The 48,321-nt window shown below is 28.2% G+C and carries 46 protein-coding genes, 1 rRNA gene, 1 pseudogene and 1 riboswitch; of the genes and pseudogenes, 8 read left to right on the forward strand and 40 right to left on the reverse strand.

The genetic code is table 11. The annotated features are described in order from the left end of the window. The 3 genes from T352_RS0105620 to T352_RS0105630 all read right to left on the reverse strand — a co-directional run. A 16S ribosomal RNA gene (locus T352_RS0105620) occupies positions 1 to 290 on the reverse strand; the annotation flags it as partial. 435 nt (positions 291 to 725) lie between these two features. Continuing rightward, positions 726 to 2,264, reverse strand: a complete 1,539-nt coding sequence (gene rseP, locus T352_RS06970) for an RIP metalloprotease RseP (protein WP_026392129.1) — start codon at positions 2,262 to 2,264, stop codon at positions 726 to 728. 12 nt (positions 2,265 to 2,276) lie between these two features. Further along, a complete protein-coding gene (locus tag T352_RS0105630; RefSeq protein WP_026392130.1) occupies positions 2,277 to 3,152 on the reverse strand; it encodes a phosphatidate cytidylyltransferase in 876 nt (291 codons plus the stop codon). Between the two features lie 120 nt (positions 3,153 to 3,272). On the opposite strand from T352_RS0105630, the gene T352_RS0105635 reads away from it, so the two are divergent. Further along, on the forward strand, positions 3,273 to 3,488 hold the full coding sequence (locus T352_RS0105635) for a hypothetical protein (protein ID WP_026392131.1): 216 nt from the start codon (positions 3,273 to 3,275) through the stop codon (positions 3,486 to 3,488). A gap of 42 nt (positions 3,489 to 3,530) precedes the next feature. Here the strand turns inward: T352_RS0105635 and frr are convergent, their stop codons facing one another. The 12 genes and pseudogenes from frr to gap all read right to left on the reverse strand — a co-directional run bounded on the left by frr (position 3,531) and on the right by gap (position 12,675). Further along, entirely contained in the window at positions 3,531 to 4,088 is a 558-nt protein-coding gene (gene frr, locus T352_RS0105640) for a ribosome recycling factor (RefSeq protein ID WP_035345517.1), read from the reverse strand. Further along, positions 4,088 to 4,804: a UMP kinase gene (gene pyrH, locus T352_RS0105645; protein WP_026392133.1), complete on the reverse strand. Its 717-nt coding sequence runs from the start codon at positions 4,802 to 4,804 to the stop codon at positions 4,088 to 4,090. Before pyrH ends, frr begins: the two co-directional genes overlap by 1 nt. A 10-nt stretch (positions 4,805 to 4,814) precedes the next feature. Further along, on the reverse strand, positions 4,815 to 5,696 hold the full coding sequence (tsf, locus tag T352_RS0105650) for a translation elongation factor Ts (protein ID WP_026392134.1): 882 nt from the start codon (positions 5,694 to 5,696) through the stop codon (positions 4,815 to 4,817). Between the two features lie 90 nt (positions 5,697 to 5,786). Next, positions 5,787 to 5,894 (reverse strand): Rho termination factor N-terminal domain-containing protein, encoded by a 108-nt coding sequence (locus tag T352_RS07345; RefSeq protein ID WP_257534281.1) that lies wholly within the window; start codon positions 5,892 to 5,894, stop codon positions 5,787 to 5,789. Between the two features lie 323 nt (positions 5,895 to 6,217). After that, positions 6,218 to 6,899: pseudogene (rpsB, locus tag T352_RS07350) on the reverse strand (30S ribosomal protein S2); the annotation flags it as partial. Positions 6,900 to 7,051: 152 nt separating this feature from the next. Next, positions 7,052 to 7,495: a dUTP diphosphatase gene (gene dut, locus T352_RS0105660; protein ID WP_026392136.1), complete on the reverse strand. Its 444-nt coding sequence runs from the start codon at positions 7,493 to 7,495 to the stop codon at positions 7,052 to 7,054. After that, on the reverse strand, positions 7,482 to 8,012 hold the full coding sequence (locus T352_RS06695) for an NUDIX hydrolase (RefSeq protein ID WP_162151232.1): 531 nt from the start codon (positions 8,010 to 8,012) through the stop codon (positions 7,482 to 7,484). The genes dut and T352_RS06695 overlap by 14 nt, the downstream gene beginning before the upstream one ends. After that, positions 8,005 to 8,913: a site-specific tyrosine recombinase/integron integrase gene (xerA, locus tag T352_RS0105670; protein WP_026392137.1), complete on the reverse strand. Its 909-nt coding sequence runs from the start codon at positions 8,911 to 8,913 to the stop codon at positions 8,005 to 8,007. The genes T352_RS06695 and xerA overlap by 8 nt, the downstream gene beginning before the upstream one ends. Beyond that, a complete protein-coding gene (trmFO, locus tag T352_RS06700) occupies positions 8,900 to 10,201 on the reverse strand; it encodes a methylenetetrahydrofolate--tRNA-(uracil(54)-C(5))-methyltransferase (FADH(2)-oxidizing) TrmFO (protein ID WP_162151233.1) in 1,302 nt (433 codons plus the stop codon). The genes xerA and trmFO overlap by 14 nt, the downstream gene beginning before the upstream one ends. Before the next feature lie 85 nt (positions 10,202 to 10,286). Then, positions 10,287 to 10,796, reverse strand: a complete 510-nt coding sequence (locus tag T352_RS0105680) for an ECF transporter S component (RefSeq protein WP_026392138.1) — start codon at positions 10,794 to 10,796, stop codon at positions 10,287 to 10,289. Positions 10,797 to 10,839: 43 nt separating this feature from the next. Continuing rightward, positions 10,840 to 10,930: riboswitch (THF riboswitch) on the reverse strand. A gap of 11 nt (positions 10,931 to 10,941) precedes the next feature. Next, entirely contained in the window at positions 10,942 to 11,583 is a 642-nt protein-coding gene (locus T352_RS0105685) for a uracil-DNA glycosylase (RefSeq protein WP_026392139.1), read from the reverse strand. A 78-nt stretch (positions 11,584 to 11,661) separates the two neighbouring features. After that, the gene (gene gap, locus T352_RS0105690; RefSeq protein ID WP_026392140.1) at positions 11,662 to 12,675 is read right to left on the reverse strand and encodes a type I glyceraldehyde-3-phosphate dehydrogenase; all 1,014 of its coding nucleotides are present in this window, start codon (positions 12,673 to 12,675) and stop codon (positions 11,662 to 11,664) included. A gap of 162 nt (positions 12,676 to 12,837) precedes the next feature. On the opposite strand from gap, the gene T352_RS0105695 reads away from it, so the two are divergent. Continuing rightward, the gene (locus tag T352_RS0105695) at positions 12,838 to 13,380 is read left to right on the forward strand and encodes a CYTH domain-containing protein (protein WP_026392141.1); all 543 of its coding nucleotides are present in this window, start codon (positions 12,838 to 12,840) and stop codon (positions 13,378 to 13,380) included. A gap of 61 nt (positions 13,381 to 13,441) precedes the next feature. Here T352_RS0105695 and spx read toward each other — a convergent pair whose 3' ends face one another. Then, the gene (gene spx, locus T352_RS0105700; protein ID WP_162151234.1) at positions 13,442 to 13,903 is read right to left on the reverse strand and encodes a transcriptional regulator Spx; all 462 of its coding nucleotides are present in this window, start codon (positions 13,901 to 13,903) and stop codon (positions 13,442 to 13,444) included. A 167-nt stretch (positions 13,904 to 14,070) separates the two neighbouring features. On the opposite strand from spx, the gene pepF reads away from it, so the two are divergent. Then, positions 14,071 to 15,834: an oligoendopeptidase F gene (pepF, locus tag T352_RS0105705; RefSeq protein ID WP_051615859.1), complete on the forward strand. Its 1,764-nt coding sequence runs from the start codon at positions 14,071 to 14,073 to the stop codon at positions 15,832 to 15,834. 231 nt (positions 15,835 to 16,065) lie between these two features. Continuing rightward, the gene (trpS, locus tag T352_RS0105710; RefSeq protein WP_026392144.1) at positions 16,066 to 17,064 is read left to right on the forward strand and encodes a tryptophan--tRNA ligase; all 999 of its coding nucleotides are present in this window, start codon (positions 16,066 to 16,068) and stop codon (positions 17,062 to 17,064) included. Positions 17,065 to 17,079: 15 nt separating this feature from the next. Here the strand turns inward: trpS and T352_RS06705 are convergent, their stop codons facing one another. The 5 genes from T352_RS06705 to parE all read right to left on the reverse strand — a co-directional run bounded on the left by T352_RS06705 (position 17,080) and on the right by parE (position 25,875). Continuing rightward, positions 17,080 to 18,564 (reverse strand): potassium/proton antiporter, encoded by a 1,485-nt coding sequence (locus T352_RS06705; protein WP_051615860.1) that lies wholly within the window; start codon positions 18,562 to 18,564, stop codon positions 17,080 to 17,082. A 91-nt stretch (positions 18,565 to 18,655) separates the two neighbouring features. Further along, positions 18,656 to 19,702 (reverse strand): hypothetical protein, encoded by a 1,047-nt coding sequence (locus T352_RS0105720; RefSeq protein WP_162151235.1) that lies wholly within the window; start codon positions 19,700 to 19,702, stop codon positions 18,656 to 18,658. Between the two features lie 2 nt (positions 19,703 to 19,704). After that, the gene (locus T352_RS0105725; RefSeq protein WP_035345520.1) at positions 19,705 to 21,342 is read right to left on the reverse strand and encodes a nucleoside kinase; all 1,638 of its coding nucleotides are present in this window, start codon (positions 21,340 to 21,342) and stop codon (positions 19,705 to 19,707) included. 11 nt (positions 21,343 to 21,353) lie between these two features. Next, positions 21,354 to 23,933, reverse strand: a complete 2,580-nt coding sequence (gene parC / locus T352_RS0105730; protein ID WP_026392147.1) for a DNA topoisomerase IV subunit A — start codon at positions 23,931 to 23,933, stop codon at positions 21,354 to 21,356. Beyond that, positions 23,926 to 25,875, reverse strand: a complete 1,950-nt coding sequence (parE, locus tag T352_RS0105735) for a DNA topoisomerase IV subunit B (RefSeq protein WP_026392148.1) — start codon at positions 25,873 to 25,875, stop codon at positions 23,926 to 23,928. The genes parC and parE overlap by 8 nt, the downstream gene beginning before the upstream one ends. A 130-nt stretch (positions 25,876 to 26,005) precedes the next feature. Here parE and plsY point away from each other — a divergent pair, with 130 nt between their 5' ends. After that, on the forward strand, positions 26,006 to 26,665 hold the full coding sequence (plsY, locus tag T352_RS0105740) for a glycerol-3-phosphate 1-O-acyltransferase PlsY (protein ID WP_026392149.1): 660 nt from the start codon (positions 26,006 to 26,008) through the stop codon (positions 26,663 to 26,665). Positions 26,666 to 26,747: 82 nt separating this feature from the next. Here plsY and T352_RS0105745 read toward each other — a convergent pair whose 3' ends face one another. From T352_RS0105745 to T352_RS0105810, 15 genes are all read right to left on the reverse strand, one after another. Beyond that, positions 26,748 to 26,981, reverse strand: a complete 234-nt coding sequence (locus T352_RS0105745; RefSeq protein ID WP_051615861.1) for a YneF family protein — start codon at positions 26,979 to 26,981, stop codon at positions 26,748 to 26,750. A gap of 65 nt (positions 26,982 to 27,046) precedes the next feature. Beyond that, complete coding sequence (rsmD, locus tag T352_RS0105750; protein ID WP_035345524.1) at positions 27,047 to 27,574, reverse strand: 16S rRNA (guanine(966)-N(2))-methyltransferase RsmD; 528 nt, start codon at positions 27,572 to 27,574, stop codon at positions 27,047 to 27,049. Next, entirely contained in the window at positions 27,571 to 27,756 is a 186-nt protein-coding gene (locus T352_RS0105755; protein ID WP_162151236.1) for a heavy-metal-associated domain-containing protein, read from the reverse strand. The genes rsmD and T352_RS0105755 overlap by 4 nt, the downstream gene beginning before the upstream one ends. Further along, a complete protein-coding gene (locus tag T352_RS06710; protein WP_162151237.1) occupies positions 27,753 to 29,903 on the reverse strand; it encodes a heavy metal translocating P-type ATPase in 2,151 nt (716 codons plus the stop codon). Before T352_RS06710 ends, T352_RS0105755 begins: the two co-directional genes overlap by 4 nt. After that, on the reverse strand, positions 29,900 to 30,259 hold the full coding sequence (locus tag T352_RS06715; RefSeq protein ID WP_162151238.1) for an ArsR/SmtB family transcription factor: 360 nt from the start codon (positions 30,257 to 30,259) through the stop codon (positions 29,900 to 29,902). The genes T352_RS06710 and T352_RS06715 overlap by 4 nt, the downstream gene beginning before the upstream one ends. A 105-nt stretch (positions 30,260 to 30,364) precedes the next feature. Continuing rightward, entirely contained in the window at positions 30,365 to 31,240 is an 876-nt protein-coding gene (locus T352_RS0105765) for a hypothetical protein (protein ID WP_026392153.1), read from the reverse strand. Between the two features lie 73 nt (positions 31,241 to 31,313). Further along, entirely contained in the window at positions 31,314 to 32,906 is a 1,593-nt protein-coding gene (locus tag T352_RS06720) for an ABC-F family ATP-binding cassette domain-containing protein (RefSeq protein WP_035345530.1), read from the reverse strand. Positions 32,907 to 32,993: 87 nt separating this feature from the next. Beyond that, positions 32,994 to 34,055 (reverse strand): M42 family metallopeptidase, encoded by a 1,062-nt coding sequence (locus tag T352_RS0105775; RefSeq protein ID WP_026392154.1) that lies wholly within the window; start codon positions 34,053 to 34,055, stop codon positions 32,994 to 32,996. Between the two features lie 17 nt (positions 34,056 to 34,072). Continuing rightward, positions 34,073 to 34,630: a hypothetical protein gene (locus T352_RS0105780; protein ID WP_026392155.1), complete on the reverse strand. Its 558-nt coding sequence runs from the start codon at positions 34,628 to 34,630 to the stop codon at positions 34,073 to 34,075. 213 nt (positions 34,631 to 34,843) lie between these two features. Further along, positions 34,844 to 36,295, reverse strand: coding sequence for a hypothetical protein (locus tag T352_RS0105785; protein ID WP_026392156.1), 1,452 nt, complete (start codon positions 36,293 to 36,295; stop codon positions 34,844 to 34,846). 62 nt (positions 36,296 to 36,357) lie between these two features. Further along, positions 36,358 to 36,726, reverse strand: coding sequence for a 50S ribosomal protein L20 (rplT, locus tag T352_RS0105790; protein WP_026392157.1), 369 nt, complete (start codon positions 36,724 to 36,726; stop codon positions 36,358 to 36,360). Between the two features lie 15 nt (positions 36,727 to 36,741). Further along, positions 36,742 to 36,942 carry a 50S ribosomal protein L35 gene (gene rpmI / locus T352_RS0105795; RefSeq protein ID WP_026392158.1) on the reverse strand — a complete coding sequence of 67 codons (201 nt, stop codon included), beginning with the start codon at positions 36,940 to 36,942 and terminating at the stop codon, positions 36,742 to 36,744. 18 nt (positions 36,943 to 36,960) lie between these two features. Next, on the reverse strand, positions 36,961 to 37,458 hold the full coding sequence (infC, locus tag T352_RS0105800; protein ID WP_026392159.1) for a translation initiation factor IF-3: 498 nt from the start codon (positions 37,456 to 37,458) through the stop codon (positions 36,961 to 36,963). A gap of 223 nt (positions 37,459 to 37,681) precedes the next feature. Beyond that, complete coding sequence (locus T352_RS0105805) at positions 37,682 to 38,395, reverse strand: acyl-ACP thioesterase domain-containing protein (protein WP_026392160.1); 714 nt, start codon at positions 38,393 to 38,395, stop codon at positions 37,682 to 37,684. Further along, positions 38,395 to 40,017, reverse strand: coding sequence for a bifunctional metallophosphatase/5'-nucleotidase (locus T352_RS0105810; RefSeq protein ID WP_026392161.1), 1,623 nt, complete (start codon positions 40,015 to 40,017; stop codon positions 38,395 to 38,397). The genes T352_RS0105805 and T352_RS0105810 overlap by 1 nt, the downstream gene beginning before the upstream one ends. Before the next feature lie 101 nt (positions 40,018 to 40,118). On the opposite strand from T352_RS0105810, the gene T352_RS0105815 reads away from it, so the two are divergent. Next, a complete protein-coding gene (locus tag T352_RS0105815; RefSeq protein ID WP_162151239.1) occupies positions 40,119 to 41,396 on the forward strand; it encodes a hypothetical protein in 1,278 nt (425 codons plus the stop codon). Then, positions 41,383 to 42,048, forward strand: a complete 666-nt coding sequence (locus tag T352_RS0105820) for a DUF6320 domain-containing protein (RefSeq protein WP_026392163.1) — start codon at positions 41,383 to 41,385, stop codon at positions 42,046 to 42,048. Before T352_RS0105815 ends, T352_RS0105820 begins: the two co-directional genes overlap by 14 nt. 54 nt (positions 42,049 to 42,102) lie before the next feature. On the opposite strand, the gene recD2 is transcribed toward T352_RS0105820, so the two are convergent. From recD2 to T352_RS0105840, 4 genes are read right to left on the reverse strand one after another with little or no spacing between them, the layout of a single operon-like run. Next, the gene (gene recD2 / locus T352_RS06725; RefSeq protein WP_051615863.1) at positions 42,103 to 44,271 is read right to left on the reverse strand and encodes an SF1B family DNA helicase RecD2; all 2,169 of its coding nucleotides are present in this window, start codon (positions 44,269 to 44,271) and stop codon (positions 42,103 to 42,105) included. A gap of 9 nt (positions 44,272 to 44,280) precedes the next feature. Beyond that, the gene (gene mnmA / locus T352_RS0105830; protein ID WP_026392164.1) at positions 44,281 to 45,411 is read right to left on the reverse strand and encodes a tRNA 2-thiouridine(34) synthase MnmA; all 1,131 of its coding nucleotides are present in this window, start codon (positions 45,409 to 45,411) and stop codon (positions 44,281 to 44,283) included. Positions 45,412 to 45,415: 4 nt separating this feature from the next. Continuing rightward, positions 45,416 to 47,263 carry an NAD(+) synthase gene (locus tag T352_RS0105835; protein WP_162151240.1) on the reverse strand — a complete coding sequence of 616 codons (1,848 nt, stop codon included), beginning with the start codon at positions 47,261 to 47,263 and terminating at the stop codon, positions 45,416 to 45,418. 4 nt (positions 47,264 to 47,267) lie between these two features. Further along, positions 47,268 to 47,825, reverse strand: a complete 558-nt coding sequence (locus T352_RS0105840; RefSeq protein WP_162151241.1) for a nicotinate-nicotinamide nucleotide adenylyltransferase — start codon at positions 47,823 to 47,825, stop codon at positions 47,268 to 47,270. A 134-nt stretch (positions 47,826 to 47,959) separates the two neighbouring features. Between T352_RS0105840 and T352_RS0105845 the strand changes: the two genes are divergently transcribed. Continuing rightward, the coding region (locus T352_RS0105845; protein WP_026392167.1) for a Fur family transcriptional regulator at positions 47,960 to 48,321 on the forward strand (362 nt) is incomplete at its 3' end.

Raw genomic sequence — 48,321 nt, forward strand, 5'->3', positions numbered from 1 at the left:
AGTCCGGCTACGCATCACAGTCTTGGTGAGCCATTACCTCACCAACTAACTAATGCGACGCAGGCCCCTCCTAGAACGATCCTTGATTGGATCTTTAATAATATTCCGATGCCGGATTATTACCTATTCAGTATTAGCAATCGTTTCCAACTGTTATTCCAAATTCTAGGGCAGGTTACCTACGTGTTACTCACCCGTTCGCCACTAAGGTACAAGTACCTTCGTTCGACTTGCATGTATTAGGCACGCCGCCAGCGTTCATCCTGAGCCAGGATCAAACTCTCCAATTGATTTATTGTTTTTGTTTGATTGCTCAATTATAATTTTTATTTTTTTTGATTCTTATTACGCTCTCATCATCATTCAGTTTTCAAAGATTTTCTGCGCCGTTCTTATGGGCACTTAATTATTGTATCAAACTTTAATTGATATGTCAACTATAAAGTTTAAATAATTAATTATTTATTAACAAGTTTTATTCTTGCGGTTCCCTTTCTAGGCAACCTTTAATATGATACTACAAGTTTTATACAATGTCAACAATAAAGTCTAAATTAATCAACTTTTTATTAACAGTTTTTAACCTGTACTGTTACCTTTAGGGCAACCTTTAATATAATACTACAACATGCATGTTAAGTCAACAATAAAGTTTGTTTTTTGTTAAAATAAAAAAAGAAAGTTGTTAACAACCCTCTTTTTAGGTATTTCTGCTAATATTTAAACTATTTAACAAATAATCTAATGATATCTTGATAAGTTACAAAAATCATTAATATTAATAAGAGAATAAATGTTATTGTAATAAATGCATTCTCTACATTTTTGTTTACTTTTTTCTTTGTTATTCCTTCATATGCTAGGAATGCAAGTCTACCACCATCAAGTGCTGGAATTGGTAATAGATTTAAAAATCCAACATTAATACTTAAAAATGCAAAGAATGTCATAAAACTAATGAAACCTTGTTTACGTGCATTACTTACCATTGAAAATATTCCAACTGGTCCTGCTAGATCTTTTACTCCTACCCCGCTTACCGGATTAAATAGTAAAACTATTGTATTAAACATTTGATTAATGTCACTGCACAGTTTTTGGAATGGGTAATAAAGTGGATATAATATATTAAACTCACTTAGTTCGCCAATTCCAGCTGAATAACCAACATATTGTGAGTCTAGTTTAGCAAGAGTCTTACCTGATATATTTTCATAAGTGATACTCAACGCCTTATCTTCTCTAGTTATTTCCATATAAACATTTTTCTTTTCTTTGATTCCATCTTCTTCTAAATAATTAATTAATTCTGTCCAAGTGTTAACTGCTACATATGGATCAGTACTTTTCTTTTTATCAGCTAATAAAATACCGTTTATTTTATCCCCTTTTTGGAGGTCTTTGCTTCTACCAAAAACTTCCCCAATAATCAATTCATCAGACTGATACATATTTGTAAATCCTAGTCCCTGAAATACTACTAGTAAATCAAGTTCAAATGTTTCGTTATCATTTTTAGTAACAATCATTTTTGTATTTTTGTTTTTATAAATTTCTCTACCTATTTCATTCCAAGTTTCAACTTTGTTACCATTAATTGAAGTGATAGTATCACCTTCAACTAACTTATTGCCAATCATATTTTCATCTACGCTACCTACAACATTTTTATTTGTTGGTTTACCAATAAAGAATGCCAAAATAAATAAAATGAAAAATGCTAATAAGAAGTTTGAAGCTGGTCCTGCAAATACAACTAAAAATCTTTGCCAAATAGTTTTATTTTCATAACTTCTCTCTGCAGGTGCAAGTTGTAATTTCTTTTTAGGTGTTAGTATGTAATTAGCATCTCTTCTAACTGGATATTTTGATACTGTTCCTGAAATATTTAGTTCAATAAATAATTCTGCATTATCCTTACCATATAAGTCAAAGCTTTCCACCTTACCAATAAAATCATAACCAATTTCATTGGTCAAGATTATTTGAGATACAAAACCATCTTCATCTAATTTTATTCCAACATTTTGTCCAACGCGAACAAACTCAGAAACTGTTTCACCTGCCATAGCAACATAACCACCAAGTGGAATTGCTCTTACAGCATATAAAGTTTCACCTTTTTTCTTTTGATAAATTGCAGGTCCCATACCTATTGCAAATTCATGACATAAAATTCCTGCTTTTCTTGCAAAGTAAAAGTGTGCATATTCATGTATTAAGATATTAATTCCTAATACTAATATAAATAATATTAAATCCATTTTTTATTCTCCTTAAATCAAATTGATAAACATTAATATTGTAAATAAAATCATTGAAGCAAAGAATGATGAGTCAAATCTATCTAATACTCCACCGTGTCCAGGAAAGATGTTACCAAAATCTTTAATCTCATAATTTCTTTTAAGTTTTGAAGCTACAAGATCACCAATCTGACCACCAATTGATACTATTATTGCGATAAATATTATAATGAATGATTTTCCTACCTTATTTATATCAGAAAGATTTCCAAGTCCATCAATAATAGTATTTAATCCATTAGGATTTAAAAATTCTGTCGGTAATATTTTCCCGTATAAAATACCAAAGACACTTGCAATTGTAACAGCGATAATTGTTCCACCAATTGCACCTTCCCATGATTTTTTAGGACTGACCAAAGGTGCCATTTTATGTTTACCAAATTTGATACCTACCAAATATGCAAAAACATCAGTTAGCATTGTTATTAAAAATAAGAATACAATAAATCTTGTTCCTATTTCTTTAAGTGAAATGAGTGATCCTGCACCCAAACTAATGTAAAACATTATAAACAACATTATTCCTAAGTTATCTTTACTAAAATCTTCTTTATATATTGATAATGCCAAAATAATAATAATATTAATTAAAGTTATAATAATAAATAAATTAGGAATATGGTTATTTAAGATTATTCCTACATATGATGCTAAACTTAGTAGCATTATAATTGCTACAGATTCTTTCTTATAGTTTTTATTATACATTTTCAATAATTCAAATACCCCTATTACAACTCCTAGTCCAAATACAATTTTAAGTGGAATAGATAATTGTTCGATTATTAATAGTGGGATTAAAACTATCAACATGATTGCTCCAGTTATTGTTCTTTTCTTCATCTTCAACCTCCATGATTACTTTTAATTATAACATTTTTTTTATTAATTAAATTATAAGATAGAATATTATGTTTTTTTACATATTGTGATATAATATAACCATAAAAAAGGAGGGATAGTATGGTTAAGGCTTATAACGGTTTATCATTCATCGTTAAGTTAGTTTTACAGATTTTTCTAGGTTATTTTGTTTCAATAATCTATCGTATTGCTAGATTACTTGAAAAACCAGAATTGGGGACTGTAATTGGATTAATTCTTTCATTCTTTGCTGTTTTCTGGATTGTTGATTTAATTACAATTATTCTTACAGGGAAAATTACAATTTTAGCTTAATATAAAAAATAGACACAAAATTGATTGTGTCTATTTTTTTATTTAAATTGTCATTACTTCTTTGATTTTTGCTTCTGTTATTTGATCAATTTTTTTAACAAAAGAATCAGTCAACTTTTGAACTTCTTCTAAAGTGTTTTTTTCTAAATCTTCTGATAATTCTAATTTTTTAACTTGGTCATTACCATCTCTTCTAACATTTCTTACAAATACTTTTGTAGATTCACCAAGTTTTTCAACATCTTTACTTATTTGTTTTCTTCTTTCACCAGTTAATGCTGGTAAGATAAGTCTTATAACTACACCATCATTTTGTGGTGCAATTCCTAAGTCAGATGCATTGATTGCATGTTCAATTGCTTTTAAAGTAGATTTATCAAATGGTTTAATAATTAATTGTGTTCCTTCAGCAACACTAACTCCGGCAATTTGTTTTAAAGGAGTTAAAACACCGTAGTAGTCAATTGAAATTCTGTCTAATAATGCTGGGTTAGCTCTACCTGTTCTAACATTAGCTAATTCACGTTCTAAGTTATGAATTACTTTTTCCATGTTTTCTTCAATTGTTAGTAGTTCTAAATTAATTTGTTCTTCGAACATTATTTTTCCTCCCATTTTACGACAGTTCCAAGTTTTTCACCCATAACTGCTTTTTTAATATTTCCTTTTTTATTCATATCAAATACGATTATATTAATTTTATTATCTTTACATATTGATGCTGCAGTTGAATCCATCACCAATAAATTTTTTTCTAAAACTTCTTGTAGTGTTAATTCATTATATAATACTGCATCCGCAAATTTCTTAGGATCTTTATCATATACCCCTTCAACACCATTTTTAGCCATTAAAATAGTATCTGCACCAATTTCTGCTGCTCTAAGTCCGGCAGCTGTATCTGTTGAGAAGTATGGTGAACCTGTTCCCCCAACAAAAATTGTTACTCTTCCTTTTTCTAAATGTCTAATTGCTCTTCTTCTAATATATGGTTCAGCAACTTCTGAAACATTAACTGCACTCATAACTCTAGAAGGTACATCAATACCTTCAAGGGCATCTTGTAATGCGAGTCCATTCATTATTGTTCCTAACATTCCCATGTAATCTGCTTGAGTTCGGTCCATACCTAACTCTTCACCTATTACTCCACGCCATAAGTTACCGGCACCAATTACGACACCAATTTGTACCCCTAATGCGTATATTTCCTTAATCTCTAAAGCAATATTATGAACAGTTTTAGGATCAATTCCATAATTTGTGTTCCCTTTCATTGCCTCGCCACTTAATTTTAATATTATACGTTGGTACATATTAGCCTCCTTATAAACCTTTTGTTACAGCAGCTACTTCAGCAGCAAAATCTTCTTCTTTTTTCTCGATTCCTTCGCCAACTTCTAATCTAACAAATGATAATACTTGGTTATTATTGTCTTTTAAATATTTTGCAACTGTAATATCGCCATCTTTAACAAATGGTTGATCTACTAAACAAATGTCTTGTAAGAATTTATTTAAACGACCAATTACCATTTTTTCAACGATATTTGCTGGTTTACCTTCTTGTAATGCTTGGTTTGTTAACACTTCTTTTTCGTGTGCTAAAGTTTCTTGATCTACTTGATCTCTATTTAAGAATTTTGGATTGCTTGCTGCAACGTGCATTGCAATATCTTTAGCAACTTCTTCATTATGTTTTTCAAGTAATACAAGTGATACAATTTTACCACCCATGTGTGAATATGCTCCAAAATCTTGTGCATCTTCTTTAACAATTCTGCTTACTCTTCTTAAAGTAATTTTTTCACCAATTTTTGCTGTTGCTGCAGTTAATACATCTGCTAATTTAACACCATCAACTAATACTTCTAATGCTTCTTCCGTGTTTGATGCTTTTGAGTTTAAAATTGTATTTCCAACTTTATCTAATAAGTCTAAGAAATCTTTGTTTTTTGCAACGAAGTCTGTTTCTGAGTTTAATTCAAAAACAATTGCATCATTACCATTAACTAAAACATTTGCTAATCCTTCAGCTGCAATACGTCCTGATTTTTTTGCCGCTTGAGCAATTCCTCTTTCACGTAGGTAATCAACTGCTTTTTCAATATCACCATTTGTTTCTGTTAATGCTTTTTTACAGTCCATCATTCCTGCGCCTGTAATGTCTCTTAATTCTTTTACCATTTTTGCAGTAATTTCTGCCATGTGTATTTCCTCCTATATTTTTATGTTTATTTAAAGTAAAAGGGAACAACGTCCCTTTATAAGTTTTAATGTTTAGTTTAAAGTTACGTTTTATTTTACGTTTGTTTTAACAAATTCAACTAATTCTGCTTTTTTAAGTGTTGAGTAACCTGATAAATTATTGTTTTTTGCAATTTCTTTTAATTCAACCATTGTCATTTTTTCATAATCTACTGCAACAACTTTTGGAGCAACTTTAACTTCTGCTTTTGGTGCTACTTTAACTTCTTCTTTTGGAGCAACTTTTACTTCAGCTTTAGGTGCTACTTTTGTTTCTGTTCTTGGAACAAATTTTGAGTCTTCTTTTTTAACGAAGTTTTTGTTTCCTGGTTTTCCATCAAATCTTGGATTTCTATTTTGATTATTTTTATAATCTCTATTATTATTGTTATTATTGTTATATTCTTTTTTAGGTCTTGGTTTACGTTCTTCTCTTGAATAGTCTTGTGTTGTATCTTCATCATCTTCAACTTTTTCTACATAACCACCTTGAGCTTCGATAACTGCATTTGCCATTACGTGTGTAATTAAACTTACTGCTCTAATAGCATCATCATTAGCTGGAATAATATAGTCAACATCATTTGGATCACAGTTTGTATCTACAATACCAAAAATTGGGATGTTTAATTTTCTAGCTTCTAAGATTGCATTTTTTTCTTTATTTGGATCTACAATGAAGATTGCTTCTGGAATTTTTTTCATTTCTTTAATTCCACCTAAGTTCTTTTCTAACTTTGTTCTTTCATGAACTAATTTTAGAACTTCTTTTTTAGGTAAAACTTCAAATGTTCCGTCTTCTTCCATTTTGTATAAATCGTGTAATCTCTTAATTCTACGACGAATTGTCTTAAAGTTTGTTAGTGTACCACCTAACCAACGTTGATCAACATAGAATTGGCCTGTTCTTCCTGCTTCTTCTTTAACTGCACTTTGTGCTTGTTTTTTTGTTCCAACAAATAATACTTGTCCACCATCTTGTACTATTTGTAATAATACTTGATATGCTTCCTCAATTTTTTGTTGTGTTAATTTTAAATCAATTACGTGGATACCGTTTCTTGATGTAAAAATGTAAGGTGCCATTTTTGGATTCCAACGTCTTGTTGCGTGACCAAAATGTACCCCTGATTCTAATAATTGTTTCATTGAAACTACTGCCATAAAATTATACCTCCGTTTTGTTTTTTTCCTCTGAGTATTATTTTAAACCACCTATACTAGGCACTTGATCTAAATAAACCTACTCATGTGTATTTTATTAGCCTTTATAAATATATCATAGTTCATCGATATTTGCAAGCATTTAAATCAAATTATATGCCGCTACTACCAAAACCACCTAGTCTTACAATGTTATCACTATCTTTATCATTTGATGTCTTTAAAAAGCTTGTAAAAATACCTTGTGAGATTCTCTCACCACTTTTTACTAAAACATCTTCTTTGGTAAAGTTATACACTGGAATACTAATGTGTCCAAAATTTTCTGCATGATAATAATCAGCATCAATTACCCCGACTCCATTACTCATCATTAGACCTTTTTTAATTGCTAGTGATGATCTTGGATAGACTAGTAATACTTCATTATCTAGCATTTTAACTCTAAGACCAGTTGGAATCATTTTAATTTCACCAGCCTTTATTAAAACATCTTCACATGATGCTAAATCGTAGCCAGCACTTAATTTAGTTTGTCTAACAGGAAGTTCAATTCCTTTATTTTCATAACCTTTTACAATTTCAAATCTTCTCATATTTTTTCACCAATTGTTCTAACACTTGTCTTTCCCTTAAAAGAACTGTGCTAAACCCCTTTATATTCTTTCTATTTTCATAAATTTGATTATTATGTTTGATTACATCCTTTATTTTTACCCACTTCATTTTTAAACCTTGTTCTAATTCTCTACCTACATAATTTGGATCACTTAAATTATCTATTTTACAAAAGTAATAGTATGATTTTTGCTCATATATGTTTAAGTTACCTGAAATACCATACCGATATTCAAGGGTATAACCGAAAGGTTCTATTACTTCAATATCATTTGCTCCAGTCTCTTCTCTAATTTCTCTTTTTAATGCTTCTAAATGATCTTCATTATATTTAATTCCCCCACCGGGAAAAGTATAATCATTAAAAAGTTCTGAATAAAGTAAAAATATTTCATCATCATTATTTAATATAATTGCTCTTACTGTATTTCTTTTTTTAGTATCATTAAAATTAGTAATTCCTTCTTCAATTATTGTCTCACCAATCTTAGTCATTTTTTGCTCTCCTAGGGTGTAGTTTTTCAAATTTTTCTTTAAGTGTTTTATCTGTTACTTCAGTATATATTTGGGTTGTTTTTAAATGCTCGTGACCTAGTAATTCTTGAACTACACGTAAGTCTGCCCCATGATTTAAGAGGGTTGTTGCAAAACTATGTCTTATCATGTGAGGTGATATTTGATATGTCTCATTAGCATCACTTATTAATTTTTTCATGATTTTTTGCAGTCCTCTTTGTGTTAATTCTTCACCCCTATAATTCAACAACAACTTCTTAGTTTCTAAATCCGATTTACTAATTAATTTAGGTCTATAATTTGTTAAATAATTTTTGATTTGTTCATTTAAATTATCATGAATTGGAACATATCTATCTTTACTTCCTTTACCATGAATTAAAATTTCGTTTCTTGTAAGTCTGATATCCCCAATTTCAAGATTTGTTAATTCGCTAGATCTTAAACCACAACTAAATAAAAGTTCTAAAATTAAATAATTTCTATATCCTAGTAAGCTATCTTTATCAATACATTCAAATAAATAACTGATTTCATTTTCACTAATAACCTTAGGTAACCTCTTAGGGATTTTTGGTGTTTCAATATTTTCAAAAATATTTACATCAATAAGATTATTCATAATCATTATTTTATAAAAAGTTCTTAGACTTGATATTTTTCTTGCTATAGATTTTTTACTAAATGCTTCATCTTCTAAGTATGATAGGTAGTGTCTAGCAAGTCTTGGTCTTGTCGCTCCAAGAGCATCACTAGCAAGTTCTTCTCTAATTATAAAATTATCAAAATCTTTTAAATCTTTCATATAGCTTATTACTGTATTATCTGAATAATTTTTTTCATTTTTCAAGTAATTTTCAAAAATTTCAAAATAATTCATAATTATCTGCCTTAAATTTCTCAATCATTTCAATTGATCTTTTTACATATAATTCTTTTCTTTCTTTTTTCTTATGTTTAAAATCTAATTCTTTAACTAAACCAAAGTTTGCATTCATTGGTACAAATGATTTGTTTTTTGTACTAATATAATTTGCTAAAGATCCAATAATTGTTTCGTTATCAAGTGGTGATAATTTGTCTTTATTAATTATTGAATAAACTTGGAGTGCCACATATAAACCAGAAGATGCACTTTCAACATAACCTTCAACACCGCTTATTTGTCCGGCAAAAAATGTTTTTGGTTGACTAATTGTCTGATAACCAATATTTAAGACATTGGGACTTTCAATATATGTGTTTCTATGAATAACTCCGTATCTTAAAATGTTTGCTTTTTCGAGTCCAGGAATAAGACCAATAATTCTTTTTTGTTCACCCCATGTTAGACTAGTTTGAAACCCTACAATATTATACATTGAGTCGCTTGCATCATCCCTTCTAAGTTGAACAACTGCATAAGGTCTATCATAACCTTCTCTTTCAAGCCCAACCGGTTTTAATGGGCCAAAAGTTAATGTTTCAAATCCTCTTTTTGCCATTACTTCAACAGGCATACAACCTTCAAAGACATTATTTTCAAAGTCTTTTGGCACTACAACATTTGCATTTACTAATTCATTGTAAAAAAGATCATATTGTTCTTTTGACATAGGACAATTAATATAAGCAGCTTCTCCTTTGTCATATCTATTTTTTAAGTAACAAACATTCATATCAATTGAATCTTTTTCGATTATTGGTGCAATCGCATCAAAAAAATGAAGATCTGTATTACCAACCAACTTTTTTATTTCTTCAAATAAATTACTACTTGTTAGTGGACCGGTTGCAACAATTGTATATTCATCTTTTTTTATTGATTTTACTTCTTCTCTTATTATTTCTAAATTTGAAAAACTATTTAACTTATCTTCAATGTATTTAGAAAAGTTAATTCTATCTACAGCTAAACTTCCACCCGCTGGTACACTAGCATGATTTGCAGCTTCAATAATTAAAGAATCTAACATTTGCATTTCATGTTTTAGTAGCCCAACTGCATTAGTAATATCATTTGATCTTAAAGAATTAGAACAAACAAGTTCAGCTAAATTATTTGTTTGATGAGCATCAGTCATCTTAACTGGTCTCATTTCATATAGTTTTACGTTAATACCTCTTTTTAATAATTGGTAAGCTGCTTCACTTCCAGCTAGTCCTCCACCAATAATGTTTACGTGCATAAAATCACTCCCAATCGTTATAATTATACCATAGTATTTATTTGAATATTAAGCTTAGGATAAATAAAAAATAAAAAACTAGCCACTAATTATGGCTAGTTAAATATAGTTTTATTTTAACTGGTTCAATTAAAGCCTCAACTAGCAAGACTATAACTATTGTATTTGGAATTATTAGTCCAAGTCTAATTGGTAAATCAGCTAGTAATCCTACAAGAGATTTATGATAGTGAATATATAAACCAAATGAATTAATTATTGTTACCATTAGATATGTTAAGACAATAAACAAAGTTTTTTTCCAAATTTTACTATCTGGTTTTAAAAACAATGCTGGAAATATTCCCCACATCATTGATCCTAGTGAAAATATTGGAAAAAATGGAATTCCTGCAATTAGCACTGTAATTAAATCGGCTAAAAATGCAATAATTACACTATATTTAATTCCTAAAAATAAACCTATGATAATTATTGGTATGGCATAAAATGGTGTTCCTATTGTTGATATTGGAATAACTAGTTTAAAAACCATATCAATAATTACTGATAATGCTCCAAGTATTGATGCTAATACTATTTTCTTTAAATTCATAAAAAAAGACCTCCCTTTTTAGAGATCCACTATAAAAAAATTATACAGCGGACGCATTAGAAAACCGCCTTTTAAAGTTCGTTCTAACCCAACATCCCATGGATAGACACTTAACGCTTTCTAACTACTCTGATAATTCATTATACTATATTTCAAAATTAATTGCTGGTATATTGTTTTTAATTAGGTGATTATTAGCTTTTGAGAATGGTTTTGAGCCAAAAAAAGTACGATAGGCAGATAATGGTGAGGGATGTGATGATGAAATTACTAAATGGTTTTCATTTTTAATATACTTTTTATAGGAAATTGCTTCATTTCCCCAAAGGATAAAAACAAGCGGCTTATTGATTTTACAAATCTCTATAAAAATATTTTTACTAAATTCTTCCCATCCAATACCATGATGAGATAAAGGTTTACCTTCTTCTACAGTAAGAACAGTGTTTAATAAAAGAACTCCTTGCATACTCCATTTTACTAAACTATTATTAGTGGTAATATCAATATTTAAATCAGTTTTAAGTTCTTTTTTTATATTAGCAAGACTCTTAGGTGTATTACTTAAATTGCTACTAAATGCAAGACCATCAGCCATACCTCTAACATAATAAGGATCTTGACCAAGGATTACAACTTTTAAATTATTATTAACTAAATTAAACGCTCTGAAAACATCTTCTTCTTTTGGAAATATTTGTTTAGTTTTTCGCTCTTCTTTTAAAAAGTTATTCATTTTTAAAAAATAGTCTTTTTTTTGTTCTTTTTCTAGTATTTCGTTTAGCACTTTATCACTCCTATCGTTTAGATTATAACATAAAAAAAAGCAGAAAATTAATTCTGCTTTTATGTATCTGAATAAAAATTATTTAATTTGACTTGCTACTTTTTTAGCTGTTCTAATTAATTGTGCTGTATAGCTCATTTCATTGTCATACCATGCCATAATTTTTACTAATTGTTTTCCGTCTACGTTAACAATTTGTGTTGTATGTGCATCGTATAATGAACCGAAGTGGCTACCAACTACGTCTGATGATACGATTGGATCTGCAACGTATGCTAAAGTTTCGTTTGCTCCAGCTTTCATTGCTGCATCAATTTCTTCTAATGTAACTTGTTTGTTTAATTCAACTGTTAAGTCAACAACTGAACCTGTAATTGTTGGAACACGTAATGCTGTACCATCTAATTTTCCTTTAAGTTCTGGTATTACTAAACCGATTGCTTTAGCTGCACCTGTTGAACTTGGAATAATTGAAGTTGCTGCTGCACGTCCTCTTCTTGAGTAAATTCCTTTTTTGTGTGGTTGATCCATTAATGATTGATCTGCTGTGTAAGCATGAATTGTTGTCATGAATCCTTTAACGATTCCGAAGTTGTCATTTAACACTTTAGCTACTGGTGCTAAACAGTTTGTTGTACATGAAGCACCTGAGATAACTGTTTCTGAACCATCTAAGATGTTGTCGTTTACGTTATAAACAACTGTTTTAACATCTCCTGTTGCAGGTGCACTAACAATTACTTTTTTTGCTCCTGCTTCTACGTGCCAACCTGCTTTTTCTTGGCTTGTGAATAAACCTGTACATTCTAATACAACGTCTACTCCTAATTTACCCCATGGTAAATTTTTTGGGTCTTTTTCTGCATAAACATTAATTTTATGACCACCAACCACGATGTGATCTTCACCATTTGTAATTTCATTTGTTCTGAAATTACCGTGTGCTGAGTCATATTTTAATAAATATGCTAATGTTTCTGCATCTGTTAAGTCGTTGATTGCAACAACATCAAATGCACTGTCTTGTGATAATAAACGGTATGCTAAACGTCCAATACGTCCAAAACCATTAATAGCTACTTTAATTGCCATTTTTAATTCCTCCTTGTTTTTCGTTTTTTCATATACATTATATCACTTTCATTTTAATTTACCAATAATTATTATTGACAAATAAATGTAAACGTTTTATTTGGTATATTAGCATTTCTTTGTTATAATATTATCGGTATGCAAATATGGAGGCGATCCTTAATGTTTAAAAGTAATATTGAAATTGAATTTAAAACAGCAGTCGATAAAGAAAAATACTTAGAGATGTTACATCATTTTAACCTACAAGATAATATCTTTTTACAAACTAACTACTACTTTGATACTAAAGATTTAGAGTTAAACAAAAATGATATCGTACTTAGAATTAGAAAAAAAGGTGATCGTTTTAAGGTAACCTTAAAAAAACAAGGTGAAAAAGGTGCCTTTGAAAATCATGTGTTCTTAACTAAAGAACAAGCTGAAGAAATGATTAAAAATGGTTTTAACACTAAAGATTATTTCAAAGATTTGGATTATGATGTGACATTTAAAGCATCATTAGATAATTACCGTGTATCAACACCATATCTAAATGGAAAATTATTTCTAGATCGTTGTGATTATCATGAAAAAACTGAATACGAAATAGAATTTGAAGTTGATAATTATGAAGAAGGGGAAATTGAATTTTTTGAATTATTAAAACAATTTGATGTTACCTTTGTTAAAACAAAAAGAAAAAGTGAAAGAGCATTAAAATAATAGATCAATAGGCTAAATATTAGCCTATTTTTTATTTATAGACATAAAAAAAGTTGAATTATCAACGCTTTTTGCTTTTGATTTTCAACTCTTGTAAATATTTAGCTAATGCTTGATTGTATTCTTCTGTCTCATTGACTGAATAATCAATCTCCATTAGTAATTCTCTTAATCTTCTTGGGATAAACACTCTAATCTCTTCATCGTTATACCCAACTTGTAATCTTGTCTCATCGACAATGATAGGTCTTTTTAACACACTAGGATTTAATATGATAAACTCTTTAATTTCACTCATTAACATATCTTCTATATCTAAGTTTTGTTCTTTAAAAATTTTAGATCTTGTTGAAATAATATCATCAAAGCCATTTTCCGCATTAAGTAACATTAATTCAATATCTTCTTCTGTTAAAGGTTGAGTAAACAAGTTTTTTTCAATGTAATCTATCATATGTTCGTCTAGCCATTTTTTAGCTTTACGACATGATGAGCAACTTGGGGTTGTATATATTGTGATCATTTTACTCCTCCTTGTTAATTATAATTATAAAAATACCTATGTTAATTATATAGATAAAGTGCATTTTTTACAATAGTATATTTTACTTTTATGTTTTTATGATTTATTTTGATTTAATTTAAAAATAGTTATATAATAACATATAAGAAAAATTAGAGGTGAAATACGTGAGTAAATGGAATTTAACAGAGTATTATAAAAATGAAAGTGATTGGAATAAAGATTTAGAACAACTTAAATCATTAATTCCAGTTCTTGAAGGATTTCAAGGTAAATTAAATGATTATAATAATTTTCTTGAATTTTTTAAAGTTGATGAAGAAACAACTAAATTATTTTATCGCTTATATGGCTATGCACATTTATCAAGTGATTTAAATTTAAAAGATGTAGCTAAATCAACAATGGTACAACAAATTATGATTGTTGTTAATGAATTAAGTCAAAAAACTGCATGGTCAAGTCCTGAGATTTTATCTCTTGGTAAAGAAAAAGTTATGGATTTCTTAAATCGTGATGAATTTTTAAAACCACATATTTTTCCACTTGAAAAATTATTCATGCAACAAAAACATGTTTTAAGTGAAGTTGAAGAAAAAATATTATCAAACTTTGGACCTGCATCAAGCGTTTCAACAAACCTTTATCAGTCAGTTTCAATAATTGATGCTAAAAATGAAAAAGTTACACTTGATAGTGGAGAAGAGATTACGGTAACTCCTTCTACTTATCGTGCTTTAATTGCTGAAAGTAAATCAAGTGAAGACCGTAGAAAAATCTTCGAAGCTGTTTTTAAAAGATATGAAGATAGTAAAACAACTTTTGCAAATATCTATAACTTAGTGTTACAACAACAAGCTGCAAGATACAAATCAAGACATTATGAAAATGCACTAAGTGCTGCTTTATTTGCAAACAATATTCCCGAGTCAGTTTTCCATAATCTTAAAGACGTGGCATTTGAAAATACTAACGGAATAAAGAAATATATTAAACTTAGAAAAGAATATTTAAAATTAGATGAGTATCACACATATGATCGTTTTATTCAGCTTGCAAAAGATGAAACAAAATATGATTTTGAAAAATCAAAGACACTTTTCTTTGATTCAATTAAAGATTTAGATAGTGAATTTGTTTCAATGCAAAAAGAAGCACTTGCTGATGGGTTTGTTGATGTGCTTCCAAATGATGGAAAAAGAACTGGTGCTTATTCAATGAGTCTTTATGGATATCACCCATACATTTTACTAAATCATGACTTCACATTAGATTCAGTGTTTACACTTGCTCACGAGGCTGGTCATAGTGCACACTCATTATTCTCCAATAGCAATCAACCAATGCCAATTTCTAAATATACAATTTTTGTTGCGGAAATTGCTTCTACTTTTAATGAACATGTCTTACTTGATCACTTATTAACACAAGTAAAAGATAAAAATCAAAGAATTGCATTATTGCAAACTGCAATCGATGGAATTATGGCAACATTCTTTAGACAAACCCTATTTGCAACTTATGAATACGAAGCAAGTGAATTAGTAAATAAAGGTATGCCAATTAATGCCGATGTTTTATCAAAAATTATGATTGATCTATATAAACACTACTATGACTTAGACATTACTAAAGAAAAAGGTAAACAATATATTTGGGCATATATCCCACATCTATTCCAAACACCATTTTATGTTTATCAATACGCAACAAGTTTTGCTGCTTCTTTAAAAATTTACAAAAACATTAAAGATGGCTTACCTAATGCCTTTGAAAACTATAAAACAATGTTAAAATCAGGTGGTTCACAATTCCCAGTTGAACAAGCAAAAATCGCTGGAGCAGACTTAACAAATAAAGAAACAATCTTAGCAGTTGTTGAACGTTTTAACTTCTTAGTTGATGAACTTGAAAAAACATTGACTAATTAATTTATTTAAGATAAAATAAAGATGCAATGATAAGGAAGGTTTATTAAACAATCTTTTAAAGCGATATTGGAATAGTGTAAGCCAATAACTGATTTAATAAATTTGGGACCTTTAGCATAAAATTTAATTCAAGGGCTAGATTAATCTAGAACTAAGGTGGCACCGCGTATATTATACGTCCTTAGAATTTATTCTTTGGGCGTATTTTTATTTATAGAAAGGAAGATTTATATGAAAAGATTAGTATCAGGCATTAAACCAACTGGAGAACTAACACTTGGTAATTATATTGGCGCTTTAAAAAACTTTGTTCAATTACAAAATGAGTTGGAAGATACCGAATTTTTTATCTTTATTGCTGATCTACACGCAATAACAACTATGCAAGAAAAGAGCAATTTAAGAAAAAATATTAAAAATATTGCAGCAATTTACATTGCTTGTGGCCTAGATCCTAATAAGGTAAACTTATTTATTCAGTCAGAAGTTAATGAACATGCTGAGTTAGGTTATGTTATGGAATCTACTTTATACATTGGCGAAATGGAACGTATGATTCAGTATAAAGAAAAAAGAGCAAACAATGAAGAGGCAATTAGAACATCACTTCTTACATATCCTGCTTTAATGGCTGCTGATATTTTATTATATGATGCTTCTATTGTTCCAATTGGTGAAGATCAAACTCAGCATCTAGAAATAACTAAAGTTGCAGCAACAAGATTTAATCATTTATATGGTGAGACTTTTACTATTCCATCTGGCTTTACACCAAAAACTGGAGCTAGAATTATGGGACTTCAAGATCCAACTAAAAAGATGAGTAAAAGTGCTGATAAAACACCAAAAGATTATATTTTACTATTAGATGATTTAAATCAAGTACGTAATAAAATAAAATCAGCAATAACCGATTCAGATAATAAAATATATTTTGATAAAGAAAACAAGCCTGGAATTTCAAACTTACTAACAATTTATTCAAGTTTAACAAATATTAAAATTGATGATTTAGTAGCTAAATATGAAAATATAAGTTATGGTGAATTTAAATCTGATTTAGCAGAAATTGTTGTTAGTGAATTAAGCGTGATTCAAGAAAGATACAAAGAAATAATTGGCAAGAAAGAACTTGATTTGTATTTAGATAAGGGTAGGGAAAATGCAAAGAGAGTTGCTTCAAGAAAATTAAAGAAAGTTTATGAACGAATTGGTTTAGGACGTAAATAATTAAAAAATAACACTTTATTTTAAAGTGTTATTTTTTTCTTCTATTTGTCTTTTATATCCTTTAATCTTTTTATCTGCATCTAACAAATCTTGTTTTGTTGCCCCTGCAAGTAATAAAACATCATCTTCTAATATTTCTCTACTTCCTCTTGGTGGAATCATTTCATAATCTCTCTTAATCAAAACAATGAGTATTGTATCTGGTATCTCTAGTTCTTTAATTCTTTTTCCAATAATCTCATTACCATGTTCTATATGGACTTCTAAAAGGTCAGTAAAGATTGCTCCACTATAATCGGTAAAGACTTTTAATGATGAACTATCTTCTTCTTCAATAAGATCTAATTTTTTTGCAACCGGAACTAAAAGTAACCCTTGCATTAATACTGAGACAATCGCAACAACGAAAACAATGTCAAAAATATATGTGCCCTTATCCAAATTATTTGAGAAAACAAAGATTGCAAACACAATTGATGCCGCACCTCTAAATCCTACCCATGAGACTAAGATACTATCTTTAAATGGTTTTTTAAATATCTTCATAATCGGAATAACTGCAAGTGGTCTTGCCACAAATGAGATAAATAATGCTATAAGTATTCCAGGAATTAATGCTTCTACTAACAAGCTTGGTATCACAAATAATCCTAGTGTAAAGAATAATAATATTTGAGCAAGCCATGAAAATCCATCAAAAAACTGAGTTAGTGATGCTTTGTAAACTATATTAGTATTTCCCATAATTATTCCTGTTAAATAAACAGCTAAAAATCCATTACCACCTAAATAAGAAGCAAGGCCAAATGATAATAACATTAAACCAAGCGATAAAATTATATATAAACCATCTACTTCTAATTTTATTTTATTAATTATTTTAACACCAAGTAATCCAACTAACGCACCAATTGCAATCCCATTGACTACTTGAAGAAAAAATGTTAGAAAAATACTTGTCCCATTATTAGTAATTGCCCCAATTAAAATAATTGTTATCATATAAGCACTTGGATCGTTTGAACCACTTTCCATTTCAAGAAGAGGGCCAATATTATTTTTTAAGTTTAGTTTCTTACTCCTTAAAATAGAAAATACTGCAGCAGCATCTGTCGATGAAATAATTGCCCCAATTAATAAAGCTTCTAGCCACGTAAAATCTTTAATAATTATTTTAGTAAAAAGACCAACTGCAAACGCAGTAATAAATACCCCAACACTAGCAAGAGCAATCGAGACATTAGAGTTTGTTTTTGCTTTTTTCCAGTTAGTATCAAATCCTCCTGAAAAAATAATTACAAGGAGCGCAAAACTTGCAATACTTTCTGCAAGCTTAAAATCATTAAATTCAATTATTCCAAATTTACTATTTCCAGCAAGCATTCCCATTACTAAAAATAATATTAAAGTTGGTATTCCAAAACGATACATCGCTTTTGATAAGAATACACTAAATAGTAAGACTATTCCACCGATTAATATTAATATTTCAAGTCCCATCGTAATCACATCCTACATATTATATTACCACACACTTTTAATTTATAAAAGTGATAAGTTAAAGAAAAAAGAAAACAGACCAATTGGTCTGTCAATTAAAATTATCAAAAATTGTAAGGGGTAAAAAGTCTTTGTTGTCGATTATTATTTGCCATTTTGCACTTCTACCTGTACCGATTGCTCTAATTTTTCCTTCATCTCTTAATTTAAATAAAGTACGATTTATTGTAGAATTACTAATTGTCGGATGAATCTTTCTAATATCGTCTTTTGAGAAATCCTTACTAAACTTTAAAATTGTATTTTCAATACTATCTGTTTTATTAAGTCTTGTTTGGAATTCAAACTCATACGAGAAATCGTCAACTTCTTTTAATGAACTACTAATTATTTTATATATAACTTCATTTAAGTTATCAGTTTGAGGAAACTTACTATGCCAGTTGTAACTTGCCAAATCTAGACTATAATTAAAAAGTTCTAAATTTTCATTAAAATATTTAAAGAATGATACATATTTAAAATTAGGAAACTCTTTAAAAATTAATGAATATAAAACTAGTAATCCTATTTCTCTATTGTGTTTATCGAAGATTTCAAGGTTAATAAAATCTACATAAAAGTTAGTTATAAGAATTAACTGTTCATATGTTTTCGTCTTTGTTAAGTCTTCATATAGTTTTATTAAATTATCTAAAACATCAAGAGTTGATGAATTTTTTTCTAAAAAACCTTCATCAATTACTTGGGTTTTTTTATACTTAATGTTACTAATATTTTTAGTAATTCTTTTTCCTAAATTATAAATTTCATTTGAAATTAATTCAAAATCATTACTTTTTTTATGAACTAATTCTATTACATTTTTCAAGTTTAATAGTAGTTGCTCATCATTATTTTTTGGTTGGAAATCTTTTCTGCTACAAAAAGAGATTCTTGCATCAGTTAATTTTAAACCAAAAACTCTAGCTATGCTTTTAACATCCTCTTCAAGTGTTTTATTTAGTAATGAGTTAAGGTCATTACTAAATAGATCATCATAATAAAATATCTTTCCCTTTGCCTCATAAAGTTCTAATAAAACCATTAAGGTTTCTTGTTTGATTTGAATTCTGCTAATATTATTTAATGCATGCATAATTAATCTTCAAAACTAGATCCACCAATAAATTCTCTAAGTAATGAATTTACTGGTATTTTATTATCATCAATATCAATAAAATACTTTAAAAACTTAAGTAATCTATTTGCTGTGATAAAATGTCTACTTTCTCTTGGAATTGCTTGTAATTGCCCTAATGCATGTTTCTTTAAAACACCAAATTCATATGTTAATTCACTATTGTAAACAAAGTTTGCCTCATTTTGATAAGGATAAATCCACTTGAATTCTCCTCTTCTTACACTTGGCCACATATCAAATGTTTCCTCAGCACTTGAATTACGGTATTTAAAATCTCTTACCAATCTTCTAATTAATCTTAAATCTGTTATTGAGATTGGATTATGATTGTCAATATGAAGTTGAGTTTGAGGGGAAATATATATTTTAAATTTTTGATGATTTGGAATACTCTTTGTTAATTCATTATTTAAGGCATGAATTCCTTCAATAATTATTATTTGGTCTTTTTGTAATTTAAAAGTTTTACCTTTTTCTCTCTTGCCAATTTGGAAATTAAATTTTGGTAATGTAACTTCTTCACCTCTAATAATTGCTGCCATATCACTATTAAATAACTCAACATCAAGTGCATTGATATGTTCTAAGTCTGGCGATCCGTCTTCATTTTTAGGAGCATCCATCTTACTAAAATAATAATCATCGATTGAAATCATTACAGGCTTAATGCCTCTAGTTTTAAGTTCAATTCTAAGTCTATTTGAAAAAGTTGTCTTACCACTTGAAGAAGGTCCAGCAATAGTAATTAAACTAATATCTTCTTTATTTTCTTCAATTAAATCACCAAGTCTAACTAATTGATAGTTATGTTTTGCTTCACACATATTAATAAAATCTGAAACATCATGTTTATTATTAGTGTGTTTATTAATGTTTGAAATATTTCCACCACCAATAATATCTCCCCATTTTGCTGATTCTCTTAATGCTTTACCAAAAACTGGCTCATCAATAAATGTTGGGATTTGTCCTTTTGCTTCCGCTCTTGGATATTGAATTAAAAATCCTGGATTATATAAAATTAAATTATAGTTATTTAGTAATCCAGTCTCTGGTAACATATAACCAAACATATAGTTAAAATAACCATCGCATTCATAGAGGTTTACGTATTCTTCCTTACGATACTTTAAAACTTCAACCTTATCAGGCATATTAAATTTCGAATATAGTCTATTTGCTTCACCAATTGAAATTCTTCTTCTTTCAATTTTCAAGTTTGCATTAATGATTCTATCGATTTCATTTTTTATCGAGGTTAATATTTTATCAGTCATAACAATATTATCTATTCTAGCTAAAATTGTTCTTGAGACATTATAACTAAATGTAACATTTGATTTAGGATATAGATTATGGATTGCTTTAGCGATCACATAGCGAAGTGTTGTCTCGTAAATCTTGATGGCATCACTACTTTCAAATCCAAGGAAAAACACTTCTGCATTGTCATCAATAACATAACTTAATTCTCTTAATCTTTGATTAACTTTTGCTGCTAAAACATTTTTTATGTTTGCTTTTTCTGCAACTTCCATCAATGTTGGTGGAATTTCAAATTCATAAATTTTGCCGTTTACTGTAACTTTACTCATAAATCCTCCTCTTATTCATCAAATAAATCTAGTCTTGATATTCTAATTTTCTTTTCTTTATTTTTATCATTATTAATTAAATCTTGTTCTTCAATTAGTGGTTTAACCTCTACTTTTTTAGTGTTTGACTTTAAGCCTTTAAGAACAATCGGAACTTCATCAATTGCATCTTCAATAAATATTTTATAACCTTGTTCGGTTTGTTCATCAAACATTTTTTTACCAAATTTATTATAGTGATATTTATATTCACTTACTGTAGTCTCAATTGTTTGTTTTGTTGTTACTAAGAATGAGCTAACATTTTCACGTTCCTGAGTCTTAGATAATCTTGCAGCTCCAACTATACTATGTGGGTTAGATTTTAATTGTTCAATTACTCTAACTCCTTTTCTATTTCTAGTATAAACTGCAATTTCCGAAACAGTATCTTTAATAATATGACCTCTTACACTTAACATTACAAAACTATCTTCACTAAAACTATAGAATGATTCTACTAACTCATCGTCAGTTAAACTAATTCCCATCACACCACCAGCAGTTGTTCCGTATTCAGGTAGGTCTGATGCTTTAAATCTTAAAACAAAACCATTTTTAGTAACTGAAATAATATTTTCTTTTTGATTAATATCAACACTTACTAATTCATCACCTTTAGCAAGTCTCATTGCTCTAATTGCTTTTGAGTATCTAGATACTTGGAAATCAATTAATTTCGTTTGTTTCATATTACCCTTTTTAGTTGCTAATAATAGATTAATATTATCTTCAAACTTACTTATGCTAATAACTTTAATTACACGTTCATTATTAATCGGTACTATATTACCTAAATGAACACCTAAATCACGCCATCTTTGTTCATCTATTTTAAAGACTGGTAAATAAATGTAATTACCTAAGTTTGTAAAGATAAGAAGGGTATCTAGATTAGATACTTCTTTCTTAAAGATTAATCCATCATCATTTTTTAAACCAATTGTTTGGCTTGCTTGATAACTTCTCACACTTGAACGTTTCACATAACCATCTTTTGTAATACCGATAATTACATTTTCATCACTTATTAAATCACGTTCATCAATCTTAATATTTTCAATCTCATCTTCAATTACTGTTTTACGCTTTACATTTATTTTATCTTTTGTTTCAAGTAACTCTTCTTTAATTACATCTTTTAAAACATTTTCATTAGATAATATTTCATTTAATCTAGCAATTTTAATATTTAATTCATCAGATTCATTTTCCAGTGCTAAAACATCAGTATTAGATAATCTATATAGTTGTAATGTTACGATTGCTTCTGCTTGTAGATCCGTAAATTGAAATCTATTCATAATATTTTCTTTTGAATCAGCTTTGTTTTTTGAGCCTCTAATAATTTTAATGATTTCTTCTAAGACTGAAACCATTTTAATTAAACCAAGGACGATGTGTAATCTCTTCTCTGCTCTTCTTAACTCATAGTTTGATCTATTTGTAATAACTTCTTTTTGGTGATCAATATAAGCCTTTAGTAATGGTTTAACACCGACTTGGTATGGTCTTCTATTTAAAATTGCAGTAATATTATAATTATATGCAACTTGAAGATCTGATTGTTTAAATAAGTAATTTAAAATAAAATTACTATCTGCACCTTTTTTTAAATCGATTGCAATTCTTAAACCTTCTTGGTCAGTTTCATCTCTAATTTCTAAAATATCATCAATCTTTTTATCGATTCTAAGTAGGTCAATTGATCTTACTAAATCAGATTTATTAATTTCATATGGTATTTCTGTAATAATAATTCTTTCCTGATTTTTAGCAATCTCTTCAGTATGAGTTTTTGCTCTAATAATGATTTTCCCACTACCAGTTTTTAGGGCTTGTTTAATTCCGTTTCTACCTTGAACTATCCCACCTGTTGGAAAATCTGGTCCCTTAATATATGAAATTAATTTTGAATCACTAATTTCATCATCATCAATTAAAGCAATCGTTGCATTAATAACTTCACCTAGGTTATGAGGTGGAATATTTGTTGCATACCCAGCACTAATCCCTTTAGAACCATTTACTAAAAGATTAGGAAACTTAGCTGGTAAAACAGTTGGTTCTAATTCCTCATCATCAAAGTTTGGAACAAAAGGCACTGTTTTTTTATCAATATCTTTAAGTAAATATTCACTTGGTAATGATAATCTTGCTTCTGTATAACGCATTGCCGCTGCACTATCACCATCAATTGATCCATTATTACCATGCATATCAATTAATGGTAATAACATTTTAAAATCTTGACTCATTCTAACCATCGCATCATAAATACTTGAATCCCCATGTGGGTGATATTTACCCATTACTTCACCGGCAATTCTTGCACTCTTTTTATATGGCTTATTATAGTTCATTCCAAGTTCATTCATTGCATATAAGATTCTTCTTTGAACTGGTTTTAAACCATCTCTTGCATCAGGTAAGGCACGGTCTTGGATAATATATTTTGAATATCTGGCAAACCTTTCTGATACTACATCTTCTAAGGATTCATTAACAATGTTTTCAATATATTCATTAATCTTATTTAAATTCTTACTCATTGTTTGCCCCCTTATCAATATCAAAATCGTCGGTTATTTCAAAGTCAACATAACCTTCAATCCACTCTCTTCTTGGTTCTACTTTATCGCCCATTAAGATTTCTATTTTTTTATCGCTTGCTGCATAATCATCGATATTAATTTGAATTAACATACGACTTTCAGGATTCATAGTTGTATGCCATAGTTCTTGATAATTCATTTCACCAAGACCTTTATATCTTTGAATTGTATAATTTTTTACTTTTAAATGATCTTGCATTTCTTCATTAGTCCAGCAGTAAATAACTTCTTTCCCACTTGTAAGTTTATATAATGGTGGCAGGGCAATATATACTCTTCCTGCTTTTATAAGTTCTGGCATAAATCTAAAGAAGAATGTTAATAATAATACTTGAATATGAGCTCCATCAGTATCAGCATCAGTCATAATAATAACTTTACCATAGTTTGATTTTTTAATATCAAAATCAGGACCAAAGTCTGCTCCTATAGTATGAATGATTGTATTTATTTCTTCGTTTTTTAATACTTGCTCCATATTACTCTTTTCACTATTGATAACTTTACCACGCAATGGCAAAATTGCTTGATGTTTTCTGTTTCTAGCTTGTTTTGCTGATCCACCAGCAGAATCACCTTCCACTAAAAATAACTCGTTTAAGAGCTTATCCTTGCTTTGTGCCGGGGTTAGTTTACCGGTTAGACTTACTTCGTTTTTACTCTTTGATTTACTATTTCTTGCTAGATCTCTTGCTTTTCTTGCAGCATCTCTTGCTCTTTGTGCAAGTAATGATTTATTAATAATTGTTTCAGCAAAACTTCTGTTTTCTTCTAGATAAGTTGTAAAGTATTCATATGTTAAATTATCAGTTGCTGTTCTTGCATCTGGAGTTCCTAGTTTCCCTTTTGTTTGTCCTTCAAACTCTAAGATTTGTTCTGGGATTCTAAGTGATAAAACAGCAGTTAGTCCCTCACGAATATCACTTCCATCTAAATTTAAGTCCTTATCTTTAAGGAAATTATACTTTCTTGCAAAATCATTAGTTGCTTTAGTAAGTCCTAACTTTAACCCAACCTCATGGCTTCCACCATCGGTTGTTCTAACATTATTAACAAATGAAATAATTTTTTCATTATAACTATTAGTAAACTGAATTGCGATATCTACTTCAATTACATTATTACTTGGTGTTTTATAACTTGAATTAATTAAATATGTATCATTTACTGTTTCTTTTCCTTCATTTAGGAAACTAACATATTCTTTAATTCCGTCATTATAACAAAATACTTCTTTATGTTTATTTCTCTCATCAATCAAAGTAATTTTTAAACCACTAATTAAAAAAGCCGATTGTCTAATACGTTCTTTGATTAAATCGAATGAAAAGATCGTTGTTGAAAAAATCTTTGGATCTGGTTTAAACCAAATTGTTGTTCCGGTTTTATTTGTAGTACCAATTTTTTCAATTGGAAAAATTTTACTTCCCCCATTTTCAAATCTTTGACGATGAACTAATCCATCACGATATATAGTAACTTCTAAAAACTGTGAAAGTGCATTAACAACAGCAGATCCAACACCATAAAGTCCCCCTGATACTTTATAGCCTCCTTCAGATCCAAACTTACCACCTGAATGAAGTCTAGCAAAAATAACTTCAGTTGTAGATACCCCAGATTCATGCTTCTTATAAGGTACACCACGACCGGAGTCTGATATTTCAATACTATTATCTTTTTTTATTATTACTTCTATTTCTTTACCATATCCTGCTAAGACTTCGTCAATTCCGTTATCTATTATTTCCCATACAAGATGATGTAGTCCTTTATTATCAGTTGAACCAATATACATCCCTGGTCTTTTTCTAACAGCCTCTAATCCTTCAAGAATCTGAATCGACGATTCATCATAGCCTTTTTCTTTTTTATTCATATTATCACCATTACCTTACTTCTTTAGTTATTATATCAAAAAAAGCCAAATCATTCAATTAGCATATATTTATATTATTATTTAATTTTAATTTTTTTTATTGTATAATAGGATAGATTGGAGTGATACTATGACACTGACAGTAATTATTTTACTATTAATTATTTCATATCTGATTGGTTCAATACCTGGTGGATACTTATTAACAAAGTTAGTTAAAAACGATGATATTAGAAATTATGGCTCTAAAAGCACTGGAGCAACTAATACATCAAGAGTTTTAGGATTTAAATTAGGTGCTCTAGCAGCTTTAATTGATATATTAAAAGGAATTGTTGTAATTTCAATTTTACTAATCTTTAAATTTGAAAATTACTATCTTATTACATTAAACAACAAAGAGTTTGATATTATTGGTCTTTATGCACTATTTGCAGTAATTGGGCATATCTATCCTATTTATTTGAATTTTAGGGGTGGTAAAGCGGTTGCTACATCATTTGGGATAGTATTTTTATTTACTCCCATTCTTTCAATTATTGGTATTTTTGTCTTTTTACTAATTTTTCGCCTAACTCGTACCGTATCACTTTGTTCCATGCTTTCTGCAGCATTTATTGTATTTTTAAATCTTATATTTTATTTACTTAAAATAAATTTTATGGCTGTAAAATCGGTTGAATTAGTTATTCTATATTTTATACTCTTAATAATAATTGTTATTAGACATATCCCAAACATTAAAAGAATGATTAAACATGAAGAACCTAAATACTATATTACTAAATAAGAGATCTGTTAAGATCTTTTTTTATGATAAAAAAAATCCTACTAGATATAAAAAAGTATCTAATAGGATTGTTAATTACTAATTATTTATGTTGATTCATTGAGTTCATAATTTGTTTTACTTGTTTTTCTGATGGCGTACGACCCATTTGACGCATCATTTCTCTAATCATAGCCTCATTTACTGGTGGATTTTTGGCTAAGTATCTCTTAAACCAAGCTCTCGCTACAAAAAAACCTACTACTAATCCAACTACTAATGCTCCAACGCTTATTCCAACTGTTGCCCATGGGCTTACTAAAAATACGATATTCATGTTAAGACCTCCTCACTATATTGATTTTACTAAATTTTTATACTTTTATCAAGTATATTTACAACTTATAACCCTTGATAGATAATTATTTTTTTATTCCCATATTTTTTAGATTTAATAATGCCTAAACTATCAATTAGGATGTCATCTAATTTAGATGATACTTCTAAAATTATTTTACCACCTAAATTCAAAACTTTCCTTACTTCTATTAATAATTTTTTATATTCTTTAAAATCATAAGGGGGATCTAAGAATATTAGATCAAATATTTCTAAATTATTTTTTAGAAAAAAATTATAATCCTGATTAATTACCTTATAGTTAGAAATCTTTAACTTATCTAAGTTATCTTTAATATTTTTTGTAGCCTTAAAATTATTATCAATAAAATAACAAAAACTTGCTCCCATTGATAAAGCAGTAATTCCAAGTGAGCCTGATCCTGCAAATAGATCTAAAACTTTACCATCAACTTCATATAACGAATTAAAAACAGCCTCTCTTACCATTGAGGCTGTTTCTCTTGTTGAATCAATGCCAGTAATATTTATTTTTTGACCTTTATATTTACCTGCATGTATCTTTATCATACTTGTGGTGTATAACCTAAGTCTTTGATAATTTTTACTGCAAGTTCAAGTTCATTATCTAAAACACTAACTTGATGACTTGATAGATCAATTTTTGCATTTATTTTATTTTTAAGTAATTCTGTTTGAATTTTCTTCACACATGACATACATGACATATCATTTACTTCAATTTTTTTCATTTTTCTACATCTCCTATTTTAAATTTCCATAATTTTAGACTAAGCGCATTTAAGATTACCATTAAACTACTAAATGCCATCCCAAATCCAGCAATTGTTGGACTAAAGATTTTAAATGCAGCTAGTGGTATCATAACAATATTATATATGAATGCCCAGAAAAAGTTAAGATAAATGTTTCTTAAAGTTGCTTTTGATAGATCTATTGCATATAAGACTGAAAATAAGTCTTCTTTCATCAAAGTAACATCCGCACTATCTAATGCAATATCAGCACCTGTGCCAATAGCGAAACCTACATCTGCCATTTTAAGTGCTGGTGCATCATTTATACCATCACCAACAAATGCTACTATTTTTTCTTTTTCTCTAATTTCTCTTACGATGTTTGCTTTTTCGTGTGGTAAAACTTCAAAATAAACATGCTCAATTCCGAGTTTCTCTGCAATATGTTTAGCTGTTTTTTCTTGATCTCCGGTAATCATATAAGGTGTTATATTTCTTCGTTTTAATTCTTTAATTAAACCAAATGAACTTTCTTTTAATTCATCTGCTACAGCAATCATATTGACTGCTTTATTATTAACCACTGTAAAGAAAACTGTTTTTCCTTCTAATAGATATTGGTCAAAATCATTAAATTCATTTTCAATATTATTTTCCAAGATATATTTATATGAGCCAACAAATACTAAATCATTATTAATATTACCTTTAATACCATAACCTATTATTGTCTCAAAGTTTGTTACATTATAGATTGTTCCATCATGGTAATCTAAAACTGCGTTCGCAATTGGATGATTAGCATGTTTTTCGAGTGATAAAGTATAGTCTAGAAAATCTTTATTGCCTATAAAATTAGTAACTTCTGGTTTTCCTACTGTAAGAGTACCGGTTTTATCAAATGCTATTGCAGTAATTTTATTTGCAATTTCAAAAAATTCGCCGCCCTTATATAACACACCTTCTTTAAAACTCATGCCACTTGAAACACTAATACTTGTTGGTGTTGCAAGCCCTAAAGCACAAGGACAAGATACTACTAAAACTGCAACTGCAGGTGCAAAAGCACTACTTATACTATCCTTTAAAACAACTAGCCAAATGAAGAAAACAAGTAGACTAATAACTATGACAATCGGTACAAAAAAACTAGATATTTTATCAGCCACTCTTTGTGATTTTGGCTTTATAAGAGCAGTTTCTTCAACTGTTTGAATAATTTTTGATAGTACTGTTTCACTAGCAATACTAGTTACCCTAACCTTTATTGTTTCAACTAAATTCATTGATGATCCAATGACTTTACTGCCAATATTTTTAGTTACAGGCATTGATTCACCTGTTAACATTGACTCATCAACATAAGTACTACCTTCAATTATAATCCCATCTAAAGGTATCTTATCATAGCCTTTAACGATAATTACTTCATCAACCTTGATATCTTCAACGTTTACTAACACTTCTTCATTATCTCTAATTACAACTGCCTGTTTTGCACCAAGACTTAAGAGTCCAGTTAGCGTAGAGCTAGTTTTTTCTTTAATTCTATTTTCAAAATAGTTTCCAAGTAATACCATAAAAATAATTACTGCACTAGTTTCAAAAAATAAGTTATGATTCATACCATTATGTTTAATAGTAAGGTATACACTATAAAAATATGCAGAGCTTGTTCCTATTACAACTAAACTATCCATACCTAGGTTTTTTGCTTTTATACTGTGATATGTCTGAACGAAAAATCTACGTCCTGAGTAAAATAGAATTATTGTTGTAAGGATCCACTGAAAATATCCGTTCATAAATAGTGCTGGCACTTTAATAAAACTTACTCCTAAATGTTCAAACATTGTATAAAGTAATGGGAGTGATAAAACAAATGCAATCAGTAAATCTATTTTATCTTTCTTTTTAGCTTTTAAATCTTTCTCATTATCTTTAATACCATAATAGCCAACTGATAATAATTCATCATATAAAAAATCTTCGTTATATAATTCATCTTTATATTCAAATAAAACTGAACTTGCTGCAACATTAACTCTTGCATTCATATTTTCCATTTTATTAAAATGAAGTTCTATTGTCTTTGCACAATTTGTACATGTTATATTACTTACCTTAACTCTTTTTTTCATATTAACTCTACTTCCTTACTAACATTATCAATAAAATCACTTACTATTTTATTTGATAATTTATAGTAAACCATTTTACCTTCCTTTTTAGATTCAACCATCTTATATTTCTTAAAAGTTTTCATCTGATGCGAGATTGCACTTTTAGTAAGTCCAAGTAAATGACCAATATCACAAACACATAAGTACTCATCTTTTATTGCTTCTAAAATTTTTATACGTGTAAAATCAGCTAAAACTTTTAAATAATTTGATATTTCCATTATTTTATCGTCTTCAATTAAAGTACTTTTAACTTTATTTAATGTTTCTTCATGGAAGATATAACAATTACATGTTTTATCACTACACTTCATCTAACCACCTCTTCAATTGAATATCTATTCAACTGTATTATACATATCATTTTATATTTTTGCAATAAAAAAGAATTGCAAAACGCAATTCTTCTATTAATTTAACTAAAATGGGAACAATCCATTTTCAAATGGCTTGTAATCTTTAAAGTCTGGAAGAGCTTCAACTTTAACTCCGAATTTTAAATTAGCGTCAAGTTTTAGTTTCATGTTGTTTTGTCCATCAACAATATTTGCACTTACTGAAACTCCAATTTCTTCAAACTTATTATCGATTATTACCATTACAAGACTAAAATCGATAGCTGCAATTTGTTCCATATCAACTGTAAGTGTTCCAAATAGACTTTCAATTAAAGCTTTGTTTTCTAAATATAAAGCATTATTAAAATCAATTTTAACTCTAAAGTCATCACCATTTAAATAATAAGTAGCACCTGTATATTCGGATAAGAAATTAATGAATTTTTCATCTAATAAAACTTCACTCAAATCAAGATTTGTTGTAGTATCTGGAGTTATACCTCCAATACCAAAATCCATATCTTGATAATATTTACCTTTAATTGTAGTACTATTATTCATTGGTCCCATATTAATATCAACTTTTAGATCTGCATTTAAATAAATTCTTTCTTCGCTATTTACAAGATAAATATCAGTTTTACCTTTAGCTTTTACGCCTTCTACATCAAGGTTTAGTTCCATCTTACCTAGGATGTCACTATTTTTATTAATTTTAGCATCTACTTTTGCTTCCATTAATACAGGTTTACCCTCTTGTTTACCAGTTGCATTAAGATTAAGTGCTAGATGTGCTGTATTATCAGTTTTATCTATTTTATTAAGTCTTTCTTTAACCTCTGCACTAGTTAATTCAACTTTATACTTTTCTTGAACTTTTGGTATTGCATTTTCTTTACAAGAAACTAGTATAAAACTTGAAATAACAAGTGTAAAAATAAAAATAATTTTCTTCATATAATACCTCCTACATTTATTTTACTATATAAATTAAAAAAAGTAGTTAATTTTACTTAACTACTTTTAAATGTTAAATTTCTTTTGTTTCTAAATACTCGTCATAAGTCATTGGCTGATCAATGATTTTACCATCATTAAATATCTCAATTATTCTATTTGCAGTAGTTTGAGTTAACTCATGGTCAGTTGATGAGAAGATAATAACTCCTTCAAATTTTGATAATCCTTTATTTAATGAAGTAATCGATTCCATGTCAAGGTGATGAGTAGGTTCATCAATTAAGATTAAGTTTCCTTCTTCTAACATGATTTTAGCAAGAAGTGTTCTTACCTTTTCTCCCCCAGATAAAACCTTTATTTTCTTAAAGACATCTTCACCTGAAAATAGCATTCTACCTAAGAAACCACGAACAAAAGCCTGTTCTTTATTTTCACTATATTCTGATAAAAAGTCAATAATTGTTTTATCTGAATTATTAAAAATTGATGAGTTATCCTTAGGGAAATATGATTTTAAAACTGTTTCGCCGTATTTGACTGTTCCAGTATAATCTGTATCTTCACCAGCTAATATTTTAAATAATGAGGTTTTAGCCAATTCATTACTTCCAACTAATGCTAACTTATCATTTTTACCTAAAATAAATGAAACATTATCTAATACCTTCTTACCAGCTACTATCTTAGTTAAATTTTCAACCTTTAAAACATCATCGCCTAATTTTTTCTTAGCAACAAAGTTTACATATGGATATCTTCTAGTAGATGGTTTAATATCTGTTAATTCAATTTTGTCTAATAATTTCTTTCTTGAAGTCGCTTGTTTAGATTTTGAGGCATTAGCACTAAATCTAGCAATAAAGTCTTGAAGTTCTTTAATTTTATCTTCAGACTTCTTATTTGCTTCTTTTGCTTGTTTTAACATTAACTGACTTGATTCATACCAGAAATCATAATTACCTGTATAAAGTGTTGCTTCTTTAAAGTCGATGTCAACAATATGAGTACATACTTTATTTAAGAAATATCTATCATGGGATACTATTATCAATGTGTTTTTGAATTCAATTAAATATTCTTCTAACCATTTAATTGCACTAAGATCTAAGTTATTTGTTGGTTCGTCAAGTAGTAAAACATCTGGATTACCAAATAATGCTTGAGCTAATAAGACTTTAACTTTAATTTTAGCATCTAAATTAGCCATCGTTTCATAATGAAGCTCTGGGTCTACCCCAAGACCTGTTAGTAAGATTGCAGCGTCATATTCTGCATCCCAACCACCAAGGTGATCAAATATCTCTTCTAACTTACCAGCTTTAATACCATCTTCTTCACTAAAATCAGGTTTTGCATAGATTTCATCTTTTTCTTTCATTACTTTATATAGTTTTTGATTACCCATAATAACTGTTTCAATAACATTAAAATTATTATAAGCATTATGATCTTGTTTTAAAAATGAAAGTCTCTTACTACTTTCAATAAATACTGAACCACTGTTTGGTTCAATTTCTTTAGCTAAAACTTTTAGAAATGTTGATTTACCACTACCATTTGCTCCAATAATACCGTATGCATTACCTTCGGTAAATTTAATGGTTACATCTTCAAATAAAATTTCTTTACCAAACTGAATTGTTAATTTGTTTGTTTGTATCATTTTGTCACTTCCTTACACTTTATCTATGATAACATAATATTTTAAAATTCCATATAAAAAGTCTTTAATTAAAAAGACTTTTTACTTTTAAAAATCAAATAAGATTTTCTCTACTGTTTCCTCATCAAGACGTTTAATAACTTCAGTCATTAACTTAATTGTATTTAAGTAATCTTCATAGTGAATAATTGAAGTATGTGAGTGCATATAACGTGTTGGAATACAAATTGATAATGCTGCAGCTCCATGATGAGCAATATGCATTTCACCAGCATCTGTTCTACCTCCGTTAATTACTCCTTCTTGATATGGTATTTCTAATTCCTTAGCAACATCAATTACAAATTTTCTAAGTCCTCTGTGTGCAATTAAACCACCATCGTAAAGTAATATTTGTGGTCCTTTACCTAGTGATTGATCTTCTGAAACACTACCAGGAACGTCATTACCAAGCCCTGTATCGATTGCAAAGGCAATCTTTGGTTCTGTAATATAAGATGTTGTTTTTGCACCACGTAATCCAACTTCTTCTTGAACTGTAAATGCACCAAACAAGTTATTGTTTAATTTTTCATTTTTTAAGTTTTTTAGTACTTCAATTACAACAGCACTACCAATTCGGTTGTCCCAAGCTTTTCCAAGTAAGTAATTCTTATTACCTAATTCTTTAAACTCTTGAAGTGGCGTAATCATATTACCAACTTCAACCCCAAGTTCAATCGCTTCTTCTTTACTTGATACACCAAGATCTAAATACATATCATCAATTGATGCTGCATTTTTTCTTTGTTCAAGTGGAATAATATGTGGTGGTTTCGAACCTGTAACTCCAATTACGATTCCTTTTTTAGTAGTAATTTGCCATTCCTGAGCAAGCATTACTTGTGAATACCATCCACCTAATGTTTGGAATTTAACAAATCCTTCTTTAGTAATACTCTTAACCATTAAACCTACTTCATCCATATGGCCACCAATTAAAATATTTGGTCCCATACCTTCTTTATGACCAATAACTGATCCTAAGTTGTCTCTTTTAACTTCATTTACTAAATCTTTAATTTCTTCTTTAATAAACTTTGCTACTTGATGTTCGTTTCCTGGAACACCATTTAATTCTGATAATTGTTTTAATAATTTTTTATCCATTTTAGATACCTCTTCTTCTATTTTTTACTCTTAATATTAAACATTCCAATAAATAATAAAATTGCTCCAATTGATAATAACGTTATTAGTGTTACTAATTTGATTTTTGCATCAACCATATTTGTTGCATATACGTATGTACCAAATATAACAAACAATAAATTTAAGAAAAATAATCCACTTTTTAAATTAATTTTATTAAATACACCTAAGTATAACTCAATACTTCCACTTAAAACTAAAGCTAAACCAAACCAGAATGAACCACTTGAACTTATATCAATAAAGTTTATATTAACTTCAAATACTGGCAAAATAAACCCAACTATTGCTCCAAATAAAATTATTACAGATTCTATCGTCCTAAGCGTAATAGCTGATTGATTTTTTTTATTTGTGTTTGGCAAAATTACAAATATTACAAATGCAATTAAACCAAACCCTATTACTAATTTACCTACTTTATACGTTAGACTAAAAAATCCACTATCTACAAAATAAGAAACAATTGCATAGGCTAATATTAATACCCCTAATACAATTGATAAAATCGGAACTTTTTTAAAAAAACTCATATTTTTCTCCTTTATATATTAAAAAAATCTTAGAGAGTCTGGTAAGAACGAAAGGTTTAAGGTGGGTATTTCCTTTTCTATAATTTGGGAATCATTTTCATGATTCAACGCCCTTATAGTTTAAATTCCCGTTCAATGATTTTGGGTTCTACAAACACTCCCTAAGACACTTATAGATTATCACTTTAGACCTTTTTTGTCAACAATCAAGGCTTAATAATAGACAGAAACTCTCACATAATTGCCTTTATTAATTAATAAATCTAATAATAATTCTCTAGTTTTGGTTTCAATCAAGTAATCTATATTAGCCGTTCTAAAACTAATATTTACGGTATAGATACCATCTACTTCAAGTTCTGGAATTCTTGCTATGCTATAATTTGTTGTTAACGGTTTTAAGTCTTGCAGACTATTAAAATATGCTGTAATTGTAATAATAACACTTGTTTTAATTTGAAATTTTTTAAGTATTTCAGATAAATATAATGTTCTTGCAATTATATAGTTAGTATTATGATAAAATTCTTTTTCATATGTCACCTTTGACTTATCATCAGTAATGCTATAGGATACTTTTTCATTAAAACTATTTTCTAAATAAATTTTAAATTTTTCAATTTTCTTTTCTGTTCCATAGTGAAAATCAGTATAAATTGTTATATTATCCTCGTCGAATGTATATGCTGTTATAAAAAACTTCTTAAAATCAGCGTAGACAATAATGTCATGAAACTTCTTATCAAAATGCTGTTTATTTACTTTAAAACTAAATTTTGTAGTTAGGCAAAAATTACTATTATATATATGTGGTTCAAATAACGCATTAGCATAGACACCTACATGTTTTTCTTGATCATAATAGTAATAATATTCATAGACTATTCTACTTCTAAATGCGATATATTGATATATCGAATAAACTATTCCAAAGACAGTTACTACAATACCAATAATTAAACTTAAATAACTAGGTTTTACTGATAAAAAGATTGTATAAATGATTGGTGGGAAAATAGATACAGTAAAGAAGTTAAACATTGATTGAAATCCTTTACGATAAAGAATAATCGTTAATACTAATAAAACAACAACGCTATATGTTGAGGCAAAGAAGAGATGAATATCAAACATCTTTAATAAATTAATTAAATTATTTACTTCTCTTATTAATAAAAAGATTGCAATCATCGCAAGCACAATCGTTAAAGCTTGTCTTAATTTTAAATAGTTAGGTTTTAAATATGTTTTTCTAACCTGAGGTAAGTGATAATAATCTTTAACTTCTTTTCTATATTCATAATAGGCACTATACGATCCTTTAAAATAACTAATAAATGATTTTTCTTCAGGAAATTTCTGATCTACTAGTTTTTCTATTTCATGTAAAGGATTTAAAAACAAAATAAATGTTCCGACAAATATTAATGCCGTATCATATTCATTTAGGAAGACCAATAAAAGTGTAATAAATATACTATATATTAATAAAACAACAAATTTACCAATCCCAAAAATTATGTAACTTAATAAATAAAATAATGCCACAAGAAAGACTGCAAGCATTATTCTTTGATAATTAATATCAGCTAAAAAAACACTTAAAAAAAAGAGTGTTGTTAAGATTATTAATGTTGTAATTAAAATAACAAGTCTTCTTTTCATTTTTCAGCTCCTTATACTTATATTATAAGACAAAAGCGTGGAATTATCCACGCTTTTAGTAATTATTTACTTGCTTTAGCAATTGCATTTTGAGCTGTTTTAACATACTCTGCAAAATGGTTTGGTTCGTTAACTGCAATATCAGCTAACATTTTACGGTTGATTACTACTCCCGCTAATGATAAACCATGAATTAATTGAGAATATTTCATATTGTGTAATTTTGATGCAGCGTTAATTCTTTGAATCCATAATTTTCTAAAGTCTCTCTTACGACGTTTACGGTCACGGTATGCATATGCATGTGATTTCATAACTTGTTCGTTTGCTGTTTTATATAATGTACCTTTTGATACGAAATATCCTTTAGCTTGTTTAATTATTTTTTTACGACGACGTCTTGTTTGGACTGTATTACTTACTCTAGCCATTTTATTCCCTCCTGATTATAACATGTTTGAGATAAGGCGTTTGATTCTTTTTGCATCAGTATGGTCTACTAGTGTTTGGCCTCTCAATTGTCTATTTTGTTTTGTTGTTTTTGATTGTGCTAAGTGATTTTTAAAAGCGTGTCCTCTTTTTAATTTCCCTGTAGCTGTAACTTTAATACGTTTTTTTAAACCACTATGTGTTTTAGCTTTTGGCATAAATATTACCTCTTTCTTTTAATTGTTATTTGGAGCTATTACAGCAATAATTTGAAATCCTTCCAGTTTTGGTTTTGATTCAATAATAATAGATTCTCCTAATTCACTGATAAATTTATCAACAATTTCTGCACCTAATTCTTTATGCTGAATCATTCTACCTCTGAATCTTAAAGTTAATTTAACTTTATCTCCTTTAGAAATAAACTTTTTAGCATGATTTAATTTAGTGTTGAAATCATGTACACCAATGATTGGGCTAAGTCTAATTTCTTTAATATCTACTGTTTGTTGATTTTTTTTCATTTCGCGTAGCTTCTTTTGTTGTTCATAACGATGTTTTGAATAATCCATCATTTTAGCAACAACTACTTTTGAGTCAGGTGATACAACAACTAAGTCTAAATTTCTGTCTTCTGCTTCTTTTAAAGCACGAGCTTTGTTCATTTTTCCAAGGTTGTTTCCTTGATCATCAATTACTAACATCTCAACGTTAGGGATATTCTCATTAACCAATTCTGTGTCTTTTTTTGTTACTCTAATGTAATTCGCCTCCTATTTTCTATCGCATAAAAAGAAAAGTGAGTTAACTAACCCACTTATAATGTTTATAATATAATAAATATATTGTGACATTTTGCCCATGACTATAATCATCAGGCGAGAGGGTTCTCTTCTTTCCACTTATTCAATTAATACTTAACTATAATATCATATAATTTTTTATTGTCAAGTTTTTTTATTTGTTTTTACTAAATTCGATAATTGTATAAATTTCATCTAATTCATTTTTGAAAACTACAATTGTTTTATCTTCTAATATTTCTTTATACATCTTTATTATATCACCAATTAAAAATGCTTTTTTATATTCTGCTCTAATTTTATCAAAGTTAATTTCTTCTAAGAAATCTAGTGCAAATGTAATGTAATGGGCATTATTTAGATGGTTATATCTATCAATATGGGACTTTCTAACGGTAATGCTTCCGGTGTATTTTAGTAAAGAATCATTAAAATCAATCTTTCTAGGTTCTATTATAATATTTGGATCTTTTTCCTTATCACCAATTGTTTTAATAATATCTTTAGGGACTCTAACTGGTAAGTAAGTATCTAAATTAATAAATGCTCCAAAAGCAGTTGAGTTTACTAAGATATTATTATCCTTATCTTTAAGATAAATATGGCGGTATCCACTTACACTATTTGTTTGAAATGGATATGTTGATAGTGTTACTTTATCTGAAAACTTTGGTTTAGTTATAATATTAACTTCACGGTACATTAAAAACACCCCAACATTTTCTTTTATAAGAAATTTGTTAAATTCTTCTAACTCATTAATATGAATTCCTTCAATATCTTGAAGTAGATTAATTATTTCCGGTATTTTTATTTCTTTCTTATTATCAACATGACTATTTGAAATTGTTACACTTAGTTCTTTCATTACTTAAGTCCTCCAATAATCGGACTATTCTTATCAAAGAATTTATAACCTTCCTCTTTCATATTAATTAAGACTTGTCTAAAGGTTTCATACATATCTCCGTACATAATACCTTCCTTATCACCAAAAATATCTTTGTTAAATTCACTATAAAAGATATAGTCATTTGTTGCAATTTGATAAATATTGTTATCAACAATATCTCTATATTCTATTTTTTTGTAACTAATGAAATATGAATTATCTAGTAATTTCTTTAGTTCATATCCTTTTACTTCGGCAAATATTATTTGGTTATCAAATGGAAATATTTGAAAGATATCAGCAGATGTAATTTGTTGACCTTGATAAAGTGTTGCTCTAGTGCCACCAGAGTTTTGAAATCCTGCTACAGAATTTGTAACTTCTGTCATTAGTCTACTAATATAATTTGCAAGATCTTTTTGATTCATCAAATTTTCTGCTTCAATTAAAACTTCATTATATAAATTACTCATCTCATTATAATATCTATCTATAATTGCTTCTACCCTTAAATCAGGTGAATCAAGATTAACACTACTTTTTATATTATTAGCAACGCCCTTAGTAAGATTGAAATTACTATCAAATTCTAAATTAACTCTACCAACCATTTGACCATTAGAACCACTTTGTAAATAAGGTACTTTATTATTAATCAAACCCTTATATTCAGTGTGACTATGACCATTAAAGATCGCACTTACTTTATTTAAATTACCAACTTTTTCATTAAAGCTTTGATCTGCACTATGATTTGCTGCTATAACAAAATCAACACTTTGCTCAATCTTTAAATAAGTCTCATAAAATGCATTATATGCGTTTGTAAACTTATAATCACTAACTCTAGGTGTTGATATACTTGATTCTAATCCATCGCCAATCACACCTATAATTCCAACTTTAACGCCCTTTCTATCTACAATATGATAATCCTTAATACCATCTGGTCTAAGATTAGTTTTCTTGTTAATAACGTTTGCCCCAAGAAGTGGAAAGTTTGCTTTAACATCGTGATTTGATTGATCAAAATACTTTAAGATCGTATCTAATCCCCAGTCAAACTCATGATTACCTAAAACAAAAGCATCTAACTTTAACTCATTAAATACTTCTACCATTAATTGCCCCTTATTAGCATTAGAAATTAATTGACCTTGGAACATATCACCACCTACTACAAATAATGAATTTTCATCTTTTTCCTTATTGATATAGTTAGCAATTTTAGCTAATCCTAACTCAGATCCCTTATTTAAAATTGCCCCATGTGTATCATTTAGATAAAAAATATCAAAGTTATTATCTCTTTCTAAATTAATACTTTTAAAGTTAACATCTAATTTATATGGCTTATTAATTTTTGTAGTTAACTCAAATTTTTCGCCATTTTCTTTATCTAAAAAATATGAAAATTCATATCCTTCTTTTTCGATAAAAGACAATTTAGATAAAGTGATTACTTCATTTTTCTTATATTCTAGTGTTTCAAGTAAAGTACTTCCTTCATAAAATTCAACGTTATATACTTCCTTATCACATGATACAAGAAATAGACTAAGCATTAAAACTGTGAAAAACATTAATATTCTTTTCATAAAACCACATCCTAACATTATTTATTATAACATTATTATATAATTTAAGAAATATTAAAAATGTAGTATAATAGGAACAAGAGTTAGAGGAGGTAATAATTTTGCAAAAATCTAAATATTGGCACAAACTTGATAACGCAGCAAAAGTATTTCCAGCAGTTAGTAAAAAACAACGTAGTAATGTCTTTAGAATAGCATTCTATTTAAATGATAAAGTTAATTCAGACGTCTTATCTGAAGCGGTAAATATAGCCTTAAAGAGATTTCAAGTTTTTAATATTCAAATAAAAAACGGTATTTTTTGGAACTATTTTTCTGAAAATAAAAATACTTATAAGGTTGAACAAGAACCTAATGAAGTTTGTAAATTCTTTAAATTTGATAACAATCAAGGTTTCTTATTTAAGGTTTATTATTATCAAAACAAAGTATCACTTGAAACTTTTCATTCGTTAACTGATGGAACTGGTGCACTTGAATTTTTAAAATCAATCATTTATGAATACTTAATTTTAATGGGAAATAAGATCGACCATGAAAATCATATTTTAAGTAGAAAATCATTTTCTAATAAAGAAAATGAGGATTCTTTTAATGCAAATTATGATCCAAAAGTTAAAAAGAAATTAAAAGAGGATAGGGCCTATCATTTATCTGGTGATGTCTTTAAAAATTATTGGACTTTAGTTTTTAAAATCAAAACAAATAAAGATGAAGTTTTACAAATGGTTAAAACTAAGTATGATGCTACTGTCACCCAGTATGTAGCAGCCCTTATCGCTTATAGTATTTATGATGAGGGTGTTTCTGTTAAACAAAGTAAAAAACCAATTAAAATGTTTATACCAGTAAACCTTAGACCTTATTTTGATTCTGTTACACTTAGAAATTTTTCATTGTATATTAAGGCTAGTTTTGATCCTAGAAAGAAATGGACTTTTGAAGATATGCTTGAATTAACAAAGGTTGATTTTTTAGAGCAATTAAACTATCTAGATTTAAAAATGAGACTTGGTTCACTAGTTAGTTTAGAGAAAAATGTATTTGTTAGATTTGTTCCACTCTTTATCAAAAATATTTTCTTTAAAATTGGTTTCCAAATGTTAGGTGAATCTATCAATACTTCTTCTTTATCAAATCTTGGAATTGTTAAACTTCCAAATCAAATGAAAGATTTTGTAAAAGATGTTGATTTTATTAATTCAGGTCCTGGTATCAACAGTACTATTATTACCTATCAAGATAATTTAAATATTAGTATTAATACTATCATCAAAGATTTATCCGTAATAAAATCAATTACAGACCAACTTATTTTAGACGGGATCAATATTACAGTTGATACTAATTATGAGGAGGGTTATGATGAAATATTGTGAAAATTGTAAAATTAATTATGAAAAAGATTTTAAAAAATGTCTTTTATGTGGTGATGATTTAATTTCAAATGAAACTGATTTGACTGTTAATTCTTATCCAACGATTAAAAAGACGAAAGAACCCTTAAATATTATTTACCGTACATTCATTCTTTTAAATATAATATCAATAATTGTTAGCATTTTTATTGATTACAATGCTGATAAAAATTTATCTTGGAGCCTGATAGTCTCATCTGGTAATATCTCAACGCTCCTTTTCTTAAAGTTATTATTTAGTGAATCAAAACTTGTTCTTAGAATAATCAGCTTTTTATTTATTAGTTTAATTGAGTTAATTATAATTGGTTATCTAAGTAAGGATCCATCCTGGGCAATTGACATTGTATTACCTCTTGGTTCTTCAATTATTACAATATTTTTAACAGTAGTTATTTTTAGTAAAAGTAAAAGATGGCAAGACTATGCAATTAGTTTAATAATTTCATGCATTATTAATATTTCATTAATATTACTTAATATTTTTAATGTAACAGTTACCAAATGGCCTGTTCTTGTTGCATTCTTTATTGGACTTTCAACCTTACTTTTATTAATATTGTTTGCTCCAAAAAAACTAAAAGAAGAATTACTTAGAAGATTTCATATTTAGTAATTAAATAGACGAAAGTCTATTTTTTTTATAAAAAAATAACTTTAACTATAATTAGCTAAAGTTACTTAATCTAAGTTTTAATGTTGTTTGTCTTTTTTCAGATAAATGGTTTGCTGCATAAACTAATAAGTTCAAATCACCTAAAATTATTAGATAATTTTTAGCTCTTGTAATTGCTGTATACAACAACTCTTTTTTTAACATATGCATATAAGTTCTAACGAGAGGTAATATCACTATTTTATATTCACTCCCCTGTGATTTATGAACACTCATTGCATAAGCTAGGCTAATGTTTTCTAAATCAGCTTTACTATAATTTACTTCTTGTCCATCAAAGTTAATTATAACAAAGTCTTCATTATTACTATTTTTACTAATAGTTGTTATATAACCAATATCACCATTCATAATAAAGTTTTTAGGATCATTTACCAAATTAATTACTTTATCATTTACATAGAAGATTTTATCACCATAGGTTATACTATAATCTTTTGTTAAATTAAACTTTTCTTGCATTAAGCTATTAATACTATCAATACCAACTAATCCTTTATAAGTTGGAATTAAGACTTGAATATCATCAATTAAACTATATCCTTCGTTTAGGGCACCTTGGACTTGATTTATTATATTATCAATTACTTCTTTACTACTACCTTGTTTTAAGAATAAATCATTTCCGGAATTTAGAGCTTCTTCATTTAATTCTTGCTTATTAACTTTAACTGCAAGTTCAATAATGTTCGAATCTTTTGCTTGTCTATGTATCTCATTAAGATATGATACATGACAAATATTTGATTCAATTAAGTCTTTTAAGACTTGACCAGGGCTCACACTAGGCAACTGATCAATGTCACCAACAATAATAACTTTAGCCGTACTTTTTATTGATTTAAATAATTTTTCAGCCAAGAAAATATCTATCATCGATGATTCATCAATGATAATTAAATCAAAAGGCATTTGATTGACCTCATCATAGCCATACATCCCATCATAACCATAGCCTAGATGCCTGTGAATGGTCTTTGCTTCAAAGTCTAATACTTCTTCCATTCTTTTAGCCGCACGTCCTGTAGGGGCCATTAGGGCTATTTTATCCTTTGTTTTTAAGTCATATAGTTTTATGTTGTTATAAATTGAATATACTTCTAAGATACCATCAACAATAGTTGTCTTACCCGTACCAGGTCCACCGGTAATAACTGAGAAGTTATTAACAAGTGATGAAATAATTGCGTTTTTTTGTTTTTCAGTATAAGTAAAATTTTTATTTGTTTCCGTTATTTTAACTAAAGACTCTAAATAATTAACGTCATATTTTTCAAACTCACTACTTATTAGTCGCTTTATTTCAAGTGCAGTATTATTTTCTGATAAGTATGAGTTATATAAATAATATCTATCATCTTCTTTGATAATTTGTTCAAATATTATTAACTCTTCTAATATCTTATCAATTTGATATTTGAAACCTAAGATATTTTCCGTATATTTATTTAATTCAGCATAAGTCATATAAATATCACCACGTGAATATGAATATGTTTGCATTGCATAAATTATCGCAGCCTTAATTCTTCTTGGATCATTTTCTTCAATTTTTAATTTTTTAGCAATCTCATCAGCCTTAATGAAACCTATCCCTTCAATATCATTAATTAAAACATATGGATTAGCAGTTATTTTATCAATGGTTAAAATACCATAATGATTAATTATCTTCATGGCAGTTTTACCAATAATATTATAGCCATATAACTCAACTAAAATATGTTCATTTATTTGATTGTCTAGAATTGTTTCATACAAGTCTTCAATTTTTTCATCACTAAAACCAAACTGTTTTAAAATGCTTTTATCTTCTAATATTAGTTTTATCGCTTTATTTCCTAGTTTATCAACAATTCTTCTAGCCGTAACCGGACCAATTCCTTTAAAAATACTACTAGATAAATAATTAACTAAACCATCAATACTTTGTGTCTCACTTTGGGTATAAGATACTACGTTAAACTGTCTCCCAAATTTTTCATGGTTAACCCATTTACCAATAAACTCATAATACACATCGCTACTTAAATAAGGAATATATCCAGTGATTGTAACGTTATCATCATCTTCTGTATTTACTTTAATAATAGAATATGAATTTTCTTTATTATGGTATAGGTATTTAGTTATTTGTGCAACAATTCTTAACGTATCCATTTTCTACCTCTACGAGTACTTTCTTATTTCATCATTATGATAAACAGTATCAATAAATCCTGAGCCTAGACAAATATCTCCCTGATAGAAAACACATGCTTGTCCCGGAGTTACAGCTTTTACATTATCATAATATATTACTGCTTCTGTATCATTTAACCACTCTAATTTAATATTAATATCCGCTTGTCTATATCTAAATTTTGCAGTTAGGTTTGATATATCTTTATTACCACGCCACTTAATATCTTTTATGATTGCTTTATTGCTAAATAGATGGGGATGGTTTTTATCTGGTTCAACAAATAATGTATTTGTTTTTAGATCTTTACCAACTACATACCAGGCTTCAAGTGAGTCATGTGATCCACCTATTCCTAAGCCTTTTCTTTGACCAATTGTATAGTTCATTAAACCATAATGTTCTTTAACAAATGTCCCATCAAGTCTTGTCATATTTCCTTTTTTAGCTGGTAAGTAATTGCTTAAAAAGTCACTAAAGTTTCTTTCACCAATAAAACAGATTCCTGTTGAATCTTTTTTTGTTGCTGTTGCTAAGTTTAATTTTTGTGCAATTTCTCTTACTTCTTCTTTGTTTAGATTACCAAGTGGGAACAATACTTTTTCTAATTGTTTAGTTTCTAATTGGGATAAGAAATAAGTTTGATCTTTATTTAGGTCTTTAGCGCGCATTAAAATAGGACCATTTTCTGTTTGTTTCACATTTGCATAATGTCCCATAGCAATATAATCAAAATCAAACTTGCTTGCATGATTAATAAATGCTTTAAATTTAATTTCATTATTACATAAAATGTCTGGGTTTGGGGTTCTATTTTTGCGGTATTCATCTAGAAAATAAGTAAAAACATTATCCCAGTATTCTTTGATAAAGTCAATTTTATGTAGTTTTATCCCTAATTTATCTGCCACTTTTTTAGCGTCATTAAAATCAATTTCTTGTTCACATATTTCATTAAATCTTGTTGGATTACCTTTTAAATCAGAGTTTAGAGTACTATCCCAGTTACGCATAAAAACTGCTTCAACGTCATAACCTTGTTGTTGTAGTAAATATGCAGCAACACTTGAGTCAACTCCTCCTGATAATCCTAGTATTACTTTTTTATTTTTTTTCATTTTATCACTTTCTTATAATATCAGAAGGAAGTTTATAACTATTTCTTGGAGATAGCCCTAAGCTAAATACCTTTGGTCCTTCTGGTAATGTTGTTCTTTTAAATTGTTGGCTATAAAATCTTCCAACAAATCTTTTTACATAAATTTCTGCCTCTTTATGACTTAATTCAAATACTTTTTCAATTAGCCAAATTAATTTAGCATCATCTAGACCTTCACTTAAATGATAGTACATAATAAAATCATTGATTAAGTAACTACCAATAATGTCTTCTGTATTTTGATTTTCTAATAATTCTGGTGAAATCTTTTTATTTACTATTTTGTATAAGACATCTTTTAAATCATGATAAATATTATCTGCATAATAAATAACTAATTTTTGCATTAAAGTTTTAGGAACTCCGGCATTAATTGCATACATACTCATTTGATCCCCATTATAAGTCATAAATCCTAATGCTATTTCTGATAGATCACCAGTTCCAAGTACAATACCTTGATATTTGTTTGCTAGATCCATTAAAATTAAGGTTCTAATTCTTGCCTGGGCATTTTCATAAGTTGTATCAACTAAATCATGATTGATATCTTTTAAATGACTCTTTACACTTGCATCAATATTTATCTCTTCTAATTTTAATCCTAATTTACTTGTAAGTTCTAATGCATCTTTTAGGCTTCCTTTGCTTGAGACTTTAGTTGGCATTGCAACTACTATTAAGTCTTTAAGTGGTAAATTCATTTTAATAAATGCATTATAAGCAATAATTAAGGCATGAGTTGAATCAAGCCCTCCTGATAAACCAATAATTATTTTTCGGTTAGAAATTGGTAGTGATGATAGTTTCTTAATTAAACTTGCAGTTAACATTTTATAGATTTTACCAAGTTCATAATCATTTGGTACAAATGGATATTTATTTGGTAATGTATCAAAAAGATAATCTTTTGTCTCATCTAAGGTTATATCAATAAAAGTAACTTCACCTTTTACTTTAAAAACATTATCTCTAAAGTTGGAATCAAGTCTTCTTTTATGATTAATTGCAGTTATATTAATATCAGCAATAATTTGATCTTCTTCAAAATTAATAACCTCAGATTCAGCAATTAAGTTTCCCATTGAAGCAATAATTTTATGTGAACTAAAAATTGTCTCACTAGATGATTCATACATACCAGTTGTTGTATAAACGTAAGATGCCATTTGTCTTCTTGATAAATCTAAAACAGCATTTCTTCTTATTTGTTCTTTTCCTACAGTCTCAGGTGAAGCTGATAAATTTAAGATTACATTTGCACCAGATAGTGCTAGTAAATTAGACGGTGCATTTACTGTCCACATATCTTGACAAACTTCTACACCTACTAAAATATCTTTATCTAAATCTCTAAAAATTAATTTACCAAATGGAACTTTTTCGCCAAGAACGATAACTTCATTAATATTTGCACTTAATCCATCAGCAAAATAACGTTTTTCACTAAACTCTGAATGGTTTGGTAAATAGTATTTAGGAATGACACCAAGAATTTTATCTTTTTTAATAACTACAGCAACATTAAATAAAACATTGTTTACTTCAAGTGGCATACCAATTGCTGCTAGTCCGTTATGTTCATTTTCTTTTAAAATATTTGATAAAGCAAGTAGACTTGCTTTTAATGTAGCATCTTGAAATAAAAGATCGCCTATCGTATAACCTGTAATTGCAAGTTCAGGAAATACTACAAGTGAAGCTTCTGTCATATTCAAGGTTTTAATTATCTCTTGTTCGTTGTTTTTTATATCGCCTGCAATTATTTTAGGTGTTGATGCAAGCACTTTAATAAATCCATTTTTATACATATCTTCACTCCTCGTATAAATTATATTTTCTAATATAATTAATTATTTTTGGATCTAACCATTCTAAATGATTCTTAAGATCTTTTCTAATCATACTTGAATTAATTTTTTTACCAAATTCAAGTATGTCATATTTTTTTATTATATTTTTGTATTTGTCCAATAAGAAATCAACATCATCTTCTGCTCGTTTAATAATAATTAACGGATATGTTTTAAGTAACTTCTCATACTTAATCCACTTGTCTAAGCCTAATAGATTATCCGAACCAATGACAAATGATAAATCCTTATATGTTTTACTTAACTCGTCTAGCGAATTAATTGTCCCATCAAACGCTTTATCTTTTTCTAAGTCAGAAATAATGATTCTTTCATTATCAAATACTAATTTTAACATCTCATAGCGAAATTTAAAATCAATTAACTCATTTTTTCCATAAGAATTTCCAACTGGCACAATAACCACCTTTGAATTTTTATATGTTTTAAGTATTAAATTTACAATTTCAATATGAGCTTTTGTTGGTGGATTAAAGGCACCACCATAAAATATTGTCATAATACCACCCTAGATATTATTATAACATTTAATGCTTATCTTACTAAATAATATGTTACAAATGAGTAATTTACTATATTTTTTTTTATTTTTTGTTATAATTTAACTAATTAATAGTAAAGAAGGTTTAAAATATGAGTGTATTAGAAAATTATTTCAAAAAAATTAGAGATGAAGGACATAGACTAACCAAACACCGTATCGCTATTATCGAAATTCTAGAAAACGAACACTTAACATTCAAAGAAATAGAACAACGATTAGCTAAACGTGGTTTTAAAAATATAGCATCAATTTATAATAATCTTGAATTTTTAGTTCAAGAGAAAATTGTTATTGAATTATATGTTGATAACAAGAAATATTATGATCTTGCTATGGATAATCCAGGTCATAACAAAGAAGACCATATCCATATTGTAAATCGAGATACTGGAAAGATTTTTGAAATCAATAATAATGATATCTTTAATTACATCAGTAAAAATAAGAGTTT

It is taken from the genome of Haploplasma modicum ATCC 29102 (genome assembly GCF_000687835.1).
GTDB classification, from domain to species: Bacteria; Bacillota_I; Bacilli_A; order Acholeplasmatales; family Acholeplasmataceae; genus Haploplasma; species Haploplasma modicum.

Bases quoted from the DNA above. Each gene is read 5' to 3' on its own strand.
- gap (WP_026392140.1), bottom strand. From the start codon at position 12,675: ATGGCAATTAAAGTAGCTATTAATGGTTTTGGACGTATTGGACGTTTA.
- T352_RS06720 (WP_035345530.1), bottom strand. From the start codon at position 32,906: ATGATACAAACAAACAAATTAACAATTCAGTTTGGTAAAGAAATTTTA.
- T352_RS0105835 (WP_162151240.1), bottom strand. From the start codon at position 47,263: ATGTATAAAAATGGATTTATTAAAGTGCTTGCATCAACACCTAAAATA.
- T352_RS0105805 (WP_026392160.1), bottom strand. From the start codon at position 38,395: ATGAAAGAACTAAGTGTAACAATTTCAAATAGTCATGTTGATAATAAG.
- rplT (WP_026392157.1), bottom strand. From the start codon at position 36,726: ATGGCTAGAGTAAGTAATACAGTCCAAACAAGACGTCGTCGTAAAAAA.
- tsf (WP_026392134.1), bottom strand. From the start codon at position 5,696: ATGGCAGAAATTACTGCAAAAATGGTAAAAGAATTAAGAGACATTACA.
- T352_RS06695 (WP_162151232.1), bottom strand. From the start codon at position 8,012: ATGACTAAGATTGGTGAGACAATAATTGAAGAAGGAATTACTAATTTT.
- rpmI (WP_026392158.1), bottom strand. From the start codon at position 36,942: ATGCCAAAAGCTAAAACACATAGTGGTTTAAAAAAACGTATTAAAGTT.
- recD2 (WP_051615863.1), bottom strand. From the start codon at position 44,271: ATGGATACGTTAAGAATTGTTGCACAAATAACTAAATACCTATACCAT.
- T352_RS0105680 (WP_026392138.1), bottom strand. From the start codon at position 10,796: ATGAATTTAAAGAAAATAGTATTAGCATCAATACTTGGAGCATTATCA.
- T352_RS0105840 (WP_162151241.1), bottom strand. From the start codon at position 47,825: ATGACAATATTTTATGGTGGTGCCTTTAATCCACCAACAAAAGCTCAT.
- T352_RS0105630 (WP_026392130.1), bottom strand. From the start codon at position 3,152: ATGAAGAAAAGAACAATAACTGGAGCAATCATGTTGATAGTTTTAATC.
- trpS (WP_026392144.1), top strand. From the start codon at position 16,066: ATGAAAAGATTAGTATCAGGCATTAAACCAACTGGAGAACTAACACTT.
- T352_RS0105745 (WP_051615861.1), bottom strand. From the start codon at position 26,981: ATGAATATCGTATTTTTAGTAAGCCCATGGGCAACAGTTGGAATAAGC.
- T352_RS0105755 (WP_162151236.1), bottom strand. From the start codon at position 27,756: ATGAAAAAAATTGAAGTAAATGATATGTCATGTATGTCATGTGTGAAG.
- parC (WP_026392147.1), bottom strand. From the start codon at position 23,933: ATGAGTAAGAATTTAAATAAGATTAATGAATATATTGAAAACATTGTT.
- spx (WP_162151234.1), bottom strand. From the start codon at position 13,903: ATGATCACAATATATACAACCCCAAGTTGCTCATCATGTCGTAAAGCT.
- T352_RS0105780 (WP_026392155.1), bottom strand. From the start codon at position 34,630: ATGAGTTTTTTTAAAAAAGTTCCGATTTTATCAATTGTATTAGGGGTA.
- T352_RS0105775 (WP_026392154.1), bottom strand. From the start codon at position 34,055: ATGGATAAAAAATTATTAAAACAATTATCAGAATTAAATGGTGTTCCA.
- T352_RS0105725 (WP_035345520.1), bottom strand. From the start codon at position 21,342: ATGAGTAAAGTTACAGTAAACGGCAAAATTTATGAATTTGAAATTCCA.
- mnmA (WP_026392164.1), bottom strand. From the start codon at position 45,411: ATGAAAAAAAATAAAAAAGTAATACTAGGATTATCAGGAGGAGTTGAC.
- frr (WP_035345517.1), bottom strand. From the start codon at position 4,088: ATGTTCGAAGAACAAATTAATTTAGAACTACTAACAATTGAAGAAAAC.
- rseP (WP_026392129.1), bottom strand. From the start codon at position 2,264: ATGGATTTAATATTATTTATATTAGTATTAGGAATTAATATCTTAATA.
- T352_RS06715 (WP_162151238.1), bottom strand. From the start codon at position 30,259: ATGAAGTGTAGTGATAAAACATGTAATTGTTATATCTTCCATGAAGAA.
- T352_RS0105810 (WP_026392161.1), bottom strand. From the start codon at position 40,017: ATGAAAAGAATATTAATGTTTTTCACAGTTTTAATGCTTAGTCTATTT.
- rsmD (WP_035345524.1), bottom strand. From the start codon at position 27,574: ATGATAAAGATACATGCAGGTAAATATAAAGGTCAAAAAATAAATATT.
- pyrH (WP_026392133.1), bottom strand. From the start codon at position 4,804: ATGTACCAACGTATAATATTAAAATTAAGTGGCGAGGCAATGAAAGGG.
- dut (WP_026392136.1), bottom strand. From the start codon at position 7,495: ATGAGAAGATTTGAAATTGTAAAAGGTTATGAAAATAAAGGAATTGAA.
- T352_RS0105785 (WP_026392156.1), bottom strand. From the start codon at position 36,295: ATGAAAAGAAGACTTGTTATTTTAATTACAACATTAATAATCTTAACA.
- parE (WP_026392148.1), bottom strand. From the start codon at position 25,875: ATGAATAAAAAAGAAAAAGGCTATGATGAATCGTCGATTCAGATTCTT.
- T352_RS0105695 (WP_026392141.1), top strand. From the start codon at position 12,838: ATGTTTAAAAGTAATATTGAAATTGAATTTAAAACAGCAGTCGATAAA.
- trmFO (WP_162151233.1), bottom strand. From the start codon at position 10,201: ATGCACGTAAACATTATTGGTGGAGGACTAGCTGGAAGTGAAGCAGCT.
- T352_RS0105820 (WP_026392163.1), top strand. From the start codon at position 41,383: ATGAAATATTGTGAAAATTGTAAAATTAATTATGAAAAAGATTTTAAA.
- T352_RS0105635 (WP_026392131.1), top strand. From the start codon at position 3,273: ATGGTTAAGGCTTATAACGGTTTATCATTCATCGTTAAGTTAGTTTTA.
- T352_RS0105765 (WP_026392153.1), bottom strand. From the start codon at position 31,240: ATGAAGAAAATTATTTTTATTTTTACACTTGTTATTTCAAGTTTTATA.
- T352_RS06710 (WP_162151237.1), bottom strand. From the start codon at position 29,903: ATGAAAAAAAGAGTTAAGGTAAGTAATATAACATGTACAAATTGTGCA.
- T352_RS07345 (WP_257534281.1), bottom strand. From the start codon at position 5,894: ATGACAATGGTTGAATTAAAAGAAATTGCAAAAAACAATAATTTATCA.
- T352_RS0105720 (WP_162151235.1), bottom strand. From the start codon at position 19,702: ATGCATGCATTAAATAATATTAGCAGAATTCAAATCAAACAAGAAACC.
- plsY (WP_026392149.1), top strand. From the start codon at position 26,006: ATGACACTGACAGTAATTATTTTACTATTAATTATTTCATATCTGATT.
- xerA (WP_026392137.1), bottom strand. From the start codon at position 8,913: ATGAATTATTTTGAAATTTTTGAAAATTACTTGAAAAATGAAAAAAAT.
- T352_RS06705 (WP_051615860.1), bottom strand. From the start codon at position 18,564: ATGGGACTTGAAATATTAATATTAATCGGTGGAATAGTCTTACTATTT.